Annotated in this window: 42 protein-coding genes and 2 tRNA genes; 30 read left to right on the forward strand and 14 right to left on the reverse strand. The window is 62.0% G+C overall.

All coding sequences use genetic code 11. The features are described from left to right. Positions 1-75: 75 nt before the first annotated feature. Both efp and earP read right to left on the reverse strand, forming a co-directional pair. Positions 76-633, reverse strand: a complete 558-nt coding sequence (gene efp / locus GV368_RS09250) for an elongation factor P (protein WP_142805311.1) — start codon at positions 631-633, stop codon at positions 76-78. A gap of 39 nt (positions 634-672) precedes the next feature. After that, on the reverse strand, positions 673-1827 hold the full coding sequence (gene earP / locus GV368_RS09255; protein WP_169116326.1) for an elongation factor P maturation arginine rhamnosyltransferase EarP: 1155 nt from the start codon (positions 1825-1827) through the stop codon (positions 673-675). Between the two features lie 107 nt (positions 1828-1934). Between earP and GV368_RS09260 the strand changes: the two genes are divergently transcribed. The 18 genes from GV368_RS09260 to gstA all read left to right on the forward strand — a co-directional run bounded on the left by GV368_RS09260 (position 1935) and on the right by gstA (position 18612). Continuing rightward, positions 1935-2423, forward strand: coding sequence for an MliC family protein (locus tag GV368_RS09260; RefSeq protein WP_169116327.1), 489 nt, complete (start codon positions 1935-1937; stop codon positions 2421-2423). Between the two features lie 97 nt (positions 2424-2520). Further along, a complete protein-coding gene (gene ndk / locus GV368_RS09265) occupies positions 2521-2946 on the forward strand; it encodes a nucleoside-diphosphate kinase (RefSeq protein ID WP_142805281.1) in 426 nt (141 codons plus the stop codon). A gap of 41 nt (positions 2947-2987) precedes the next feature. Further along, positions 2988-4121, forward strand: a complete 1134-nt coding sequence (gene rlmN / locus GV368_RS09270) for a 23S rRNA (adenine(2503)-C(2))-methyltransferase RlmN (RefSeq protein ID WP_142805282.1) — start codon at positions 2988-2990, stop codon at positions 4119-4121. 113 nt (positions 4122-4234) lie between these two features. Then, positions 4235-4933 (forward strand): tetratricopeptide repeat protein, encoded by a 699-nt coding sequence (locus GV368_RS09275; RefSeq protein ID WP_169116328.1) that lies wholly within the window; start codon positions 4235-4237, stop codon positions 4931-4933. An 11-nt stretch (positions 4934-4944) separates the two neighbouring features. Continuing rightward, on the forward strand, positions 4945-5829 hold the full coding sequence (locus tag GV368_RS09280) for a helix-turn-helix domain-containing protein (protein ID WP_169116329.1): 885 nt from the start codon (positions 4945-4947) through the stop codon (positions 5827-5829). A 43-nt stretch (positions 5830-5872) separates the two neighbouring features. Further along, positions 5873-7132, forward strand: coding sequence for a flavodoxin-dependent (E)-4-hydroxy-3-methylbut-2-enyl-diphosphate synthase (ispG, locus tag GV368_RS09285; RefSeq protein ID WP_169116349.1), 1260 nt, complete (start codon positions 5873-5875; stop codon positions 7130-7132). Then, complete coding sequence (gene hisS, locus GV368_RS09290; protein ID WP_169116330.1) at positions 7129-8424, forward strand: histidine--tRNA ligase; 1296 nt, start codon at positions 7129-7131, stop codon at positions 8422-8424. The genes ispG and hisS overlap by 4 nt, the downstream gene beginning before the upstream one ends. Further along, entirely contained in the window at positions 8414-9040 is a 627-nt protein-coding gene (locus tag GV368_RS09295; RefSeq protein WP_169116331.1) for a YfgM family protein, read from the forward strand. Before hisS ends, GV368_RS09295 begins: the two co-directional genes overlap by 11 nt. Positions 9041-9042: 2 nt before the next feature. Continuing rightward, positions 9043-10197 carry an outer membrane protein assembly factor BamB gene (bamB, locus tag GV368_RS09300; RefSeq protein WP_169116332.1) on the forward strand — a complete coding sequence of 385 codons (1155 nt, stop codon included), beginning with the start codon at positions 9043-9045 and terminating at the stop codon, positions 10195-10197. Then, entirely contained in the window at positions 10197-11537 is a 1341-nt protein-coding gene (gene der, locus GV368_RS09305) for a ribosome biogenesis GTPase Der (protein ID WP_169116333.1), read from the forward strand. Before bamB ends, der begins: the two co-directional genes overlap by 1 nt. Before the next feature lie 97 nt (positions 11538-11634). Continuing rightward, positions 11635-11886, forward strand: a complete 252-nt coding sequence (hfq, locus tag GV368_RS09310) for an RNA chaperone Hfq (RefSeq protein WP_142805289.1) — start codon at positions 11635-11637, stop codon at positions 11884-11886. A gap of 71 nt (positions 11887-11957) precedes the next feature. Continuing rightward, positions 11958-13100, forward strand: coding sequence for a GTPase HflX (gene hflX / locus GV368_RS09315; protein ID WP_169116334.1), 1143 nt, complete (start codon positions 11958-11960; stop codon positions 13098-13100). Beyond that, complete coding sequence (gene hflK, locus GV368_RS09320; RefSeq protein ID WP_169116335.1) at positions 13087-14343, forward strand: FtsH protease activity modulator HflK; 1257 nt, start codon at positions 13087-13089, stop codon at positions 14341-14343. Before hflX ends, hflK begins: the two co-directional genes overlap by 14 nt. Next, positions 14343-15224 carry a protease modulator HflC gene (hflC, locus tag GV368_RS09325; protein ID WP_142805313.1) on the forward strand — a complete coding sequence of 294 codons (882 nt, stop codon included), beginning with the start codon at positions 14343-14345 and terminating at the stop codon, positions 15222-15224. Before hflK ends, hflC begins: the two co-directional genes overlap by 1 nt. Before the next feature lie 17 nt (positions 15225-15241). Next, a complete protein-coding gene (locus tag GV368_RS09330) occupies positions 15242-15430 on the forward strand; it encodes a DUF2065 domain-containing protein (protein ID WP_142805292.1) in 189 nt (62 codons plus the stop codon). Positions 15431-15438: 8 nt separating this feature from the next. Continuing rightward, complete coding sequence (locus GV368_RS09335) at positions 15439-16593, forward strand: ATP phosphoribosyltransferase regulatory subunit (RefSeq protein WP_169116336.1); 1155 nt, start codon at positions 15439-15441, stop codon at positions 16591-16593. Between the two features lie 18 nt (positions 16594-16611). After that, the gene (locus GV368_RS09340; protein ID WP_169116337.1) at positions 16612-17922 is read left to right on the forward strand and encodes an adenylosuccinate synthase; all 1311 of its coding nucleotides are present in this window, start codon (positions 16612-16614) and stop codon (positions 17920-17922) included. A gap of 84 nt (positions 17923-18006) precedes the next feature. Then, the gene (gene gstA, locus GV368_RS09345; RefSeq protein ID WP_169116338.1) at positions 18007-18612 is read left to right on the forward strand and encodes a glutathione transferase GstA; all 606 of its coding nucleotides are present in this window, start codon (positions 18007-18009) and stop codon (positions 18610-18612) included. A 55-nt stretch (positions 18613-18667) separates the two neighbouring features. On the opposite strand, the gene GV368_RS09350 is transcribed toward gstA, so the two are convergent. The 6 genes from GV368_RS09350 to GV368_RS09375 all read right to left on the reverse strand — a co-directional run bounded on the left by GV368_RS09350 (position 18668) and on the right by GV368_RS09375 (position 24873). Continuing rightward, positions 18668-19753 carry an alkene reductase gene (locus GV368_RS09350; RefSeq protein ID WP_169116339.1) on the reverse strand — a complete coding sequence of 362 codons (1086 nt, stop codon included), beginning with the start codon at positions 19751-19753 and terminating at the stop codon, positions 18668-18670. 182 nt (positions 19754-19935) lie between these two features. After that, the gene (gene thpD / locus GV368_RS09355; protein WP_169116340.1) at positions 19936-20853 is read right to left on the reverse strand and encodes an ectoine hydroxylase; all 918 of its coding nucleotides are present in this window, start codon (positions 20851-20853) and stop codon (positions 19936-19938) included. A 102-nt stretch (positions 20854-20955) separates the two neighbouring features. Beyond that, positions 20956-21357: an ectoine synthase gene (locus GV368_RS09360; protein WP_142805297.1), complete on the reverse strand. Its 402-nt coding sequence runs from the start codon at positions 21355-21357 to the stop codon at positions 20956-20958. Next, entirely contained in the window at positions 21354-22664 is a 1311-nt protein-coding gene (gene ectB / locus GV368_RS09365) for a diaminobutyrate--2-oxoglutarate transaminase (RefSeq protein WP_142805298.1), read from the reverse strand. The genes GV368_RS09360 and ectB overlap by 4 nt, the downstream gene beginning before the upstream one ends. Beyond that, positions 22661-23224, reverse strand: a complete 564-nt coding sequence (ectA, locus tag GV368_RS09370; protein WP_169116341.1) for a diaminobutyrate acetyltransferase — start codon at positions 23222-23224, stop codon at positions 22661-22663. The genes ectB and ectA overlap by 4 nt, the downstream gene beginning before the upstream one ends. Positions 23225-23493: 269 nt before the next feature. Further along, positions 23494-24873 carry a chloride channel protein gene (locus GV368_RS09375; protein WP_169116342.1) on the reverse strand — a complete coding sequence of 460 codons (1380 nt, stop codon included), beginning with the start codon at positions 24871-24873 and terminating at the stop codon, positions 23494-23496. Between the two features lie 352 nt (positions 24874-25225). Between GV368_RS09375 and GV368_RS09380 the strand changes: the two genes are divergently transcribed. From GV368_RS09380 to ehuA, 9 genes are all read left to right on the forward strand, one after another. After that, entirely contained in the window at positions 25226-26020 is a 795-nt protein-coding gene (locus tag GV368_RS09380) for an enoyl-CoA hydratase/isomerase family protein (protein ID WP_142805301.1), read from the forward strand. Between the two features lie 4 nt (positions 26021-26024). Continuing rightward, positions 26025-28223 carry an acetate--CoA ligase family protein gene (locus GV368_RS09385; protein ID WP_206673377.1) on the forward strand — a complete coding sequence of 733 codons (2199 nt, stop codon included), beginning with the start codon at positions 26025-26027 and terminating at the stop codon, positions 28221-28223. Between the two features lie 110 nt (positions 28224-28333). After that, complete coding sequence (locus GV368_RS09390) at positions 28334-29308, forward strand: TAXI family TRAP transporter solute-binding subunit (protein WP_178086765.1); 975 nt, start codon at positions 28334-28336, stop codon at positions 29306-29308. Positions 29309-29336: 28 nt separating this feature from the next. Then, positions 29337-31934 (forward strand): TRAP transporter permease, encoded by a 2598-nt coding sequence (locus GV368_RS09395; protein WP_169116343.1) that lies wholly within the window; start codon positions 29337-29339, stop codon positions 31932-31934. A 374-nt stretch (positions 31935-32308) separates the two neighbouring features. Beyond that, positions 32309-32914 (forward strand): transporter substrate-binding domain-containing protein, encoded by a 606-nt coding sequence (locus GV368_RS11560; protein WP_206673378.1) that lies wholly within the window; start codon positions 32309-32311, stop codon positions 32912-32914. Continuing rightward, positions 32911-33183, forward strand: coding sequence for a type 2 periplasmic-binding domain-containing protein (locus GV368_RS11565; protein ID WP_408033899.1), 273 nt, complete (start codon positions 32911-32913; stop codon positions 33181-33183). The genes GV368_RS11560 and GV368_RS11565 overlap by 4 nt, the downstream gene beginning before the upstream one ends. Before the next feature lie 143 nt (positions 33184-33326). Beyond that, on the forward strand, positions 33327-33998 hold the full coding sequence (gene ehuC / locus GV368_RS09405) for an ectoine/hydroxyectoine ABC transporter permease subunit EhuC (RefSeq protein ID WP_142805303.1): 672 nt from the start codon (positions 33327-33329) through the stop codon (positions 33996-33998). A gap of 5 nt (positions 33999-34003) precedes the next feature. Next, a complete protein-coding gene (gene ehuD / locus GV368_RS09410; protein ID WP_142805304.1) occupies positions 34004-34696 on the forward strand; it encodes an ectoine/hydroxyectoine ABC transporter permease subunit EhuD in 693 nt (230 codons plus the stop codon). Beyond that, positions 34693-35472 (forward strand): ectoine/hydroxyectoine ABC transporter ATP-binding protein EhuA, encoded by a 780-nt coding sequence (ehuA, locus tag GV368_RS09415; RefSeq protein WP_142805305.1) that lies wholly within the window; start codon positions 34693-34695, stop codon positions 35470-35472. The genes ehuD and ehuA overlap by 4 nt, the downstream gene beginning before the upstream one ends. A 272-nt stretch (positions 35473-35744) precedes the next feature. Here ehuA and GV368_RS09420 read toward each other — a convergent pair. Beyond that, positions 35745-35829 (reverse strand) — tRNA-Leu (locus GV368_RS09420). Between the two features lie 375 nt (positions 35830-36204). Here GV368_RS09420 and rnr point away from each other — a divergent pair. Beyond that, complete coding sequence (rnr, locus tag GV368_RS09425) at positions 36205-38307, forward strand: ribonuclease R (protein ID WP_235933749.1); 2103 nt, start codon at positions 36205-36207, stop codon at positions 38305-38307. After that, positions 38304-39074 carry a 23S rRNA (guanosine(2251)-2'-O)-methyltransferase RlmB gene (rlmB, locus tag GV368_RS09430; RefSeq protein ID WP_169116345.1) on the forward strand — a complete coding sequence of 257 codons (771 nt, stop codon included), beginning with the start codon at positions 38304-38306 and terminating at the stop codon, positions 39072-39074. Before rnr ends, rlmB begins: the two co-directional genes overlap by 4 nt. On the opposite strand, the gene GV368_RS09435 is transcribed toward rlmB, so the two are convergent. The 3 genes from GV368_RS09435 to GV368_RS09445 all read right to left on the reverse strand — a co-directional run bounded on the left by GV368_RS09435 (position 39056) and on the right by GV368_RS09445 (position 44024). Next, positions 39056-42301 carry a mechanosensitive ion channel domain-containing protein gene (locus GV368_RS09435; protein ID WP_169116346.1) on the reverse strand — a complete coding sequence of 1082 codons (3246 nt, stop codon included), beginning with the start codon at positions 42299-42301 and terminating at the stop codon, positions 39056-39058. The genes rlmB and GV368_RS09435 overlap by 19 nt on opposite strands. 44 nt (positions 42302-42345) lie before the next feature. Then, a tRNA-Thr gene (locus GV368_RS09440) sits at positions 42346-42418 on the reverse strand. A 76-nt stretch (positions 42419-42494) separates the two neighbouring features. Further along, complete coding sequence (locus GV368_RS09445; protein WP_169116347.1) at positions 42495-44024, reverse strand: fumarate hydratase; 1530 nt, start codon at positions 44022-44024, stop codon at positions 42495-42497. Between the two features lie 178 nt (positions 44025-44202). Between GV368_RS09445 and acs the strand changes: the two genes are divergently transcribed. Then, on the forward strand, positions 44203-46155 hold the full coding sequence (acs, locus tag GV368_RS09450) for an acetate--CoA ligase (RefSeq protein WP_169116348.1): 1953 nt from the start codon (positions 44203-44205) through the stop codon (positions 46153-46155). 165 nt (positions 46156-46320) lie between these two features. Here the strand turns inward: acs and rpmG are convergent, their stop codons facing one another. Both rpmG and rpmB read right to left on the reverse strand, forming a co-directional pair. Beyond that, complete coding sequence (gene rpmG, locus GV368_RS09455; RefSeq protein ID WP_028874582.1) at positions 46321-46488, reverse strand: 50S ribosomal protein L33; 168 nt, start codon at positions 46486-46488, stop codon at positions 46321-46323. A gap of 20 nt (positions 46489-46508) precedes the next feature. Beyond that, positions 46509-46745 carry a 50S ribosomal protein L28 gene (rpmB, locus tag GV368_RS09460; RefSeq protein ID WP_142803638.1) on the reverse strand — a complete coding sequence of 79 codons (237 nt, stop codon included), beginning with the start codon at positions 46743-46745 and terminating at the stop codon, positions 46509-46511. Positions 46746-46863: the final 118 nt, after the last annotated feature.

Genomic DNA, 46863 nt, shown 5'->3' on the forward strand with positions numbered 1-46863 from the left:
GTTTTTGCGTCGACTCGATGCACACACCAAAAAACCCGCTGGCAGCGGGTTTTTTGGTGCTGGATGATAGAAACGTCAGACGCGCCGTTTGTATTCACCGGTTGCCGTGTCGATCTCGATCTTGTCGCCAATCTCGACGAAAGCCGGAACCATGATTTCGTGGCCGGTCGGTTTGATGCGAGCCGGTTTCATGACTTTGCCGGAGGTATCGCCGCGTACGGCCGGTTCGGTATACTCGACTTCGCGCACGACGGAGGAGGGTAACTCGACGGCGATGGCTTTTCCTTGATAGAGAACGACCTCGCAGCTCATGCCATCTTCGAGGTAGGGGAGGACGTTCTCCATGTTGTCCTTTTCCACTTCGTATTGGTTGAATTCCTCGTCCATGAACACGTACATCGGGTCGGCGAAGTAGCTGTACGTGCATTCCTTGCGCTCAAGGATCACGGTGTCGAATTTTTCATCGGCCTTGTAGACCGATTCGGTAACGTTGCCGGTGAAGAGATTCTTCAGTTTCATTTTTACGACGGCAGCATTACGACCGGATTTGTTGTATTCGGCCTTCTGGACGACGAAAGGTTCATCCTTGATGAGGACGACGTTTCCGGCGCGCAGTTCTTGGGCTTGCTTCATCATGGGTGTGATTCCCGCAGTTTCGTTGAAAATAAACGATCATTTTATCGCGTTTCTGGCAACGAAGTCGAGCAGCCGGCTACAGAGATCTTCTTGTAGGGCGAGATGCTGGCACCAGCGCTGGCAGTGGGCTTGCCAGAGATCGCGTCGTTGCCATAGACCACGCCAATCCTCGGGGGTTTCCCTGCCGCGGTTGCTGTTGAGAAACCACTGTGTCGCCAAATCTGCAAGGGATGGGGGGGCGTCGGCGAGGTAGTGCCCGAGGAATGCCTCGAGTTTGGTTAGATGAATGTCGTCTTCCTGGCGATAGGGATGCCAGAGGAAAGGGCGGGCGCTCCATTGAGCGCGAACGAAAGAATCTTCGCCTCGTACCCAATTGAAATCGCAGCTCCACAGCAATCGATCGAAATCGTCCTGCGGTAGCATGGGCAAAGGGACGAATCGCACCTGAGGTGCATCAGGATGGGTAAGAATCTTGGTGCCGAGTTCCAGACCCGTGCGGGCGAGCGCTTGGCGCGGTTGCCCCGGGGGAACGAAGACCGCCGTCGCTTGGGGATCGTGAGCGAGCCAGGCAAGGAAGGCACTGAGTTCGGCATCGGCGTAGCAAAAAAGGGTGATTCTCCGCGCCTCTAGCGTTTCGGTCTGCCCGATGCGATCCAGGAATCGAGCGATCCGTTTCGGATCGCCTTGAAAGCGGTTCCGCTGCTCGAGGAGCGTGCGTTCGCGCAAGAGTCCTCCAGTGCGGGGAGTGAAACCGGGGACGAAGAACCATGCGGTGAGTGGTAACCGAGGGTGGGGGGAAGGCAGACCATGGACCTCTTCTGCCCAAAGTTCGGGGGTGAGGTGCTCGAGGTGGATCCAGAGCGGGGGAGGACATTGTCTAGCAAGCGCTCCGAGCCAGGGTTCGCTCAGGCCGCAGCCAAAGGCTTCGATGGCAACGTCGATTTGAGCCAGTATTTCGCGATCGATCTCGTCCGGTTGCGAGCGATCCCAGAGTCGTAGCGTGAGTTTGCCGCACTGCTGCACTTTCTCCGTGGTTCGAATTTCCGGTGCCAATGTGGCGAGGGTGTGGAGATCGTCGATCCAGAGCGTGACGTCTTGGCCGAAGTCGTCTCGCAGTTGGCGGGCGAGGCGCCAGGTGATGCCGGCGTCGCCGTAATTGTCGATGATGGCGCAGAAGATGCCGAAACGCATGATGGTCCAAAAATAATGGGAGTCTAGCCCCTCTTGCGGGTTCCGTGGGAGGTGTATAATGTTTTTTCAGGGATTTTTTCGGCAGCTGTCCGTTGAGGGAGGTAAGGATGCGCGGGAAAACGATGCGTTGGTTGCTCGCAACGGTGATGGGGGTGTCGTGGGCGGGTGTATGGGCCGATGAAGGGGCATTGCCCCAGCTCGATCTCGACTTGCCGAGTGGCGTCTATCGGTGCGAAGAAGGGCGAAAGCAGCTCGGGGTGGAGCGGGTGCGCTACGATAGCGATCAGGTCGTGGTGCGTTGGGAGGGTAAACGCTATACCTTGGCGCGCGATGTTTCGTTCTCGGGGCTGCCCCGTTACGAGGATCGGCAAAACGGCTTGCTATGGGTCGATCTACCTTGGAAGAGCGTCCTGCTCAACACCAAGACCGAACGGCCGATGGCAGCCGATTGTGTCTATGCCCAAGGGGTCGACCCCTCGGTGCTCGATGCGCCGGTGAAAGTGGCCGATGTCAAGACGAAGAAAAAAGCCGTCGCGCGTTCATCCAAGCCTGAGCCGCAGAAAACGGCCAGTGCTGTGGCCGCTTCGTCCAACTGAACGGTTCTTCATGCGCGGCGGGCGTGGCGTCGTCGTGACGTCCGCCCGCCGTTGGTTTGATAGAATGTCTTTTTTTTTGCTTGCCTAGGAGTGATTCATGGCCGTAGAGCGTACGCTATCCATCATCAAGCCCGATGCCGTCGCCAAGAATGTGATTGGCAAGATCTACCAGCGCTTCGAGGATGCCGGTCTCAAGATCATCGCTGCGAAGATGGTGTGGTTGTCGGAAAAAGAGGCCGGCGCCTTCTATGCGGTGCACAAGGAGCGTCCCTTCTACAAGGACCTCGTGGCCTTCATGACCTCTGGTCCGGTGATGGTGCAGGTGCTCGAAGGCGAGAATGCCATCGCCAAGAATCGTGAGCTGATGGGGGCGACCGATCCGAAGAAGGCCGCGCCGGGGACGATTCGCGCCGATTTCGCCGATTCGATCGATGCCAACGCGGTGCACGGTTCCGATGCGCCTGAAACGGCCAGGGTGGAGATCGCTTTCTTCTTCCCCGAAATGAACATTTATTCACGCTAATTGGTCCACTCCGTCGGTGCCTCCCTGCCGACGGTTCGACGATGACCCCGACCAATCTGCTCGATTTCGATCTGCCCCAGCTCACCGACTGGATCCAGTCCCTCGGTGAGCGTCCTTTCCGTGCACGTCAGATCTTTCGCTGGATTCATCGCGAGGGCTGCGAAGACTTCGCGGCGATGAGCGACGTGGCGAAGAGTCTGCGCGCCAAGCTCGCGGAGCAGGCGATCATCGCTGCGCCGCGGGTGCTGCGCGATAGCGTCTCCCGTGACGGCACGCGCAAATGGTTGCTCGACGTGGGTGGGGGCAACGCCGTGGAGACGGTGTTCATTCCCGAGCGCTCGCGTGGCACACTATGCATTTCTACTCAGGCCGGCTGCGCGCTCGAGTGCGCCTTTTGCTCCACGGGCAAGCAGGGATTCAACCGCAATCTCAGCACCGCGGAGATCCTGGGGCAGTTGTGGCTCGCCAACCGATTGCTGGGCGCGGCCAAAACAGAGGGCGATTGGGATACGACCGAGGGCCCAGACAATGGCCGAGTGGTGACGAACGTCGTCCTCATGGGCATGGGCGAACCACTGGCCAATTTCGAGGCGGTGGTGCGCGCTCTGCGCGTGATGCTCGATGATCATGGTTATGGTTTGTCGCGACGGCGGGTCACGGTATCGACTTCCGGAATCGTGCCGGCCATCGACCGACTGCGCGAGCACTGTCCCGTGGCGCTAGCGGTGTCGCTGCATGCGCCCAACGATGCCCTGCGCGATCGGCTCGTGCCGATCAATCGCAAGTATCCTTTGCGCGAGTTGCTGGCGGCTTGCCAGCGCTATCTCGAGCGTGCGCCGCGTGATTTCATCACCTTCGAGTATGTCTTGCTCGCAGGGGTCAATGACGAACCGGAGCATGCGCGTGAGCTGGTGGCCTTGGTGCGCGACGTGCCCTGCAAGTTCAACTTGATCCCGTTCAATCCCTTCCCTGGGGCGCCGTTTGCGCGACCCGAAGAGGGACGGATTAGGCGCTTTGCCGCTATTCTGATGGAGGCGGGATTGGTGACGACGACGCGCAAGACGCGCGGTGACGACGTGGCTGCCGCCTGCGGTCAGCTCGCTGGCCAGGTGCGCGATCGGACCCGCCGTTCTCGGGGGGGCGAGCCGATCATTTTTCCTCAGAGGGCGTCGTGATGAAATCTTGGAGGCTTACTGTTGCCTTGTTTTGTTCCCTTGCATTGGTAGGGTGCGCGAATCAGGCGGTGCGGCCGGCAACGGGGATTTTCGAAACGAGCCATGACCGGCCGATGTTGGAACGTCAGCCGGATCGACCCAATGAGGTGAGGGCGAAGGCGCACATCGAGCTCGCTCTCGCCTACCTGGACATCGGACGGGTAGACGTAGCCCTGGACGAATTGCGCGCCGCTGCAGCCGAGGCGCCGGATTATCCTCCCCTTCATTACGCATGGGGCGTGACCAACCTGACGATCGGCGATCGCGTTCAGGCCGAGCGCGCTCTGACTCGAGCCTTGCAGGCCGCACCGCGAGATCCTGATTTCAACCTTGCTTATGGTTGGTTTCTTTGTACGGGTCCGCAACCTGCCAGTGGTCTGCCTTATCTCCAGCAGGTGGCGGCCAATCCCTATTACGGAAACAAGACGCGGGTCTACGCCAATCTTGCTTGGTGCCAGGAATTGGCGGGGGAGCGGGAGGCGGCTAGGGCGAGTCTGCAGGAGGCGATCCGTTTGGATCCGCGCAACACCCTGGTGCTCTACCAGGGGGCCCGTTTGGCACAACGCTGGGGTGAGTGGGATCGTGCCTCCGATTACTTGCAGCGCTTGATGAGGGAAGTCGATCCCGATCCGAGCCTGCTGTGGATGGCCATCAATGTCGAGCGCAAGCGCCGGGATACCGCGGCATTCGAGCAGTATGCGCGACGTCTCAGAGCGGAATTCCCCGATAGTCCAGAGGCGGAACTCCTGAGACAGGGGGCTTGGGATCTGTGACGGAGGGAGCATTGATCGAGCCTCGTGAAGTTGGCGTGCTGCTGGCACGAGCGAGGATGGAGCAGGGGCGCAGCGTCGCCGAAATGGCGCAGCAATTGAAGTTGCTGCCGCGCCAGATCACGGCGCTCGAAGAGGGGCGTTTCGATGAATTGCCCGGTCCGGTTTTCGTTCGTGGCTTCGTGCGCAATTATGCACGTGCGCTCGGGTTGGATCCCGAGCCTTTGCTCGCTTCGCTGGAGGTCAAACCCAGTGCCGAGCCGGTGAAGCTCACGCTAGCGTCGAACGCCGAGGGGGAGATCCGGATACGGCGCTCTCGCCCGTGGCGAATCGTTCTTCGCTATGTATTGCCCCTGTTCGTTTTGTTTCTACTCGTCGCCGTCTATTTCGACTGGTTCCGGATGCCGTCTCCGACACGGCAGGAGACAGCGGTCTTGCTCCCGCCTGCCGTTGAAGCGCAGGATACGACTACGGATGTACTGGGCAGCCATTCACGCTCGGCGGTGGCTGAGCCATTTTCCTTGCCCGCCGTTTCGGCCGCTTCAGAGGATGATTCTTTAGACGAGACGACGCAAAGCGCTCCTGCATCCGATGTCTCCGGGCCAGAGAAGACTCTCGCTGAGGCGCCGTCGGTAGTCAGCCCAGAAAATCCTCCTGAACCTGAGCCTGTGTTGCGTTTCCGGGCCGAGGGGCGATCCTGGGTCGAGGTGCGTGATGCCAGCGGAACGGTCGTGTTCTCCCGGATACTCGATGCGGGTCAGGAGGCTTCGCTGGACGGTACGCCGCCGTTTTCCCTGGTGGTTGGGAATGCGGCGGTGGTGCGAGTGGAGTTTCGAGGCGAACCCATCGAGATCAAAGAAGTGAGCAAGAATGGGGTCGGCAGAATCAGGTTGCCATGACGAGGTTGAAATGAAGGCGAACGACGCGCTTCTGGAAGAAGTCATGGCCGAGCCCACCGTTGGTCCGCAGCAGCGCCGATCCACCCGGCAGGTGCGCGTGGGGAACGTGACGATCGGCTCGAGTGCACCCATCGTCGTGCAGTCCATGACCAATACCGCGACGAGCGAAGTCGAGTCGACGGTGCGTCAAGTGCTGGCGCTCGCGCGTGCCGGGTCCGAATTGGTGCGGCTCACGGTCAATGACGAGGCGGCTGCGCGCGCGGTGCCCGAAATTCGCGAGCGCCTGGTGCGCGCCGGCTGTCGCGTGCCGCTCGTGGGTGATTTCCACTATAACGGCCACCAGCTGCTGCGCGAGTATCCGGCTTGTGCCGAGGCGCTGGACAAATGGCGCATCAACCCGGGCAACGTCGGACAGGGGGAAAAACGCGACCGACGTTTCGCCGAGATCGTCGAACTCGCCTGTCGGTACGACAAGCCCGTGCGCATCGGGGTGAATTGGGGCAGTCTCGACCCGGCCGTGCTCGCGCGCCTCATGGACGAGAATGCCCGGCGCGAGCGGCCTTGGTCGGCCGGGGCGGTGATGCGCGAGGCGCTCGTGACGTCCGCCCTCGAATCGGCGGCGCTCGCCGAGCGCTACGGCCTCCCTGGTGACCGCATCGTGCTCTCGGCCAAGGTCTCCAGCGTGCAGGATCTCATCGCCGTCTATCGCACACTCGCGCAGCGCTGCGATTATCCGCTGCACTTGGGCCTTACCGAAGCGGGTATGGGCAGCAAGGGCATCGTCGCCTCGACCGCGGCCTTGGCGGTGCTGCTGCAAGAGGGGATCGGCGACACCATCCGCGTCTCGCTCACGCCTGCGCCGGGGGGGGACCGTACCGAGGAAGTGGTGGTGGCGCAGCAGATCCTGCAGACCATGGGACTGCGGGCGTTCACGCCGATGGTGACGGCCTGCCCGGGATGCGGGCGCACGACGTCCTCTTTTTTTCAGGAGTTGGCCGAATCGACCCAGTCCTACGTGCGCGCGCGCATGCCCGAGTGGCGCGAACGCTACGACGGGGTGGAACAGCTGACGCTGGCCGTGATGGGCTGCGTCGTCAATGGCCCGGGTGAATCCAAGCATGCCCACATCGGCATCTCTCTGCCGGGCACGGGCGAGGCGCCGGCCGCCCCCGTTTTCGTCGATGGGCAGAAGGTGGCCACGCTGCGCGGTCCGGACCTTGCCGCGCAGTTCCACGCCATGATCGAAGCCTACGTGGCGCGGCGTTTTCCGCCGAAAGTCCCGCAATACGACGAGGAAGCATGAGCGCAACGAAATTACAGGCGGTGCGCGGGATGAACGACATCCTGCCGCCCGAATCCGATTGGTGGGAAGAATTCGAGGAGCGGGTGCGCACCTGGGCGCGCGCCTACGGCTATCGCCCCATCCGCACGCCCATCGTCGAGCCGACGGCGCTCTTCAAGCGTGCCATCGGCGAGGTGACCGACATCGTCGAGAAGGAGATGTATTCCTTCGAGGACGTGCTGAACGGCGAACACCTGACCTTGCGTCCCGAAGGGACGGCAGGCTGCGTGCGTGCGGTGATCGAGCACAATCTCCTCTTTCAGGGGCCGCAGCGGCTCTATTACCTGGGCCCGATGTTCCGCCACGAGCGGCCGCAAAAGGGGCGTTACCGGCAGTTCCACCAGGTCGGCATCGAGGCGCTCGGTTTTTCCGGTCCCGACATCGATGCCGAACTCATCCTCATGGGCGCACGTCTGTGGGACGAGCTGGGATTGCAGGACGTGCGGCTCGAGATCAATTCCCTGGGTTCGAGCGAGGAGCGCGCCGCACACCGCCAGTCCTTGGTCGAGTACTTCCGGGCACGCTACGACGAACTCGATGAGGACGGCAAACGTCGCCTCGATCGCAATCCGCTGCGTATCCTGGATTCGAAAAATCCGGCGATGCAGGAACTCATCGAGGGGGCACCGCGTCTGTTGGATTTCCTCGGCGAGGAATCAAGGGCGCACTTCGAGCGGGTACTCGCGCTCATCGAGGCAGCCGGCGTGCCCTATCGCATCAACCCACGGCTGGTTCGAGGGCTAGATTACTACAACCGTACCGTCTTCGAATGGGTGAGCCCGCGGCTCGGGGCGCAGGCGACGATCTGCGCGGGTGGCCGCTACGACGGCCTCATCGAACAGCTCGGGGGCAAGCCTGCCCCCGCGGCCGGCTTTGCCATCGGCGTGGAACGGCTGCTGATGCTATGGCAGGCGAGCGGCGGAAAAGTCGTGCCCAAGGTGCCCGACGTCTATGTGGTGCATCAAGGTGCGCGCGCCGAGGCCGTGGCGTTCCGACTCGTCGAGCGCCTGCGTGACCTGGGGCTCGACGTGGTATTGCATTGTGGCGGCGGCAGTTTCAAGAGCCAGATGAAAAAGGCGGACGCGAGTGGCGCGACGCTGGCCTTGATCCTGGGTGAGGACGAGGTCGACAGCGGCACGGTGGGGCTCAAGCCCCTGCGCCAGGAGGCGCCGCAGCAGCGGGTAGCGATCGAAGCCTGCGAAGACGCGGTGATGCAATGGCTCTACGGCCAGGAGGAAGGTAATGGCGCTTGACTTGCAGGAACAGGAGCAGATCGACGAACTCAAGGCCTGGTGGCAGATGTATGGCCGCTGGGTGACGATCGCCATCCTCATGGCGGCGATCGTCTCCTTGGGCTGGAACGGATGGCGCTGGTGGCGCCAGCACCAGGCCCAGGAGGCGGCGCGCATCGAGGCAGAGTTGGTGGTGGCCCTCGAACGAGGGGAGTTGCCTTTGGCACGGGCTGCAGCCCATCGTTTGCGGGAATCACGGACCAATGCCTTGTTGGCCGATCTCTCCGGTTTGAAACTGGGTTACGAACTGTGGCAAGCTGGTGATCACGCAGCCGCAAAAGAAGAACTCGGGCGCGTAGCCGAGCAGGGCTCCGAACCTTACCTGCGGGATGTGGCTCGCTTGCGCGAGGCGGCCGTGTTGCTCGATTCGGGTTCGGCCCAAGAAGCTTTCGAACGGCTCGCCATCGCGCCGGTGCCGGAGCTGGCCGCGCGCTATGAAGAAGTCCGTGGGGATGCGCTCGCGGCGCTCGGACGCCTCGAAGAAGCACGGGTGGCCTATCAGCGAGCCCTTGATCAGGGGACGGATCCTGCCTGGCGAGAACTCGTCGCCCTCAAGCGCGATGGGTTGGGGGGCTGAGCATGAGCGGTCGTTTCTCCCGTGTCGCTGCGCGCCTGCTGGGGCTGTTTGCCGTCGCGACGCTCGTTGCCGGCTGCTCTTCGCTCAATCCCTTTTCGCGCAAAGGACCCCAGATCGCGCCCCTGCCGCCGCTCACCAGTCCCGTGGAGGTGAGCATTGCAGCGCAGACCAAGGTAGGGGGCAGTGAAGGACTTTTCCTCACTCCGGCCATCCTCGACAACGAGGCCATCGTTGCCGGGGGTGACGGGCGCGTTTTGCGCTGGAATGGCGGTACGCGCTGGGAGGCGAAGCTCGAAGACAGGATCATCGCGGGTGTGGGTACGGACGAGCGCCTGGCCGTGGTCGTCACGCGCAAAGGGGAAGTGGTGGCACTTGCCGTCGACGATGGGGCAGTGCGCTGGCGCCATCCGCTCCAGGCCGACGTGATCACGCCACCCTTGGTGGCCGGCGGCTTCGTCGTGGTGCGTACGGTCGATCATCGGCTCATCGCGCTCGATGCGCGCGACGGCAAGGAGCGCTGGGTTTATCAGCGCAACCTGCCGCCCTTGTCGCTGCGCCAATCGGCCCCGCTGGTGAGCGCCGGCAACGCCATCGTCGCTGGTTATCCGGGAGGGATCGTTGCCGTGGTCGAACCGCGCAGCGGCGCACCGCTCTTCGATCTGACGGTGGCCTCGCCCAAGGGGGCGACCGAAATCGAACGGCTCACCGACGTGGTCGGTCCACCGTTGGTGGCGCGTCAGGAAGTGTGCGCCGCCGCGTATCAGGGGCGTGTGGCCTGCTTCGACGGGCGTACCGCCGAGACGATCTGGACCAAGGATCTCTCTAGCCGCACGGGGATCGATCGTGACTTTCGTTATATCGTCGTCACTGCCGACAACGACGACGTGGTCGCACTCGATGCTTACTCCGGGAGGGAACAGTGGCGCACGGGTGGATTCTCCTGGCGCTTGCTCACGCGTCCTCTCATCCTCGGAGACTGGGTACTCGTGGGCGATCGCGAAGGTTACGTCCACGTGCTCGATCGCAACGATGGCCGCATCCGTGGGCGGGTACGTGTCGGCTCCGGACCCATCCTCGTCGAGCCGAAATCCATCGGTCCCAACCGGGCAGTGGTGCAGAATACCGATGGAACGGTGGCCGTCGTGGAGGTGCATTGATGGCGGCACTGCCCACCGTCGTGCTCGTCGGGCGGCCCAACGTCGGCAAGTCCACCCTGTTCAACCGGCTCACGCAAAGCCGGGATGCACTCGTGGCAGACGTACCGGGGCTGACGCGTGACCGGCGCTACGGTCAGGGAAAGCTCGGCCCGCGACCTTATTTGGTCGTCGATACCGCCGGCTTCGATCCGACGAGCAAGGAAGGATTGACTCGCGAGATGGCGCGCCAGGCCGAGCAGGCGATCCGCGAGGCCGACGTCGTCCTCTTTCTCGTCGACGGGCGCGCCGGCCTCACGGCGCACGACCGAGACATCGCTGATTATTTGCGCCGGCTCGGCCGCTCGGTGCGGCTGGTGGTCAACAAGACCGAAGGCATGCGGCAGACCTACGTCACCGCCGAATTCCACGCACTCGGGCTGGGCGAACCCTTGGCCATCTCGGCGGCCCACGGTGAGGGCGTGCGCCAGATGATCGCCGAAGTCTTGGCCGATTTTCCCGAAGAAGACTCCAACGAGCCGCCGCAGGAGGAAGACGCGCCGCGCGTGGCGGTGGTCGGTCGTCCCAACGTGGGCAAGTCGACCCTCATCAACGCCCTTGTGGGCGAAGAGCGGCTCATCGCCTACGACCTGCCAGGGACGACCCGCGATGCGATCGAGGTGCCGTTCGTGCGGGGCTCACGCCGCTACGTGCTCGTCGACACCGCTGGTGTGCGCCGCAAGGGGCGGGTCACCGAGGCGGTGGAGAAATTTTCGGTGATCAAGACCCTACAGGCGGTGGAGCGGGCCAACGTGGTCGTGCTCGTGCTCGACGCGACGCAGGGGATCGCCGATCAGGACGCGCACTTGGGGGGATTCATCCTCGAGACCGGCTGCGCCCTCGTGATCGCGGTAAACAAATGGGATGCCGTCGATGACTACCAGCGTAGCCTGGTGAAGACGCAGCTTGCCAGCAAGCTGGGATTTCTGTCGTTCGCGCGCACCGTTTTCCTCTCGGCCGCGCAAGGGCGAGGGCTGGAGCCGCTCCTCAAGGCCGTGGACGAAGCCCATGCCGCCGCGTTTGCCAAGCTGCCCACGCCACAGCTCACCCGGGTGCTCCAGGAGCTGGTCAAACGCCAGGCGCCGCCGCGCCACGGGCTCTTTCGTCCGAAGCCGCGCTATGCGCATCAAGGGGGCAGCAATCCGCCGGTGATCGTCATCCACGGCAACGCGCTCGAGCATTTGCCCAAATCGTACCGGCGCTATCTCGAGCATGGTTTCCTCGAAGCCTTCCGTCTGCGCGGTACGCCGCTCAAGCTCGAATGGCGCACGTCGGAAAACCCCTATGTGAAACGCAGCGATTGAACGGCTGCTGCCCAAAGCCAGCGCGACTGTGCTATCGTTGTTCGTTGTGCTGCACCATTTTTCATGAGACCAAACCCACAACACGAAAGGCCACGACATGAGCAACAAAGCCTTGCAACTGCAAGACCCCTTCCTCAACCTGCTGCGCCGCGAGCACGTCCCGGTGTCGATCTATCTGGTCAATGGTATCAAGTTACAAGGGCACATCGAGTCCTTCGACCAATACGTCGTCCTGCTCAAGAACAACGTCACGCAGATGGTCTACAAGCACGCCATCTCCACCGTCGTGCCGTCGCGCCCAGTGACGCTGCGCGAAGTCCATGAGGACGAACAGCAAGCGGAACAATGATGGATTGTGGGGAACGCCTGCGCGATTGGCGCGTCTCATGAACGTTCCTCTTTCCTCGAAGGAATCTTTCATTGTTCGAACGTCCGCAACGCGGTGAACAAGCCGTGCTCGTCCAGCTCGATATCGGCCAGGGAGCGCTCGCCGAGCGTCTCTCTGAATTGCAACTCCTGGTGGAAAGCGCCGGAGCCGACGTGGTCGGCGTGGTGCGCGGTCGTCGTCCCCGGCCCGATCCGGCTTTCTTCGTCGGTCGCGGCAAGCTCGAAGAGGTACGCAGCGCCATCGTGCAGGGGCAGGGTGACCTGGTCGTCTTCGACCATACCTTGTCTCCAGCGCAGCAGCGTAACCTCGAGCGCGAATTGCAGTGCCGGGTGATCGATCGCAATGCCCTCATCCTCGACATCTTCGCGCAGCGTGCCCGCAGTCACGAAGGAAAACTCCAGGTGGAGCTCGCCCAGCTGGAATATCTTTCCACGCGCCTCGTGCGCGGCTGGACCCACCTCGAGCGCCAGCGTGGAGGGATCGGCCTGCGTGGCCCGGGCGAGACCCAGCTCGAGACCGACCGGCGGCTCCTGGGCATTCGGGTCAAGCAGCTGAAGAGCCGGCTCGAGCGGCTCGAGCGCCAGCGCATCACACGCCGGCGCGCGCGCAACCGTCGGGGGGTGCCGCAGGTCTCGCTGGTGGGCTATACCAACGCCGGCAAGTCGACCCTCTTCAACGCACTCACCAAAGCCGGCGCCTATGCCGCCGACCAGCTCTTTGCCACGCTCGACACCACATCGCGCCGCATCTGGCTGCCGCGCGTCGGTGACGTCGTGCTCTCGGATACCGTAGGATTCATCCGTGATCTGCCGCACGACTTGGTGGCGGCCTTCCACGCCACGCTCGAAGAGGTCGCCGAGGCCGACCTGCTGCTACACGTCGTCGATGGGGCGAGTGAGGATCGTGAGGCTCAGCGCGCCACGGTAGAGGCGGTGCTCGCCGAGATCGGCGCACAGGACGTGCCACGGATCGAGGTGTTCAATAAAATCGACTTGCTCGCCGAGGTTCCGGCCGAGCGAACCGACGAGTGTGGTAGCATTCGCCGGGTTTGCGTCAGCGCGCGCACCGGAGAGGGGCTCGACTCCTTACGTGCGGTGCTCACCGACCGCCTGTGCGCCCTGTCGCCGATGCGTACGGTGCAATCAAGAAATGAGGAACTCCATGTCATTGAATGATCCCCGTTGGGGCGATCGTAACGACGGACCTGACGATGAGGGGCGCCGTCGTGATCCTCGCCCGGGACGTCCGCCCCAAGGCGAAGGCCCCCCCGACCTCGAGGAAGTCTGGCGTCAATTCAACGAGCGGCTCGCAGTGCTCTTTGGTGGTGGCCGCGGGGGGCGCCCTTCGGGTCCTAGAGGAGGTCGCTCCTGGGATGGCAAGCAATTCGGTGCCGGGATCGTCTTGCTCGTCGCCATCGTACTCGTGTTGTGGCTGCTTTCCGGGTTTTACAAGGTCGATGCCAACGAACGCGCGGTGGTACTGCGGTTCGGTCGGTACGTCGAGACGACGGAACCGGGCTTGCGTTGGCGCTTGCCTTACCCGATCGAACGCCATGAGATCGTCGATCTCACCGGCGTGCGCACCGTCGAAGTCGGTTACCGCGGCACCGACCGCAACAAGGTGTTGCGTGAATCGCTCATGCTCACCGACGACGAGAACATCGTCTCGATCCAGTTCGCGGTGCAATACGTGCTCAAATCCCCCGAAGACTATCTCTTCCGCGACCGTGCGCCCGACGAGAGCGTCAAGCAGGCCGCCGAGAGCGCCATGCGTGAAATCGTCGGCAAGTCCAAAATGGATTACGTCCTCTACGAAGGACGTGAGGACATCGCCGTACGCGCTCAGGAGTTGATGCAGACCATGCTCGACCGCTACCGTACCGGGGTGCAAGTGGTGCGCGTCACCCTACAAAACGCCCAACCACCCGAGCAGGTGCAGGCGGCTTTCGACGACGCCGTCAAGGCCGGTCAAGATCGCGAACGCTTGCGGAACGAAGGTGAGGCCTATGCCAACGCAGTGATCCCTCGCGCTCGAGGCACGGCCGCACGTCTATTGGAGGAGGCCAATGCCTACAAAGGTAGGATCGTGGAACAGGCCACTGGTGATGCCGCGCGCTTCACCCAGATCCAGCAGCAATACCGGCAGGCGCCGGCGATCACGCGCGAACGCCTCTATCTCGAGACGATGCAACATATCTTTACCAATACGAGCAAGGTGCTGGTCGATGCACCGGCCCACAACAACCTCATGGTTTTGCCGCTCGAGCGTTTGCTCACCCCTTCCGGGGGCACGACGGCGCCAACTTACCAAGGGCCTAGCAGCGGCGATGGCAGTGCCGAGGCTGCGGCCGAATCGACCCGTAAGGAACGGGACATGACGAGACAAGATCTGCGCAACCGTGAGCGGGGGAGCCGATGATGCAAGCTAGGATCGCCACCGTGCTCGGGGTGTTGCTGCTGATTGCCGCGATCGCCTCGATGTCGCTCTTTACCGTCGACGAGCGCCGCTATGCCATGGTCCTGCAGTTCGGGGAGGTCAAATCGGTGATTTCCGAACCGGGCTTGCACGTGAAACTACCCTTGGTACAGAACGTTCGTCTGTTCGATCGGCGCTTTTTGACCATCGATACGCCCGAACCTGAGCGTTTCATCACTTCCGAGAAGAAGAACGTGTTGGTGGACCACTTCATCAAGTGGCGCATCGCCGACCCGCAGCAGTATTACATCACCATGGGCGGGGACGAGACGCGTGCTCGCACACGGCTACTGCAAACGGTCAACGCCACGCTGCGCGAAGAATTCGGTCAACGCAGCGTGCACGATGTCGTCTCCGGTGAGCGCGACAAGGTCATGGAAATCGTGCGCACCAAGACCGACCGCGACGCGCGCACGTTCGGTGTCGAGATCGTCGATCTGCGCCTGAAGCGCGTCGATCTGCCGGCAGAGGTGTCCGAGTCGGTCTACCGCCGCATGGAGGCCGAGCGCAAGCGCGTGGCCAACAACCTGCGCTCCGAGGGGGCGGCGATCGCCGAGCGTATCCGCGCCGACGCCGACCGGCAAAGCGAGCTGATCATCGCCGAAGCCTATCGTGAGTCGCAGCGGCTCAAAGGTGAAGGGGATGCCGAAGCCACGCGCATCTTCAACGAAGCCTATGGACGCGATCCCGAGTTCTTCAGCTACTATCGCAGCCTCGAAGCCTATCGCGAGAGCTTCTCTCGGCGTGAGGACGTGTTCGTTCTCGATCCAAGCTCCGCGTTCTTCAAACACTTCAAGACGCCACAGTCGTCGGGCAACCGCTGAGCCTTGCCGTCCAGAGCATGTCCGAAATCTTCTGGAAAGCCTTGGGTCTGATGCTCGTTTTCGAGGGCTTGATGCCTTTCCTCGCACCGCATGCCTGGCAGCAAGCCCTGAAGCGTCTGGCAGAGGTGCCTTCCGAGCGCTTACGCTGGTTCGGTGCCGCGGCCATCGTCCTGGGGTTGCTCATCGTCAATGACGTCATCCTGTGAGGCCATCCATGCGTTGGGTTTTGCCCGACTATCTCCGTGACGAGCTGCCCCCGGCGGCGGAGCACCTCGAGCGCTTACGACGCGATCTGCTCGATCTCTTCCGTCTTCATGGCTACCAGCTCGTCGCTCCTCCGCTCATCGAATTCCTCTCTTCGCTCATCGTCGGCGGAGAGGAAGACCTGAGGCTGCGTACGTTCGGGCTCACCGACCAGTTGAGCGGCCAAACCATGGGGGTGCGTGCCGACATTACGCCTCAGGTGGCACGGATCGATGCGCATCTGTTGAATCGTCGGGGCGTCACCCGTCTGTGTTACTGTGGCCCGGTGCTGCACACTCTGCCCGCCTCGCTCACCGCCACGCGCGAGCCGCTGCAGCTCGGTGCCGAGCTCTATGGTCATGGCGGTGTGGAAGCCGATATCGAGATCATTCGCCTGCTGGCGACTGCCCTCGAACGGGCACGTCTACCGGCGGTGCGTATCGACGTCGGGCACATGGGGCTCTTTCGCGCCCTCACCGAGGGCATGGATCACGAGCGGGCAGAGGCGCTCTTCGAACTGCTCCAGGCGAAAGATTCTGCGGGAATCGAGAACTTCCTCGCCACGACCGGCGCCGAGATCGATGAGGCGCGTGCTGTTTCACTGTGCGCCCTGCCTGGGCTCTACGGCGGGATCGAGGTGCTCTCTCTGGCACGGTCTCGGCTCGCGCCGCTGCCGGCAGTGGTGCGGGCACTCGAAGAGCTCGAGGCGCTCGCCGAAGCGCTCGCCGATTTGCCCCTGGGGTTCGATCTGGCGGATCTTCGTGGCTATCACTATCACACCGGCGTGATGTTCGCTGCCTACGGCGCCAACCACCCTTCGGCGCTCGCCTTGGGCGGGCGTTACGACGGACTCGGTGCGGCTTTCGGACGGGCTCGGCCGGCAACGGGATTTTCGATCGATTTGCGCGAACTCATCGCCCGTCTGCCGCTCGCCCCCTTGCCGGGCGCCATCCTCGCGCCTGCGGTGGACGATGAGGCGTTGGAGGCAGTAGTGGCCCAGTTGCGTGAGGCAGGGCAGGCAGTGGTGCGGGAATTGCCGGGGCATCCGCTCGAAGAATGGCGCGAAGCCGGCTGCGACCGGTGCCTCGTGCGGCGCGCCGGACAGTGGGTCGTGGAACCGTTGTGATCGTAAAAGGAAGGGCTGATGGCTAAGAACGTGGTCGTCGTCGGGACGCAGTGGGGCGACGAAGGTAAGGGCAAGATCGTCGACTGGCTCACCGACAACGCTCAGGGCGTGGTGCGCTTCCAGGGTGGGCACAACGCGGGGCACACTTTGGTGGTGGGGGAGCGTGAATACAAGCTAAACCTCGTGCCCTCCGGCATCGTGCGCGAAGGGGTGGCCTGCTTCATCGGCAACGGGGTGGTGCTCGACGTGCATCACCTCCTTGCTGAGATTCGGACGTTGGAGGCTGGCGGGATCGAAGTGCGCTCGCGCCTGCGCGTGAGCCCCGGTTGCCCTTTGATCCTGCCCTATCACGTCGCGCTCGACCGGGCGCGCGAGGCGGCGCGTAGCGCCGGCGACAAGATCGGTACCACGGGCAAGGGCATCGGCCCGGCTTACGAGGACAAAGTGGCCCGTCGTGCGATCCGCCTCTACGATCTCTTCCGTCCCGAGCAATTTCGCGCCAAGCTCGAGAGCAACCTCGCCTGGGTCAATTTCGTGCTCACCCAGGCTTTCCACGCCGAGCCGCTCGAGTTCGAGCCGATCTATGAACAAGCGCTCGCCGATGCGAAAGAAATGTTGCCCTTGGTGACCGACGTCTCCGCCCGACTCTACGAGATCAACAAGGCGGGCGGCAATCTGCTCTTCGAAGGGGCGCAGGGGACGCTACTCGACATCGATCACGGCACCTATCCCTTCGTCACCTCCAGCAACTGTGTCGCCGGTCAAGCCGCCGCCGGCGCCGGGCTGGGGCCGGGGCGACTGCACTACGTGCTCGGCATCACCAAGGCGTATTGCACTCGGGTGGGCGGGGGGCCTTTCCCCACGGAATTGGACATCGACACCGAGGGCACCCCGGGCTGGCAGATGTCGACCAAAGGGCGGGAGTTCGGCACCGTCACCGGTCGCAAGCGGCGCTGCGGCTGGCTGGACCTGGCCGCGCTCAAGCGTTCCATCATCATCAATGGCGTCTCCGGTCTGTGTATCACCAAGCTCGACGTGCTCGACGGCCTCGAGGAGCTGAAGCTGTGCATCGGTTATGAACTCGAGGGTGAACGGCGCGAATTGTTGCCGATGGGAGCCGACGAGGTCGCCCGTTGTGTTCCCGTCTACGAGACCTTGCCAGGCTGGCGCGAGAGCACCTTCGGGGCGCGCCGTTGGGAGGATCTTCCCTACGAGGCCCGTGCCTACCTGCACCGCATCGAGGAATTTTGCGAGATTCCGATCGACGTGATCTCGACTGGCCCCGAGCGCGACGAGACCATCCTGCGCCGTCATCCTTTCGGCGCCTGAAACCGTTTTTCTCCGGATGTGCTACAGTGAGAAAGCTCCGTGAGGGGCTTTCAATCATACGAACCACGAAAAAGGAGGAACCCGATGAAACTGTATTTCTCGCCCGGCGCCTGTTCGCTGTCGCCCCACATCGCCCTTCGGGAAGCCGGCGTCGAGCCCGAGCTGGTGCGGGTGGATCTCGCCACGAAGAAACTCGCCGATGGGGGCGATTATCTGGCGATCAATTCCAAGGGCTACGTGCCGGCGCTGCAGCTCGACGATGGGACGATCCTCACCGAAGGCCCGGCGATTCTCATCTATATCGTGCAGAATCTGGCACGTACGCCGCTCGGCCCCAAAGAGGGGATGGGGCTGGTGCGGTTGGTGGAATGGCTCAACTTCATCGCTACCGAGATTCACAAAGGATTCTCGCCGCTCTTCAAGCCGAACTGCCCGCAAGAATGGAAGGCGGTGGCGAAGGAGAACCTGCTCAAACGCCTGCAATGGGTGGACGGCCAGCTCGCTCAGCGGACCTGGCTTCTCGGGGAAGAATTCTCGGTGGCCGACGTCTATCTCTATGTTTGTTCGCGTTGGACGTCTTTTGCGAAAATCGATCTCGCGGCGTTTCCGGCACTTGCCCGTTTCGCCGATAAAATGACCCAACGTCCAGCGGTACAGGCGGCAATCGAAGCCGAAGGGCTCAAGCGGTAAGGCGTCGGTGTTTGCCCGCATAGAAAAGCCGCCAAAAGGCGGCTTTTTCCGTATTTCAGGGATAGAGCACGGGATAGTCGAGGTAGCCTTTCTCGCCCCCCGTATAGAAAGTGGAAGGATCGGGCGTGTTGAGCGCCGCGCCGTGACGGAATCGCTCGACCAGATCGGGGTTGGCGATGAAAAGCTGCCCGAACGAGATCATGTCGGCCTCGCCGCGAGCGATCGCCGCGTTGGCCGTCTCGAAGGTGTAGCCCCCGTTCGTCATGTAGACGGTGGGCCACAAGGGGCGCAGCGTGCGCAGGTCGAAGGCAGGGCCAGCGACTCCAGGGGATTCTTTGCCCATTTCGGTGATGTGCAGATAGCCGAGATTGAAATCGCCCAGGGCTTTGACGGCGTAAGAGAAAGTTGCCTCGGGGTTGGAGTCGCGCATGTCGTTGAACGGTTGTAGGGGCGAGAGGCGCACCCCCACGCAGCCACGATCCCATACGCCGAGCACGGCCTCGGTCACTTCCAGGAGAAATCGGGCACGGTTGGCGATGGAGCCGCCGTAGGCGTCGGTGCGACGGTTGCTGCCGTCGCGCAGGAACTGGTCGATGAGGTACCCGTTGGCACCGTGGATCTCCACGCCGTCGAAACCCGCCGCCTTGGCATTGCGCGCGGCCTGAGCGTAATGTTCGATGGTTTCCGCGATGTCTTGCAGGCTCATGGCGCGCGGGGTGACGAAGGGTTTGTTGCCGCTCGGCGTATAGGTCTCGCCGCGGGCAGCGATCGCGGAAGGGCCGATCGGTTCCAATCCCCCATTGACCTCGGGATGTGCCACTCGGCCGCAGTGCCACAATTGGGCAAAGATGCGTCCACCACGGGCATGCACCGCTTCGGTGACGGCTTTCCAACCTTGGATTTGAGCCGGCGTGAAGATGCCGGGAGTGTTGGGGTAAGCGAATCCTTCTGGGGAGATCACCACGCCCTCACTGATGATGAGACCGGCGCTGGCGCGCTGAGCGTAATAGCGTACCATCATGTCTGTGGGAACGCCGTGGGCACTGGCCCGATTACGCGTCATCGGCGCCATGGCGATCCGGTTGGGCAGGGTGTAAGGGCCCAGAGCGATGGAGGTGAAGAGATCGCGCTTCTCGGTCATCGATCGATCCTTTCCGTGGTTGTTGTGTGAGCCCAATCACTATAGATCGGCCAAGGAAAAAAACCAATGGCTTCGGTTCGCAATGGGATCAACGGCGTCGTTCGAGCAGGTCGTTGCACCTTTCCGCTGTGATCCGGGTTCCCCGTGGTTGCCCCGATCGAGGCGATTTTCCGTCCAGAGCGCTAGCGTTTCACGGCCTCGGTCAACAGGCCGGTTTGGGGCGTGATCGGTTGGGGCTCGCGGGTTCCGAGAAACCAGGGGCGAGGTTTTTCCGGACCGAAAGGAGCCTGTAATCGGTTTGAGAGGGCGTTGTATACGAAAAAGGCGTTGGAGCGCGGCTGTGGTGTGATGTTGCCGTTCGAGCCGTGCATGACGTTGCAGTGAAATACCAACACCGTCCCAGGTTTTCCCTCGGCAACGACGATTCCCTGCTGGTCGACGAGGGTCGCTAGGCTCACATCGTCTGGCACGCCGTATTCTTGCTTTTTCAGGGAGTGGAGGTAGTGCTCCGCGGGCGTCTCGCCTACGCAGGAGATGTAGGTGGTGTGTGACCCCGGGATGAGCATTAGCGCCCCGTTGATCGCGTCGTTTTCCGTGAGTAGGACCGAAATCGAGACGGCGCGCATTCGCGGCATGCCATCTTCCACGTGCCAGGTCTCGAAATCGCTATGCCAATAGAATTCTTTGCCTCGAAATCCCGGCTTGTAATTGAGGCGTGATTGGTGGATATAGACCCGATCGTCGAGTAGAAACTCGGCAATTCCGACCAGCCGCCGGTCACTTGCCAGGCGCTGCATCACTGGGGCCTGTTGATGGATGGCGAAGATGGAACGCACCTCGCTGCTGTTGGGTTCGGTGATGAGCGTCTCGGGGTCGAGGACTTGCGCCTGGGTGCGGAGCCGCGCGGCTTCTTCTTGCAAAAGGCGCACTTCTTCGTCGGTGAAAAGTCCGTCGAGGACGAGGAACCCTTCGCGCTCGAAACGGGAGGCTTGGCCGGCCGTGAGAGGGGCTTCCGGCGTCCAAGGGCGATAGAGCACGGGGTCCTTTATGGGGCTCATCATGGCCTCATGGCTGCGACGAGAGGGATAGAGATCTTCCATACAGCCTCCTTTCTGGATGATGTGCAAAGCAAAAGCAACGATGGCACCCCTCCTCGACGAAGCGAGGGGTGCCGACGAGGGAGGGGGCGATGCAGCGGCGCGCTATTGGGATCGAGCGTATTCGTGCTCGGTCGGGTAGGCGCCGGTCTCGTCATGTACTTCCGCGCCGGTGACCGGAGGATTGAAGGCGCACACACAGACGATGTCCGTGGTCGGGCGTATGATGTGCCGATCGTGCTCATTGAGGGCGTACATGACCCCTGGGCGAAGCACGTGGATTTGACCCGTACCCAGATCTTCGATGGTGCCGGTGCCTTCGATCACCAAGACGGCTTCGAGGTGGTTGCGGTAGTGGAATTCCAGCGTCTCTCCCGAGTAGAGGCGAGTGACGTGATAGGAAAACCCCATGCCGTCTTTCTTCAGCAGCAAACGGATGCTGTCCCAGCCTTTGGATTTGACGTGACGCTCACCATCACGCAGCTCGTCGACCGAACGCACGATCATTTGGTTACCTCCAGCGATGCTTCGACGTACTCACTCATGACATTGGCTACGCATTCTTCGACGATGTCCAAGCCTTTGGCGAATATCTCGTCGTCGATGTTCAGCGGGGCGAGCACTTTGACGACTTCATCGTCGGCTCCGCTCGTCTCGATGATGAGCCCCCGGTCGAAGCAGGCAGCGGTGACCTTGGCTGCAAGTTCACCATTGGGCAGGACGATGCCGCGCATCATGCCGCGGCCGCGGGTTTCGAGTCCGTGTGCTTCGGCCATGCGTTCGAGTCGCTCGGCCAGATATTCGCCGCGCCGCGATACTTCCCCGGCGAACTCGCCATCACTCCAGAAATGGCGCAAGGCGGCGGTGGCCGTGACGAAGGCATGGTTGTTACCCCGGAAGGTTCCGTTGTGCTCGCCCGGATTCCAGATGTCGAGCTCGCGTCGGAAGAGCGTGAGCGCAAAGGGCAATCCCAGACCCGAGAGCGACTTGGCCAGGGTAACGATGTCGGGTTCGATTCCAGCTTCTTCGAAGCTGAAGAAGCCACCGGTGCGACCGCATCCGGCCTGGATGTCGTCGATGATGAGCAGGGCCCCATGACGCTTGGCCAGGGCGGCGATCTTGCGCAACCATGCGGCCGAGGCGACATTGAGCCCGCCCTCGCCTTGCACCGTTTCCACGAGGATCGCGGCCGGGGCGTCGAGACCGCTCGAGCCGTCGGTGAGGCGACGTTCGAGTAGCTCGGCCGTATCGATGCCTTGGCCATGATAGCCGTCGTAAGGCTCATGCACGACGTTGTCGAGCGGCACTCCGGCGCCCTGACGTTTGGCCGCGTTGCCGGTACAGGCAAGCGAGCCCAAAGTCATGCCGTGGAATCCGTTGGTGAAAGCGATCACGAGGTTGCGCCCGGTCACCTTGCGGGCGAGCTTCAGGGCGGCTTCCACGGCATTGGTGCCCGTGGGGCCGGGGAACATTGCCACATAATCGAGTCCGCGAGGCTCGAGGATGAGTTCATCGAACGTGTGCAGGAATTCTGCCTTGGCCTGGGTGTGCAGATCGAGACCATGGGCGATGCCATCGTTTTGGATGTGCTCGATGAGCGCTTGTTTGAGTACGGGATGGTTGTGACCGTAGTTGAGCGTCGAGCATCCACTCAAGAAGTCGAGATAGCGCCCTCCCTGATCGTCGTACATCCAAGGTCCCCTGGCTTTGACGAACTGTCGGGGCATGGTGCGGCAGTAACTTCGCACCTTGGATTCGCGGCGCAGGTAAATCGAACGATCGGGTAGTGTATGGGAAGGTTCGGGTCTGCTCATGGCGTATTTCCTCCGGAAGGAGTGGAATGGACGGCAGACAGGGGACCAATCGTCAGTTCCCATTCGGTCTCGTGTCGGCCGGCGAAATGGCGTTCTTTCTCGAATAGCGGCCGCTCGACGATCGAATGGCCATGGCGGGCGGCGAATCCGCGAAAGAATGCCCAGGAAGCATCATTGTCGGGAGTGATGGTGGTGACGATAAAGCGCACGTCGTCGAGCCCGGGCCGGGCGAGCAAGCGTTCGAGCAGGCTGCTGGCGAGCCCCTGACCCCGGGCCGTTTCAGTCACCGCCACTTGCCAGATGAAGAGCTTGTCTGGCGTATTCGGGATACGATACCCGGAGATCCAGCCCAGCAAATCGTCCTCGTTCGGACGCTCGGCCAGGATGCAGGTATCGGCGAAGTGCGTACACTGGAGCAGGTTGCAATAGGCCGAGTTGGGGTCGAGCGGTGGGCACCGGGCAATGAGGCGCGTGACGCGCGGCCCGTCTTCCGGCCGGGGCTCACGGAATGTGATCGTATTGAGGGACGGGTTTTGGGCTAAAAAATATAAATCATTCATAATAATGATAATGTAATTATATGATAATGTATTTCATGGAAATGTCCATGAAATTCAAGGAGTAGAGTGACGAATAAATTCTATTGTGTTTTTTGTATTTTTACCCTATCACGCGACGAGGGAGAGGTCAACCATTTTTTTGTGAGGGTTTTGGTGGGGCTCCCATCCTTCGACGGCGCATTCTTTGCAATCGATATGGGTATCTTCTTCGGTTTCGGGCGATTCTTGCCTCGGGCCGCTGTGCCCGTACGATGAAAACGATGCGCCCTTCAGTTGCCGAGTGTGTCTTGGTGGACGAGCTTTTGCTGCTTGAGGCGCTCGCTTGCCGAGCGTAGGGTGTCACGTGCCAAGGCGTGATAGAGGGGAGTGCGGATGAGGGTGCGGGAGAGGGCGAAGGCGATCAGAGACGTCGCCATGAGAGGTAACAGCACTTCATGGTTTGCCGTCATTTCCATCACGATCACGAAGGCCGTGATGGGGGTTTGCGTCAGGGCGGACAGAAAGCCCACCATGCCGAGCACGAGGAAGACGTTGGGTGCCAATCCTGGGAAGCCCATGGCGACGAGCGAGCCTAGGCCGGCGCCAACGGCCAGCGCTGGTGCGAATACGCCGCCCGGTATGCGGCTGACGAATGCCAGGGTGATGGCGGCCATCTTGGCGAGGAAAAAGTACCATGGAAGCATGCCTTCGCCTTCCAGGGCCGACTTGACTTGCTGGTAACCGGTGCCGTAAATGTCTCCGCCGGTGACCCAACCCAATACGGCGGTACCTAGGCCGCAGGCTGCAGCCAGGTAGATCGGGTGTCGTTTGGCCCATTGGCCGGCGCGTCCAGGCAGGCCGTGGTGCGACAAAGCGATCAGCGCGCGCGCATAGAGGCTGCCCATGAGGCCACAGGCGATGCCCATCGCGAGCACCACTTTCCAGCCATCGGCCATGCCCATGGCCAAATCGGTACGTCCGAAATAGGTATAGTTGCCGAGCAGTAGCAGCGAGACGATTCCGGAGAAGATGACGGCCGTCAATAAGGTTCCGTTTGCCTGGAAAGCGCGGCGATGGGACATCTCTTCGATGGCGAAGAGAATGCCCCCCAGTGGGGTGTTGAAGGCGGCGGCCACGCCGGCGCCCCCGCCGGCGACGATCAGCGCATGGCTGGAAGCGAGCCGCCGTCGCTTGCGTTTGCCAGCAAGGGCGTACATCACCGACGAGGCGACTTGTACTGTTGGCCCTTCGCGCCCGATCGAGGCGCCGCAGAGTAGGCCCAGGGTGGTCAGGAGAATTTTACCCAGGGCGATCGGAATCGACAGGAGCGAGCGCCTCAGCCTGCCGTCGGTGCTCAGGCTGGCGGCGATCGCTTGCGGAATGCCGCTGCCGGTGGCCGAGGGAAAGAATCGCAGGGTGATCCAGGCGATGGCGGCGAAACCCAGAGGAGAGAGGAGAAGCCCTATCCAGGGACGGCCATTGAGCAAGGCGGCATGGAATTCGATGGCCCATTCCGCCGCTTTGGCAAAACCCACGGAGAGCAGCCCCACCAGGCAGGCGGCAAACACCATGGGGAGCTCTTCTTCCCAGCGCCTCAAAGAGACCGTCAGCCGTTGCAGTCGCTGCGAACGACGGGTCGATGTGGACGAGGGCTTGTCGTTTTCAGGCATAAAGGAATTTTAGTGCAAAATGAGCCCGAGCTTGCGAAAGACGTGTCTTTGGCTCTATCATGAACCTCGCCGAGGGAGGCGGGATCACGGCGTGTTCCGTCCTATGGGCGTGCGAAAAACTTCCGCGAGCGATTGCAGGTCAGGGGGACGCTGAAGAAATGAGCGAGCGGGATGAAGCGCAAGGCGCACGNGCGCCTAGGAGGCGACATGCCCCCCCCTCGATGTGCGGGCATCCATGCGCCGGAGCGAGCCGCGATGCAGCCGTGCAGTCGCTCATTCGTGGTGCCGCACAGGAAAACCGTTTGAATCGTCGAGGGAGATAGCGATGGTAGAGGCGAGTGAGGCGCCGTCCATGAGCGATGAAGAAGGAGAGCCGCTGCGGTATGCGGTGCATGAGGGTTTGGCTGAAATCGCGTTCAATCGCCCGCATCGGCTCAACGCAGTCAATGAAGCCGTCTATGCTGCCATGCACAAAGCATTGCTCCGGGCCGAAGAGGACGAAACGGTCAGGGTGGTGCTGCTACGTGGCGAGGGCCGGGCTTTCTGCGTGGGAGCCGACCTCAAAGCGCACGGCAGTGGTCAGCGAACACCTTACCAGCGTCGCCGTTACCTCGAGGGAGAACAGGAGGTATGCCGGCGTATCCTGCACCTGTCGAAACCGGTGGTGGCGGCAGTGCATGGCTATGCGCTCGGAGCAGGAGCCGAAATGGCACTGGCAGCCGATTTCCTGCTGATGAGCAAAAGTGCCAAACTGGGTTTTCCGGAGTTGTCGATCGGCAACTTCCTCGGCGGAGGGGTCACGTGGTTGTTGCCGCGGCTGGTCGGATTGGCGCGAGCGCGTGAATTGCTGTTTTTTGGCGAACGCCTCGATGGTGAGCAAGCCGAACGCATCGGGTTGGCCAACCGTGCGTTCGACGACGAGGGTTTTCTCGAATCCGCCCGGCTCTATGCACGCGCCCTGGCCGAGAAGGCGCCCATTTCCATGGAACTCGCCAAGCGCACCCTGCTGCTCGCCGCGGGAAATTCGCTGGAAGCAGCCCTTGCCGCCGAGTTGGAAGGAATGACGTTCGTGGCGACCACCGAAGATTGGCGTGAAGGCGTGGTGGCATTTGCCGAGAAGCGCCCACCCAGGTTCCGCGGGAGATGAGCCGATGAATCAGCCTGAGATGCCGTCCGTCGTGTGCAGCGACGCTTCTTCCGACCCGCTCGAGCCTCTGTTCTTCCCTCGGGCAGTGGCCGTGGTAGGGGCGTCCGCCGTCGCAGGGAAACGGGGCTACAAAGCCGTGCAGGGGTTGATCGAGGCAGGCTATCGTGGCGCCATCTATCCCATTCATCCGCGCGAGGAGATGATCCTCGGACGGCGCTGTTACCGCAATGTCGAAGAACTTCCCGGTGAGGTCGATCTGGCGGTGATTTGCACCCCGGCCGCCACCGTTCCCGGCTTGGTGGAAGAATGTGGCCGCAAGGGCATCAAAGGGGTGGTGGTCATCGCCGGAGGCTTTCGTGAAAGCGGTCCGGATGGTGAGCGTCTCGAAGAGGCTTTGCTGACGGCAGCGCAGAAGCATGGTGTGCGCGTGATCGGTCCCAATACCTCCGGCATGTTTAACCTGACCATCGGACTCGACTTGCTGGGTTTGCGGGGGGTGCGTCCAGGACATGTCGCTTTCATTTCGCAGTCGGGCAACATGTTGCTCTCGCTCGTGCTCGAGGCCCAATACCACGGGGAATTGGGATTTTCCATCTACGTCGGCCCAGGAAACCAGACCGATCTGGGTTTCAACGATTACTTGCGTTTTCTGGGTCGAGAATCCCACACGCGGGTCGTGACGATGTACGTCGAGGGGTTCCGCTCAGGGCAGCGCTTTCTCGAGATCGCGCGCGCCGTGTCGCGCCACAAACCGGTCGTGGTCTATAAGTCTGGCGCAACCGAAGCCGGCAAGGTAGCGGCGCGCTCGCATACCGGGGCGCTGGCGGGAAGCTATTCGATGACGGTGGATCTATTGCGTCAAGCCGGCGTGTGCCTGGTGCAGCAATCGGACGAGATGCTGCCGGTGGCCGAGGGGTTGGCGGCCTGGAATGCAGCGCCTGGGTCGCGCGTGGCGGTGCTCTCCGACGGTGGGGGGCAGGCTACGATCGCCGTCGACCGTCTGGTCGAAGCCGGTCTGTCGCTGGCCCCGCTCGAAGAAGGGACGGTAAGGCGGCTTGCGTCCATTCTTCCCCCCCAGGCCTCCCTGCGCAATCCGATCGACGTGGCGGGTGCCTCCGACGACAATCCTGCCATTCTTGCGGAGTGTCTCTCCATCCTCGCCCAGGATGACAACGTCGATGCACTCCTGCTGGTCGGCATGTTCGGAGGTTATGCCATTAGATTCGGCGAGCAGCTCATGGGTAATGAGATGCGCTGTGCCGAAACCTTCGCTGAATGGCGGAAGAAACACGACAAACCCTTGGTGGTGCATAGCCTCTATGCGCCCATCAAACCCCCGGCGGTGCGGCGCCTACGCGAGGCGGGGTTGCCGGTATATGCCTCGATCGAGCATTCCGTTCGGGTGTTGCAGGCCCTGGCCGAGCGTGGCCATCATTTGCGCCGTTGCTCCGAACCGGATGCGCGACACGTGTCACCCCAGCCCTGTGTGAGAGAAGTCTTCTTGCGCGCGGCCCAGGAGGGGCGCAATCCTTATGAGCACGAAGCCAAAGTGGCTCTGGCCGCGCATGGCATCGCCGCCGGAGAGTCGGTGCTCATGCGCGCGCCCGAGCACGTCGAGCAGGTACTCGAACGTTTCGGGGACCGCCCGCTCGCCCTCAAGATCGTCTCTCGCGACATCCTGCACAAAAGCGATGCCGGTGGCGTTCGGCTGGACGTGCGGGGGCGGGAGGCCATCGTCGAATCGTACGAGAGCATCCTCGCGTCGTGCCGGGCGTACGCGCCCAAGGCGGACCTCCATGGGGTTCTCGCCATGCCCATGGCGCCCAAAGGGGTGGAGGTGATCATCGGGATGGTGCGCGATCCCGTCTTTGGCCCGGTGATGATGTTCGGCTTGGGCGGGATCTTCGTCGAGGTGCTCAATGACGTAGCTTTCCGTGCCGTTCCCATGACGCGTGACGACGCCGAATCCATGCTGCGGCAGCTACGTGGGAACAAATTGCTGCACGGCGTCCGTGGACTGCCGCGTGTCGATGAGGCGCGCGTGGTCGATTTGCTGCTCCAGGTGGCCGATTTCGTGCGGGCGTACCCCGAAATCTCGGAGCTCGACCTCAACCCCGTGATCGTGCATGAGCAAGGCTATGCGATCGCAGATGCTCGCTTCTTGCTCAACCCGAACGTACTGCCGCTCGAAGGAGAAGAGTAGGGGGATAGGCAGTCGAAATACGCTCCGGTGCGGGTTTTCCCGAACTGGCGCCATGCGCTTCTACGCACTAGACTCGAAAAAACGCAAATTCATCACAGGAGGAGTACGCCATGAAAGGTATCAAAACGATGGGCGCCATCCTGGCGCTGGGGTTGGCAAGCTTGAGTGCGCCTCCGGTCGTGGCGCAGCAAAAATTCGTCACCATCGGTACCGGTGGGGTCACGGGGGTGTACTATGCCGCCGGCGGGGCTATTTGCCGCTTGATGAACAAGGACCGGGCTCAGCATGGATACCGTTGCTCGGTCGAAAGCACGGGGGGATCGGTCTATAACGTCAACACCATCCGGACGGGTGAGCTCGATTTCGGGGTAGTACAGTCCGATTGGCAGTATCACGCTTATCATGGCAGTAGCTCGTTCAAGGACGCCGGACCTTTCCAGGACCTGAGGGCAGTGTTCTCTCTGCACCCCGAGCCGCTCACGCTGGTGGTTCGTCCCGAAATCGATGCAAAGAAAGGGTTGGAAGCCATCAAGGGTAAACGCGTCAATATCGGTAACCCGGGGTCGGGACAGCGCGCTACGGTCGACGTGTTGCTCCAGGCATTGGGATGGAAGTATTCCGATTTTTCCCTCGTCTCGGAGCTCAAACCCGATGAGCATGGTCCGGCGTTGTGTGACAACAAGATCGATGCCTTCTTCTTCGTCGTTGGGCATCCGAGCGCCAACATCCAGGATCCCCTCGCCACGTGTAATGCCAAACTCGCGAATGTCACGGGCCCGGCGGTCGACAAGCTCGTGGCCGAGGCGCCCTATTATGCGAAGGTCGAAATTCCCGCTGGTCTGTATCCCAATCACCCTGAGCCAGTGCCCACGTACGGCGTGCTTGCCACGCTCGTGACTTCGGCCAAAGTGCCTGATGAAGTGGTTTATACGCTGGTGAAGACGGTATTCGAGAACTTCGAGGAGTTCAAGAAACTCCATCCGGCTTTCGGTCATCTGGAGCCGGGGCACATGGTCAAGGACGGCCTGTCGGCGCCGCTTCATCCTGGTGCGTTGAAGTACTACCGCGAAAAAGGCTGGCTCTGATCCCGGGGCATCGACGAGGCGATCGGGGATGAAAGAGGGGCGACGGCAGCCTCTGGATGAGCCGGGTCTGCCCGACGAGGCGCTGCGCGAGCTCGTCGCCGAGGCCGATACGGGGCGGCGGCAGCCGGCGGGTTGGCAGGGGGGGGTGCTCACGCTGCTGGCGCTCGCCTGGTCGCTGTTTCAGTTGTGGTACGCCTCCCCTTTGCCGTTTTTACTCGACGTCGGCATCTTCAATGACACCGAGGCCCGGTCCATCCATCTCGCCTTTGCCATCGCGCTGGCTTTTCTGGCCTATCCGGCCTTGAAGCGATCACCCCGCGATCACGTTCCACTCTTCGACTGGGGATTGGCGCTGGCCGGTATGGCCTGTGCCGGCTACATCGCGTTCTTTTATCGTGAATTATCTACCCGCCCGGGTTTGCCCTCGCCGATGGACATGACGGCTGCCGTGGTCGGGCTGGCCTTGCTGCTCGAAGCGGCACGTCGCTCACTGGGTTGGCCCTTGACGCTGCTTGCGCTCGTTTTCCTCGGCTATGTCTTCCTCGGTCCCTATATGCCCGATGCAATCGCGCATCGGGGGGCTTCGCTCGCCAAGGGCATGAGTCACTTCTGGCTCACCACCGAAGGGGTGTTCGGTGTGGCCTTGGGGGTGTCGACTAGTTTCATTTTTCTGTTCGTTCTCTTCGGCGCCATGCTGGAGACGGCGGGGGCTGGAGGATATTTCATCGCTTCGGCCATTTCGTTGCTTGGCCGTTTCCGCGGGGGGCCGGCCAAGGCGGCGGTGGTGGCTTCGGCTTCCACCGGCATCATTTCCGGTTCGTCCATCGCCAACGTCGTCACCACCGGAACCTTTACCATCCCATTGATGAAACGCGTAGGCTACCCGCCCAAGAAGGCTGCGGCCGTGGAGGTGGCTGCCTCGGTGGATGGGCAGATCATGCCCCCCGTGATGGGTGCGGCGGCCTTTCTGATGACCGAGTATGTGGGCATACCGTACATCGAAGTGCTCAAGCACGCTTTCTTGCCGGCGGTATTGTCCTACCTCGGTTTGTTTTATCTGGTGCATCTGGAGGCCGTTCGCCATGGTATCGAGGGATTGCCGGCGCGCACCTTGACGCCTTGGCAGCAACGGCTGCTGCGTGCCGTCATGGCGTTCGCTGGAATCGTGGTCTTGGCGGGTGTGGTCGTGTGGGGGCTGGGGTGGATCAAGGCGCTGTGGCCCCAGGGCTCGTTTTTCCTCATCTCGGTATTGATGTTTTTCCTCTATCTCGCGCTGGTTCGTCTGGCTGCGCGTATGCCGCCGCTTCCGTTCGACGATCCCAAGGCGGAAATCACCGAGTTGCCCGAAGCGCGAAAGACGATTCCGGCCGGCCTGCATTACCTCTTGCCGGTGGCGGTGCTGATCTGGAATCTCATGGTGGAGCGCCTTTCTCCGGGGTTGGCCGCTTTCTGGGCGCTCACTTACCTCATCTTCATCCTTCTGACACAGCGTCCGCTCTATGCCTTCTTCCGTGCGGAAGGAGGCTATGGTGCGTCCCTCGCCGAAGGGGTGCGCGATTTGTGGGCGGCCATGGTGGGCGGGGCGCGCAACATGGTGCCGATCGCCATCGCTACGGCATCGGCCGGGATCATCGTGGGGACGGTCACCCTCACCGGCATTGGTCTGGTGCTCACCGAGGTGATCGAGATGCTCGCCGGCGGCAATTTGTTGCTGCTGCTGTTGTTGGTGGCTCTCATCTGTATGATTTTGGGCATGGGCCTGCCCACCACGGCCAATTACATCGTGGTCTCGACGCTCATGGCGCCGGTGGTGGTGGAGGTGGGGGGGCAGAATGGCCTCGTGGTGCCGCTCATCGCCGTACATATGTTCGTCTTCTATTTCGGATTGATGGCCGACGTGACTCCGCCCGTGGGTCTGGCTTCTTACGCCGCGGCTGGGATCGCTCGCACCGATCCGATCGCCGTCGGGGTGCAGGCGTTCGTCTATTCCATCCGCACGGCCATTTTGCCGTTCATGTTTCTCTTCAACACCCAGCTCCTTTTGATTGGCGTGGAGAGTTGGACCGCGTTGGTGCTGACGGTGGCCGCAGGGGTGACGGCGATGATGGCATTCGTCGCGGCCATGCAAGGGTGGTTTTTTGCGCGCAATCGATGGTGGGAAGCGGGTTTGCTCTTGTTGGTGGCTTTTACCCTGTTGCGCCCAGGGTTCTGGATGGATCGCCTCGTGCCGCCCTATACCGAAGTGCCCGCCGTCGAGCTCGAACGGGTGGTGACCTCTCTTCCCGAAGGCGCCTCGCTGCGACTGTTCGTGGAGGGAGTGAATCTGGAAGGAGTCGAAGTGCGCCGAGGGGTGATCCTTCCCTTGGGAGCGCCAAGCGAGAATGCCCACGAGCGCTTGCGCTCGGTCGGCATTCGGGTGATGTCTCTGGGGGATCAATGGCAGATCGTCGGCGTGACGTTCGGCTCCGTGGCAGCGAAATTCGGTTTGGAGCCGGGCTTGTCCATTTCCCACGTGGAATTGCCCAATCCTGATCGTCCGGCCAAGGAATGGCTCTACTTGCCGGCGTGGGCCGTGATGCTCGCCCTGATAGGGTGGCAAAGGCGGCGCTCAAGGCCGAGTCGGTGAGGCAGGGCTAGCCGGGTATTGTTCAACGCTTCGATCGTCCTGCTACGCGGTTTGATGAAGGCTGGGGGCCGGCTATGGTCCTCACCCATCCATGGGGCAACCTCGCCGAATAAGCGAATGCGCGCACGCACGGCGCCGATGTGCAGGGGGTGCTCGCCCATTTCCCTGTCACGTCTGCCATTATGCCTTCCATGTACCTCGCCTTCCCTTTGACCTCGAAGTGGTTTTTTTGTCATCCGATGAATCTCCATTGAAAATATCATGTTCAATATATATCAAATATTGATCTGACATAAAAATGTATTTTGTCCATTGATTTTCAATGGGATATGAATTACAATGATAAAACATTCCCTTTGAAGTCGGGTGGGTTGATGATGGAATTGAATTCAAAAGGCATTTTTCGCGTTCTGCTCGTCTTCTGTTTTTCCCTGTTGTCATTGTTCATGTACGATGCCCACGCGGCTTCGCTCGAAGAGATCAAGGCGCGTGGGGTAATCCGCATCGCCGTGGCCAATGAAATTCCTTATGGATACATCGACATCGATGGCCAGGCCAAAGGGGCCGGTCCCGACGTGGCCAAAGTGTTGGTGGAACAACTGGGGATCGAGCAGATCGAGTGGGTGGGTACGGCGTTCAGTTCGCTCATTCCCGGGCTCAAAGCAGGTCGCTTCGATATGGTCGCCGCTGAGATGGCGATCCTGCCGCAACGCTGTCAGGAGGTGCTCTTCTCCAACCCGAATAGTTCTTATGGAGAAGGGTTGTTGGTAAAGAAAGGCAATCCGAAAAAATTGTACTCCTATGAAGACATCGTGGCCAGGCGAGAGTCAAGGTGGCCATCATGGCCGGAGCAGATCAGCTCGAGATGTTCCAAAAGCTCGGTCTGCCCGAGAATCGTATCGTCACCATCGCCAGCAATGCGGATGCCATTTCCACGGTGGTTACCGGGCGTGCCGACGCCTACGCTGCTACCAGCTTGACCGTGGCCAATTTGGCCGACAAGAGCAAGGCCGTGGAGCGCGTGAAAGCGTTCAAGGATCCGGTCATCGACGGAAAGCCGGTGCGTAGCTGGGGTGGGTTCGTGTTCGCCAAGGGTAACGAGGAACTGCGAGACGCCATCAATGAGCAACTGGCGCAGTTCAAGCAGACGGAAGCGTGGCGTGAGATCCTGCTCGGCTATGGGTTCGGCGAGAATGATCTTGATCATTCGTTCGATCACACGGCCGAGGAGCTGTGCGCCGCGCCCTGATCGCTTTCCGAGGAGGCGTGGAAGCGAGCGTGCTCCTCGAGCCGGGCGCAATCCTGGCGGCTGAGCAGGCTGGCGAGCGAAGCGATCGGTACGGACCATGAGATCTTGGGGCGCACTGGCGCACTGATTCGGGGAGAATCGACGTGGAATGGACGCGCTACATCGACCCTCTGCTTCAGGGATGCTGGGTGACGATTGAGCTCACCGTGTATTCCACTATCCTGGGTACCTTGCTGGCTTTTGGCGCCGGTATGGGAAAGCTGTCGCACAATCCGTTGATCAAGGCTCTGAGCGTCACTTATATCGAAGTCTTCCGCGGTACGTCGCTGCTGGTACAGCTCTTCTGGCTGTATTTTGCCCTGCCGCTACTCGGTGAGCTCATTGGCCTCGATCTTCGTTTCCATCCGGTCACCGTCGGGGTGCTGGCCCTGGGGCTGAACATTGGGGCCTATGGAGCGGAGGTCGTCCGGGGAGCGGTGCAAGCGGTGCCACGTACGCAGTACGAGGCGGCAAAAGCGCTCAACTTTACGCGCACTCAGACCTTGTGGCGTATCGCCCTGCCGCAGGCGTTACCGGAGATGATGCCGCCTTTCGGTAATTTGGCGGTGCAGAATCTCAAGGATACAGCGCTCGTGTCACTCATCAGTCTGGGAGATTTGGCTTTTCGTGCCGAACAGTTGCGTAATCTTACCCAGGACAGCACCACCATCTATACCATGGTGCTTTTCATGTACTTTGGGATGGCCTTGGTGCTGGCTGCGTTGATGGGATTGCTCGAGCGCCACGTTGGTCGCTGGCGGCATCGGAGGAGATGAGCGCCATGCTCTTCGGAATAGAATGGGATACGAGCACTTCTTGGGCGTTTGCCTGGTCCATCCTGCCAATTTTGCTGCGCGGAATGGTCGTGACGATCCAAGCCTCGTTGCTGGGATTTTTCGTGGCTTTGGGGCTGGGCTTGCTGTTGGCGTCCCTCAAAGGGGTGCCTCTGAAAATCATTGCTTGGCCGGCTGCGTTCATCACCGAATTCTTGCGTGATACGCCGCTGCTCATCCAGCTCTTCTTTCTTTACTACGTTTTGCCTGATTATGGCATCGTGTTGCCCGCGTTTCTCACGGGGGCGCTGGCCTTGGGAGTGCAATATAGCGCCTATACGGCGGAAGTGTATCGAGCGGGTATTCAGGCCGTGCCGCGAGGGCAGAAAGAGGCGGCCCGGGCACTCAACCTTTCCGAAAGGCTCACCTTCATCCATGTGATTCTGCCGCAAGCGGTCGTGCGTATCGTGCCGGCAATGGGGAATTATCTCGTCTCGATCATGAAAGACGTGCCGGTGCTGTCCGTGGTCACCGTGCTCGAAATGCTCAACGTCGCCAAGATCATCGGTGATCGCACCTTCAATTACCTCATTCCGCTCACCATGGTGGGGGCGCTCTATCTCCTCTTGACGCTCGTTGCTGCTTGGGGGGTGCGTGTGCTCGATACCCGTCTGCCAAAAAGAGGGATTCCGTTGAAATGAACGAGCCTATCATCCGCTTCGAAGGGGTCGTCAAACGCTTTGGCGAGCTCACCGTGCTCGATCACCTCGATTTCACAGTCGATCCCGGCGAGAAAGTGACCATCATCGGCCCTTCCGGCTCGGGCAAGTCGACCGTGCTGCGTGTGCTCATGACGCTGGAGCGGATCAACGAAGGGGTGGTCTATGTCGATGGAGAGCCATTGTGGCACGAGCAGGGAGCGAAAGGGCTCGAGCCGGCCAGCGAGGCCCATCTGCGAAAGATGCGTCAGAAGATGGGGATGGTTTTCCAGCATTTCAATCTGTTCCCGCACATGACGGTGCTGCGCAACCTCACCGAAGCACCCCGTTACGTGCTTGGTCTGTCGCCACGGGAGGCGCGCCAGCGCGCCGAGGAATTGCTCGAACTTGTGGGCCTGAGCGACAAGGCCGAGGCTTTTCCCTCGCAGCTCTCGGGCGGACAGCAGCAGCGCGTGGCAATCGCGCGTGCCTTGGCCATGCGCCCCAAGATCATGTTGTTCGATGAGCCAACCTCGGCACTTGATCCGGAATTGGTGGGTGAGGTGTTACGAGTCATTCGTAGCTTGGCCGAGGAGCATGAGCTTACGATGCTGCTGGTGACGCACGAGATGGATTTTGCGCGCCGCATTTCCGATCGCGTTTGTTTTTTCGATCAGGGACGCATTCTTGAACAGGGACCTCCCGAGGAGATTTTCAGCTCGCCCAAGGAACAGCGGACGCGCGAATTTCTGCATGCGGTATTGCATCCGGAAGAATGACGGCTCACTCGCACGTGATCCGGATGATGCGGGAGGCCCCGGTCACCGCTGCACGGCGATACGTTGTCCTGGCGATTGATTGATATAAAGAGGCGCCCAGGATGGGCAATGGAGCTCTGTCGGAAGAGGAGGAAGCGAGTGAATCGAGGGTATCTTGGGGTGGTACGTACGTACGGATGACAACCGGTTTCAAATGATCGTCATGGACGGGGATCAAGGCGAAATTTCCTTGCGTCCGTGTTTCGTCCAGCTGCAGCCGAGAAAAAATGCAGTGGTGCCCAGAAGAGGACTCGAACCTCCACGCCTTGCGGCACTGGTACCTGAAACCAGCGCGTCTACCAATTCCGCCATCTGGGCGACGAGATGCGTTATTATAAGCGTGCGGCGCGTGTTGTCAACGCCATGTCGGCGTGAGCGCCTGCCGCGTACGCATGCAAGGACTTCCGATTCTCAATGAGCAAAACGTCAAAGAACAAACCACAGCAACTTCCCGCTGATTCACCTTCTTCTTCCCGTCGGCGGCGATCACCCGCCGCTTTGCTGTCTGCGCCAACGGCTGTGGAGCCGGCGTCACCCTCTTCTGCGATCATCGAGTCGACGGCCGTGCCCGCGCCCGAGGTGAGCGAGCGTCGTCGGCGTGATCCCTATTTCGCCCGTGAGGCGGCCAAATATGGGCATCCTTTGCCCAGCCGGGAATACATTCTTCAGGTGCTTACCGAGGCAGGTCGCCCCATGCGTTGGAGCGAGCTCGTGGAGGCGCTCGATATCGCCCCTCACGAGTATGAGCTCTTCGAGAGGCGCCTGAAGGCGATGGAGCGCGACGGACAGATCCTGCGCAACCGCCGCGGCGCCTATCTCCTGCCGGAGAAGGCCGATCTCATCCGCGGCCGGGTGCAGGGGCATCCCGACGGTTTCGGCTTCGTGATCCGCGACGACGGCGGCGATGACATCTTCCTCGGCCCCAAGGAGATGCGCCAGGTGCTACACGGCGACCGGGTGATCGTGCGCATCGCCGGTACCGACCGCCGCGGCCGGCCGGAAGGCAAGATCGTCGAGGTGCTCGAGCGGGCCAACCAGAAAGTGGTCGGGCGCGTGCTCGTCGAGCATGGGGTCACCTTGGTGGTGCCCGAAGACAAGCGCATCGCCCAGGACATCCTCGTCGCTCCGGGCGGCAAAAAGGTCAAACCGGGTCAGGTGGTGGTGGTCGAGCTCGTCGAACAGCCCACGAAGTACGCCCAGCCGATCGGGCGCATCGTCGAGATATTGGGCGACTACGACGATCCCGGCATGGAGATCGAGATTGCGCTGCGCAAGTTCGACTTGCCGTTCGAATGGCCGTGCGAGGTGCGCGAGGAGGCGCGCCGCTTGCCCGACGCAGTGCGCCGCAAGGACATCGCCGGGCGGGTGGACTTGCGTGAATTGCCGCTCGTGACCATCGACGGTGAGGATGCCAAGGATTTCGACGACGCGGTCTATTGCGAACCGCAGGGTAAGGGGTTCCGGCTAATCGTGGCGATCGCCGATGTATCGCACTACGTGGGGCACGGCTCGGCACTCGATGGCGAAGCGTTCAATCGCGGCAACTCGGTCTATTTTCCGCGCCGGGTCATCCCCATGCTGCCGGAGAAACTGAGTAACGGTTTGTGTTCCCTCGTGCCGCGCGAAGATCGACTGTGCATGGCCTGCGACATGATCGTGAGCGCGTCGGGCAAGGTGCAGCGCTATCGTTTCTATCCGGCCGTAATGCATTCCCACGCCCGCCTCACGTACACCGAAGTCGCCGCTGCGCTCTATGAAGGCAAGGAAGAGGTGCGTACCAAGCTCGGCGAGCTCCTGCCGCATCTACAGCACCTGGATGCCGTCTTCCGTGCGCTTTTGAAAGCACGGCGCCAGCGCGGGGCGATCGACTTCGAGACGATGGAGACGCGCATCGAGTTCGACGAGCACGGCAAGATCGCGCGTATCGTGCCGCTCGTGCGCAACGACGCGCACCGTTTGATCGAAGAATGCATGCTGGCGGCCAACGTCTGCGCCTCCGATTTTCTCGCCGAACACGACCATCCCACACTCTACCGCGTGCACGAGCCCCCGGCGCCGGAGAAAGTGGCGGCGTTGCGTGATTTCCTCGCCGGATTCGGGATTGAACTGCCCGGCGGCGACGAGCCGACGCCCAAGGACTACGCCAAGGTGCTGGAAAAGATCCAGAAGCGCCCCGATGCGCCCCTGCTGCAGATGGTGATGCTGCGTTCGCTCAAGCAGGCTGTGTATACGCCGGAGAATCGAGGTCACTTCGGGCTCGCTTATGAGGCTTATGCGCACTTTACTTCGCCCATTCGCCGCTATCCCGATCTGCTGGTGCACCGCTGCATCAAGGCGGTACTCGAACGCGCTCGCTATGAGCCCGGCGACTGGAAGGCGATCGGCGAGCACTGCTCGATGACGGAGCGGCGCGCCGACGAGGCCACACGCGAGGTCATCGGCTGGCTCAAATGCTACTTCATGCAAGATAAAGTGGGCGAGATCTATACCGGAGTGGTCACGGCGGTGGTCCCGTTCGGCCTCTTCGTCACCCTCGACGAGCTCTTCGTCGAGGGTTTGGTACACATTTCCGATCTGGGTGAAGATTATTTTCATTTCGACGAGCGCGCGCATGCGCTGGTGGGTGAGCGCACGGGCGTGCGTCACCGCCTCGCCGACCGGGTGAAAGTGCAGGTGGTGCGGGTCGATCTGGCCACGCGTAAGATCGATTTTCACTTCCTGGAGAACCTCAGCCCGGCGCCGACCCGGCGCGAGGGCAAGACCGAGCGCACGCGCCGCGCCAAGGCCAAGCGATGAAGGAAGAAACCAGACAACGCCGCGTCGTGCCGGGTTTCCACGCGGTCACGGCGCTGCTGCGCCATCGTCCCGAGGACGTCGTCGAACTCTACGTCGACCGGCAGCGGCAGGATGCGCGCATGCGTTCGCTGCTCGAACGGGCGCAGTTGGCCGGGGTGCGTGCCGTGCCGGTGGACACGGCGCGGCTCGATGCGATCGCGGGCGGAGGGCGGCACCAAGGGGTGGTGGCGTTCGTCGCGGCGCAGGCGCGGACGCATTCGCTCGAAGAAGTGCTCGATGCGCTCGACCCGAAGCGGCCGGCACTTTTTCTCGTGCTCGACGGCGTGCAGGATCCGCACAACCTGGGGGCTTGCCTGCGGGTGGCCGACGCGGCCGGAGTGGATGCGGTGATCGCGCCCAAGGACCGTGCCGCCGGCTTGAGCGCCGCAGCGGTCAAGGTCGCGAGCGGCGCGGCCGATACCGTTCCCTATGTGACGGTGACGAATCTGGCGCGGGCGCTGCGCACGCTCAAGGAGGCGGGCGTCTGGGTGGTGGGCGCGGCGGGTGAGGCGCAGAAATCGCTCTACGAATGCGACCTCGCCGGGCCCGTGGCCTGGGTGCTCGGAGCCGAGGGGGAAGGCTTGCGGCGGCTCACCCGCGAGCTGTGCGACGAACTCGTGCGCATCCCCATGCTCGGCGCCATCAAGAGTCTAAACGTGTCGGTGGCCGCCGGCGTGTGTCTCTACGAGACGGTGCGCCGGCGCCTGGCTCAAGACTCCGGAGGCTGAAGTGCGTTTTGCCCGGCAGGGAAAGGTCCCGTTCTCGGCCAGGCGATGTCCCGAATATGCAAGTCGCGTTGCGGGAAGGGGATTTCCACGCCGTTCTCCTTGAAGATCCGATCGATTTCCTCGTTGAGGCGGCTCATGATGCCAAGCCGCTGATCGACGTTGGCCACGATCGCCCGGAGTTCGAAATCGAGCGAGCTTTCCCCGAAGCGGGCGAAGATCACGCTGGGGGCGGGGTCCGACAGAATGCCCGGGGTGGCCTTGATGGCTTCGAGCAGGAGCGTCTCGATCTGCTTGGGGTCGCTGCCGTAGGCCACGCCGATCGTGAGGAAGATGCGCGACAGCGAGTTGCTGAGCGTCCAGTTCGTGACCTGTTCGGTGATCAGTTTCTTGTTGGGCACCAGGACTTCGCGGCGATCGAAATCCTCAATCACCGTGGCGCGGATGGTGAGGCGTCGCACGGTGCCGCTGTCGCTGCCGATGGTAACCAGATCGCCCACACGGACCGGGCGCTCGAAGAGGATGATGAGGCCGGAGACGAAGTTGGCGACGATTTCCTGCAAGCCGAAACCCAGGCCCACGCTCAGGGCGGCGAGGAGCCATTGCAGCTTCGACCATGGCATCCCCAACTGCCCCAGGATGAGAATCAGTCCGATGGTGAAGATGGCGTAGCGCAGTAGTGTCACCAGCGCGTACTTGCTGCCCGCATCCAGCCGTGAGGTGCGTTGTAGAGCCAATTCGAGCAGGCCCGGAAGATTGCGTGCTGCCACCCACATCGCCGCAAAACCGATCAGGGCGAGGAGCAAGTCGGCCAGGGTGACTTGCATCGTGACCGCCTCGTTGCCCAGCGCCTCCGTGTAGCGCCACAGCACCCATTCGTCCAGGATACGGGTGGCGGGCAGCAGCGACGACCAGAGGTCGAGCAGGACGAAGATGAGGCCGAGCACGAGGGCGAAATTGAGCAAAGTCAAGGTTTGCCGTTCGGATGCATCGATACGTTCCTGCTGCGTTTCGTCGCCATCCTCGGCGCTGCGGCTCCGTCGGCGTTCGAAACGTTGGAGAAAGAAATCGCGCGCGGCGTGCTGCAGCAGCGCGAACGCGAGCAAGATCCAGAGGGTGGACATGAACCGGACGATCAGGGCCGTGGCGGCGTAGAAGTAACCGGCGCTAGCCAACGCCGCGCTCACCAGCGGCAGACCTGGCCCAAAGAGGGCGGCGGTCACCCGTATCCAGGTGGGCAGAAGGGTATCGGTCAGCAAGCCCCGGCGAATGTGGAAGATGCGCCACAACAGCCAGGAGAGCAAGAGCATCGATAGAACGAAAGGAATGCGGCCCAGTTCGGTCAGGGGGGCATCGAGTTGGATTTGGTTGAGATAGAGGGCTAGGAATCCCAGCGGTAGCACGCCCCAGGCGAATCCTTTCAGGGTATGGTTCAGACGTTGCAGCACGGGCATTGGCCAGTGATAACGGCTGGCGGCAAGGCCTTTCTTGGGTGAGAAAATTCGCTGCCAGAAGAGCACGTTCCAGGCGAAAGGAGCGATCTGGGTCAAAGCGAGCCCGAATGCATGGGCATTTTCGGCAGGAATACCACTATCGAGGATCATCATGCCGATAGCGTAGGCGACGAGCGGAAAGGGAAGGGACTGAAGGGCTTCGAGTCCCAAGATGGACAAGATGTCGAGGATCCCGGCGCTGCGGGATTCTTTCCGGTCTTTGCCGAGCAGTCGGTCGAGCCGGGCGTTCAGGCGCGGACGTGCGAGCAGGAAAATGAGCCCGAGGCCGAGCAGGGTCCAGGCTTTGGCCGTCGTGTGAAAAACGACGGTTTGCCAGGATGCGCGATCGATGAGGGCGGCCGCAAGCGTGAGTATCCCCGAGCCCACCGCAGTGAGTTCGGATAAGGGGGAGTGCCAAAGAGAACGCGTGGTCGGCACCCACATCAGGTGCTGCTCGATGAAGGTGGAGAATTCGTTCACGATGCCGAGTTCGCGAAGGAGCACGGATTCGAGGTCACCGAGGGCGGCGAGCAGTGCCGGGCGCAGCGCATCGAGCGTCTCGAGCGTCAGGGTTCTCGCCGAGAGCGCTTCGATGATGCTTTTTTCCAGGGGGGAATCCGTTGTTTCTGCCAATCCGAGGAGCTGGCGAGCCCGCTCGCGCGGATCGGCGATCAGGCGTTTGGCTTGACGTAGCTCGAGCTCCAGGAGCTGGACCTCTTCCAGCATCGCGCGTACGGCGTTGAGCTCCTGGCGCAGGGTCACGGGAGCGGGCAGGCGGCTGCGGTATTCGAGGAGTAGGTTGCCCACGGCGGGGCTCAGACCTTGCTGGGCGATGCGTTTTTTCAGGGAGTCGAGCGACTCTCTGCGCTCTTGATGTTCGCGTTGGAGCGTCGCCTGGCGTTCGCGCACGGTCTGCAAACGCTGGCGCAGGGTCTGCAGGCGTGCTTCCCATTCGCGATTGGTGGCTTCCACGCGCGCGAGCCTTGGGTCGAGCGTGCCGGCATCGACCTGGCTGGTTTCCTGGGTGACTTCGGCCGCCGTACTCTTTTCCAGCGCTTCACGTAACTGGCGCAGTCGGGAGAGCTCGACCTCCAGCCGTTCGATGCGGCGCGATAGCAACACCCGAGAATTCTCGGCCAAGCGGCTCTCTAGCAGGGTCGCGCGGCGTAGGGCTTCTTGGGCTTGGCTGGAGACCAAGGTGGCAAGCGTGAGTGCCTGTTGCACCAAGGGATCATTGCCGGGTAGGGAGGGTAGTGGCGCGGGAGAGGGTGCGGTAGCGGTATCGCGACGTTCCTTGGTTTGTTCGAGATCGGCGAGCTGGGCCTTGAGGAATTCTTGCGTCTGACGCCGTGCCCGCTCTTCCTCGAGGATGCGACGCAAGCGCTCGGCTCGTTCGCTCGGCGTCAAATCGTCGGTGAGCCGCAGGTCGGCAAAGTCGGCAGGGCGGCTGGCGGTCAGTTGCTGCAGTTCGCGCTGCGTCTGCTCGATGAGCTTTTCGGCGAGCGCAGCGCGAATCTCGGCCTGCTGTTTGCGGCTTTGCGCTTCCTGGATGCGGTCGAGCAGTTGCTTGAGCGCGGCGGAGGTATCGGCTGGTAGCGTGTTGCGCTGCAGCGCATCCTGAATCAGAGCAAGTCCCGCCTGCACGGGATCATTGCCGGATTCAGCCGCAAAGGACGGAGAGAGTATGCCGACGAGACAAAAAAGAATGAGACCGCACAGTCGGCGGATGAAACGCATGGAGCCTCCCTCGGAACGGGTGTGAGCTCGGTGAGCGGAAAGAATGCCGGCAGCCCGATTCGAACGGGCGACCTACCGCTTACAAGGCGGGTGCTCTACCAGCTGAGCTATGCCGGCGCTGCAGCGTCCGCCCTGGCACGTAGGCAGGGCGGACGTGAAAGATTATACCGTTCCCCGTCGGAGGGAAGAGGTTTCAGGCGGTGACGGGGATCTTGCCGATCTTGACGCGCCACTCGCGCGGGCCGGTTTCATGCACGTTGTTGCCTTGGCTATCGACGGCCACGGTCACCGGCATGTCGCGCACCTCGAATTCGTAGATCGCTTCCATGCCGAGATCCTCGAACGCGACGACGCGTGCCGCCTTGATCGCCTTGGCGACCAGATAGGCGGCGCCGCCTACGGCCATGAGGTAGGCGGCGCGGTTGTCGCGGATCGCCGCTACGGCCTCGGGGCCGCGCTCGGCCTTGCCGACCATGGCGATGAGGCCCGTCTTCTCGAGCATGAGGCGGGTGAATTTGTCCATGCGCGTGGCGGTGGTGGGGCCGGCGGGGCCGACGACTTCGTCGCGCACCGGATCGACCGGGCCGACGTAATAGATGACCCGGTTGGTGAAATCGACAGGCAAGGGCTCGCCGCGGGCGATCATGTCGGCGATGCGCTTGTGCGCGGCGTCGCGTCCGGTGAGGAGCTTGCCGTTCAAGAGTAGGATGTCACCGGCCTTCCAGGAGGCGACTTCCTCGCGCGTGAGGGTGTCGAGATCCACGCGCTTGGCTTTCTTGGTGTCGGGCGTCCAGGTGATCCGGGGCCAATCTTCCAGCCGCGGGGGGTCGAGCCGGGCCGGGCCGCTACCGTCGAGCGTGAAGTGCACGTGGCGGGTGGCGGCGCAGTTGGGGATCATGGCCACCGGCAGGCTCGCGGCGTGGGTGGGGTAGTCGAGCACCTTGACGTCGACCACCGTGGTGAGTCCACCCAGCCCCTGCGCACCGATACCGAGCGCATTGACCTTGTCGTAGAGTTCGAGCCGCAGCCGCTCGGCAGTGGTGAGCTCCTCGCCGCGCTCGGCGCGTGCTTGCAACTCGTGGATGTCGACGGGGGCCATGAGGGATTTCTTGGCGAGCAGCATGGCTTTTTCCGGCGTGCCGCCGATGCCGATGCCGAGGATGCCGGGAGGGCACCAGCCCGCTCCCATGGTGGGCACGGTCTTGAGCACCCAGTCGACGAGGGAATCCGAGGGGTTGAGCATGGCGAGCTTGGCTTTGTTCTCCGAGCCGCCGCCCTTGGCCGCGCAGATCACTTCTACTTTATCACCCGGTACGAGCTCGACGTGGACCACGGCCGGGGTGTTGTCGCGCGTGTTCTGCCGCTTGCCGGCGGGGTCGCGCAGCACCGAGGCGCGCAAGGGATTGTCCGGATTGGTGTAGGCGCGGCGTACCCCTTCGTCGATGAGTTCCTGCAGGCTGCGGCGCGTGTCGAAACGCACGTCCTGACCGATTTCGAGAAAGACCGTGGCGATGCCCGTGTCCTGACAGATCGGGCGGTGCCCCTCGGCGGCCATACGGGAGTTCGTGAGGATCTGGGCGATGGCGTCTTTCGCCGCAGGGCTTTGCTCGCGCTCGTACGCTTCGGCGAGCGCCTTGATGTAATCGACGGGATGATAGTAGCTGATGTATTGGAATGCGTCGGCGATCGATTCGATCAGGTCTTCTTCGCGGATAGTGGTCATCACAGGCTCCCTCGCAGAGTGCGCTATTCTAAAACAGGGTGGGCGCCGACGGAATGACCTTTGCCTGCTTGCCCAGTAAGTCTGATGTAAGATAAAGCCGTTTCAATCAAAGGGTGCCCGGATGGACCGGAGTCTGCGCGGTCCGTTCGAACGAACCATTGAAGAGGGAGATCGACCCATGGCTCAGAAAATGTATTATCCGCCGGAAGAACTCGTCAAAAATGCCGCCGTCTCGGGGATGGAACACTACAAACGGCTCGTGGCCGAGGCGGAAAAGGATTACGAGGGCTATTGGGCCAATCACGCTCGCACGCTCCTCGACTGGAAGAAACCCTTCACCCAGGTGCTCGACGAGTCCAATGCTCCGTTCTTCCGCTGGTTCGCCGACGGGGTGCTCAACGCCTCCTACAACTGCCTCGACCGGCACGTGGCCGCGGGGCTGGGCGACAAGGTGGCCATCATCTTCGAAGCCGACGACGGCAAGGTCACCAAGGTCACTTATCGCGAGCTGCTCGCGCGGGTGAGCCAGTTCGCCAACGCGCTCAAGTCGCTCGGCGTGAAGAAGGGCGATCGTGTCCTCATCTATCTGCCCATGGGCATCGAAGGCGTGGTAGCCATGCAGGCGTGCGCGCGTATCGGGGCGACCCACTCCGTGGTCTTCGGCGGTTTTTCCGCCCTGGCGCTGCGCGACCGCATCCAGGATACCGGTGCCACCGTGGTGGTCACGTCCGACGGCCAGTTCCGTGGCGGCAAGGCTTTGCCGCTCAAGGCCATCGTCGAAGAAGCGTTTGTCATGGGTGGATGCGAATCGGTGCGCCACGTGATCGTCAACAAGCGCACCGGCATGGACATCGAATGGCATCCGGAGCGCGATCTGTGGTGGAGTGATGTCATCGCTGGCCAGAGCGAAGTGTGCGAGCCCGAGTGGGTCGAGGCCGAGCATCCGCTCTTCCTGCTCTATACCTCGGGTTCCACCGGCAAACCCAAAGGCGTGCAACACTCGACCGGCGGCTATCTCACGCAGGTCGCGCTGACGATGAAGTGGACCTTCGACATCAAGCCGACCGACGTTTTCTGGTGTACGGCCGACATCGGCTGGATCACTGGGCACAGCTACGTCGCCTATGGACCGTTGGCGGTGGGGGCGACGCAGGTGGTGTTCGAGGGCGTGCCGACCTACCCTGACGCGAGCCGTTTCTGGCGTATGATCGAGGCGCACAAGGTCAGCATCTTCTATACCGCGCCCACGGCGATCCGCGCCCTCATCAAGGCGAGCGACGCCACTCCCGAAGTGCATCCGCGCAATTTCGACCTCTCCAGCCTGCGCATCCTCGGCTCGGTGGGCGAGCCCATCAACCCGGCGGCCTGGGAGTGGTATTACAACGAGGTGGGTCACGGACGCTGCCCCATCGTCGATACCTGGTGGCAGACCGAGACCGGGGCGCACATGATCACGCCACTGCCCGGCGCCACGCCGCTCGTGCCCGGTTCCTGCACGCTGCCTTTCCCCGGCATCATGGCGGCGGTGGTCGACGAGACGGGTACCGAGCTTCCTTGGGGGCATGGCGGGTTCCTCGTCATCAAGAAACCCTGGCCGTCGATGATCCGCACGATCTGGGGCGATCCGGAGCGGTTCAAGAAATCCTACTTCCCCGAAGATTTCAAAGGGAAGTTGTATCTGGCCGGCGACGGGGCGATTCGCGATCCCGAGACGGGCTACTTCACCATCACCGGGCGCATCGACGACGTGCTCAACGTGTCGGGCCACCGTCTGGGAACGATGGAGATCGAATCCGCGCTGGTGGCGCACGAGCTGGTGGCGGAAGCGGCCGTGGTCGGTCGTCCCGACGACATTACTGGCGAGGCGATCGTGGCCTTCGTGGTGCTCAAGCGTCCGCGGCCCCAGGGCGAGGAAGCCAAGCGCCTCGTCAAGGAACTGCAGGATTGGGTGGCCAAGGAGATCGGCCCCATCGCCAAGCCCAAGGAGATCCGCTTCGGCGAGAACCTGCCCAAGACCCGCTCGGGCAAGATCATGCGCCGGCTGCTGCGTCAGCTCGCCAAGGGCGAGGAGATCACGCAGGATACGTCCACGCTGGAAAACCCGGCGATCCTGGAGCAGCTCAAGGGATAATCGAGGAGAAGAAGGACGGGCGGCCTCGAGACCGCCCGCCTCATGGGAGGAGACGAATTACGGCGCCCGCAAGAGGCGCTTTTTTCTTTGGGGAAGAAATGGGAGAGGGAAAAGAAAAAAGCCATCCGCCAGGGGATGGCTTTTGCGGATTCCTTGTGATGCGGCTTACTTGAGCTTGGTTTCTTTGTAGAGCACGTGTTTGCGCGCTTTGGGGTCGTACTTCATCAGCTCGAGTTTTTCCGGGGTGGTGCGCTTGTTTTTCGAGGTGGTGTAGAAATGCCCGGTTCCAGCGGTGGACTCGAGCTTGATCTTCTCGCGGGCGGCCTTGGCCATGATGCACTCCTATCCAGGATTCAGATTTTCTCGCCGCGGGCGCGCAGCTCGGCGAGCACGGCATCGATGCCTTTCTTGTCGATGGTGCGCAGCGCCGCGTTGGAGACGCGAAGTTTCACCCAACGCTCTTCGGCCTCGCTCCAGAAACGGCGATAGTGCAGGTTGGGCAGGAAACGGCGCTTGGTTTTGTTGTTGGCGTGCGAGACGTGGTTGCCGGTCATCGGACGCTTGCCGGTCACTTGACAGACGCGGGCCATGATGGCTCTCCTGGGAATTCTTCAAAGCGCGAAACGATAGCATGAAAACGCATCCGCGGCAAGGTGTCGATGCCGAATGTGTAGCGAACAAATAAACTGTCCGGACTTGTAGCACGAG

The sequence above is a fragment of the Tepidiphilus baoligensis genome, assembly GCF_012911495.1.
Classification (GTDB): Bacteria; Pseudomonadota; Gammaproteobacteria; order Burkholderiales; family Rhodocyclaceae; genus Tepidiphilus; species Tepidiphilus olei.

Bases quoted from the DNA above. Each gene is read 5' to 3' on its own strand.
- rnr (WP_235933749.1), top strand. From the start codon at position 36,205: ATGCGTTGGAGCGAGCTCGTGGAGGCGCTCGATATCGCCCCTCACGAG.
- GV368_RS09260 (WP_169116327.1), top strand. From the start codon at position 1,935: ATGCGCGGGAAAACGATGCGTTGGTTGCTCGCAACGGTGATGGGGGTG.
- GV368_RS09375 (WP_169116342.1), bottom strand. From the start codon at position 24,873: ATGCCTGAAAACGACAAGCCCTCGTCCACATCGACCCGTCGTTCGCAG.
- GV368_RS09445 (WP_169116347.1), bottom strand. From the start codon at position 44,024: ATGACCACTATCCGCGAAGAAGACCTGATCGAATCGATCGCCGACGCA.
- ectB (WP_142805298.1), bottom strand. From the start codon at position 22,664: ATGAGCAGACCCGAACCTTCCCATACACTACCCGATCGTTCGATTTAC.
- ehuA (WP_142805305.1), top strand. From the start codon at position 34,693: ATGAACGAGCCTATCATCCGCTTCGAAGGGGTCGTCAAACGCTTTGGC.
- ndk (WP_142805281.1), top strand. From the start codon at position 2,521: ATGGCCGTAGAGCGTACGCTATCCATCATCAAGCCCGATGCCGTCGCC.
- ispG (WP_169116349.1), top strand. From the start codon at position 5,873: ATGGCCGAGCCCACCGTTGGTCCGCAGCAGCGCCGATCCACCCGGCAG.
- gstA (WP_169116338.1), top strand. From the start codon at position 18,007: ATGAAACTGTATTTCTCGCCCGGCGCCTGTTCGCTGTCGCCCCACATC.
- rpmG (WP_028874582.1), bottom strand. From the start codon at position 46,488: ATGGCCAAGGCCGCCCGCGAGAAGATCAAGCTCGAGTCCACCGCTGGA.
- GV368_RS09395 (WP_169116343.1), top strand. From the start codon at position 29,337: ATGAAAGAGGGGCGACGGCAGCCTCTGGATGAGCCGGGTCTGCCCGAC.
- GV368_RS09435 (WP_169116346.1), bottom strand. From the start codon at position 42,301: ATGCGTTTCATCCGCCGACTGTGCGGTCTCATTCTTTTTTGTCTCGTC.
- GV368_RS09390 (WP_178086765.1), top strand. From the start codon at position 28,334: ATGAAAGGTATCAAAACGATGGGCGCCATCCTGGCGCTGGGGTTGGCA.
- hflK (WP_169116335.1), top strand. From the start codon at position 13,087: ATGTCATTGAATGATCCCCGTTGGGGCGATCGTAACGACGGACCTGAC.
- ectA (WP_169116341.1), bottom strand. From the start codon at position 23,224: ATGAATGATTTATATTTTTTAGCCCAAAACCCGTCCCTCAATACGATC.
- GV368_RS09360 (WP_142805297.1), bottom strand. From the start codon at position 21,357: ATGATCGTGCGTTCGGTCGACGAGCTGCGTGATGGTGAGCGTCACGTC.
- GV368_RS09340 (WP_169116337.1), top strand. From the start codon at position 16,612: ATGGCTAAGAACGTGGTCGTCGTCGGGACGCAGTGGGGCGACGAAGGT.
- thpD (WP_169116340.1), bottom strand. From the start codon at position 20,853: ATGGAAGATCTCTATCCCTCTCGTCGCAGCCATGAGGCCATGATGAGC.
- GV368_RS09295 (WP_169116331.1), top strand. From the start codon at position 8,414: ATGGCGCTTGACTTGCAGGAACAGGAGCAGATCGACGAACTCAAGGCC.
- GV368_RS09350 (WP_169116339.1), bottom strand. From the start codon at position 19,753: ATGACCGAGAAGCGCGATCTCTTCACCTCCATCGCTCTGGGCCCTTAC.
- GV368_RS09385 (WP_206673377.1), top strand. From the start codon at position 26,025: ATGAATCAGCCTGAGATGCCGTCCGTCGTGTGCAGCGACGCTTCTTCC.
- hisS (WP_169116330.1), top strand. From the start codon at position 7,129: ATGAGCGCAACGAAATTACAGGCGGTGCGCGGGATGAACGACATCCTG.
- GV368_RS09330 (WP_142805292.1), top strand. From the start codon at position 15,242: ATGTCCGAAATCTTCTGGAAAGCCTTGGGTCTGATGCTCGTTTTCGAG.
- rpmB (WP_142803638.1), bottom strand. From the start codon at position 46,745: ATGGCCCGCGTCTGTCAAGTGACCGGCAAGCGTCCGATGACCGGCAAC.
- rlmB (WP_169116345.1), top strand. From the start codon at position 38,304: ATGAAGGAAGAAACCAGACAACGCCGCGTCGTGCCGGGTTTCCACGCG.
- GV368_RS09335 (WP_169116336.1), top strand. From the start codon at position 15,439: ATGCGTTGGGTTTTGCCCGACTATCTCCGTGACGAGCTGCCCCCGGCG.
- bamB (WP_169116332.1), top strand. From the start codon at position 9,043: ATGAGCGGTCGTTTCTCCCGTGTCGCTGCGCGCCTGCTGGGGCTGTTT.
- der (WP_169116333.1), top strand. From the start codon at position 10,197: ATGGCGGCACTGCCCACCGTCGTGCTCGTCGGGCGGCCCAACGTCGGC.
- hflC (WP_142805313.1), top strand. From the start codon at position 14,343: ATGCAAGCTAGGATCGCCACCGTGCTCGGGGTGTTGCTGCTGATTGCC.
- efp (WP_142805311.1), bottom strand. From the start codon at position 633: ATGAAGCAAGCCCAAGAACTGCGCGCCGGAAACGTCGTCCTCATCAAG.
- GV368_RS09380 (WP_142805301.1), top strand. From the start codon at position 25,226: ATGAGCGATGAAGAAGGAGAGCCGCTGCGGTATGCGGTGCATGAGGGT.
- rlmN (WP_142805282.1), top strand. From the start codon at position 2,988: ATGACCCCGACCAATCTGCTCGATTTCGATCTGCCCCAGCTCACCGAC.
- GV368_RS11560 (WP_206673378.1), top strand. From the start codon at position 32,309: ATGATGGAATTGAATTCAAAAGGCATTTTTCGCGTTCTGCTCGTCTTC.
- earP (WP_169116326.1), bottom strand. From the start codon at position 1,827: ATGCGTTTCGGCATCTTCTGCGCCATCATCGACAATTACGGCGACGCC.
- hfq (WP_142805289.1), top strand. From the start codon at position 11,635: ATGAGCAACAAAGCCTTGCAACTGCAAGACCCCTTCCTCAACCTGCTG.
- ehuD (WP_142805304.1), top strand. From the start codon at position 34,004: ATGCTCTTCGGAATAGAATGGGATACGAGCACTTCTTGGGCGTTTGCC.
- acs (WP_169116348.1), top strand. From the start codon at position 44,203: ATGGCTCAGAAAATGTATTATCCGCCGGAAGAACTCGTCAAAAATGCC.
- GV368_RS09275 (WP_169116328.1), top strand. From the start codon at position 4,235: ATGTTGGAACGTCAGCCGGATCGACCCAATGAGGTGAGGGCGAAGGCG.